General features: G+C 58.9%; 39 protein-coding genes, 5 pseudogenes and 1 riboswitch (2 of these 45 running past the window's edge). Of the genes and pseudogenes, 19 read left to right on the top strand and 25 right to left on the bottom strand.

All coding sequences use genetic code 11. The features are described from left to right. The 6 genes from Q363_RS34650 to Q363_RS34625 form a co-directional block, all read right to left on the bottom strand. Window positions 1-58, bottom strand: partial view of a cupredoxin domain-containing protein gene (locus tag Q363_RS34650; RefSeq protein WP_035359602.1) — the 5' portion only. Its footprint begins 677 nt before the window's first position; only the first 58 of its 735 coding nucleotides appear in the window; the start codon lies at window positions 56-58; its stop codon lies beyond the left edge, outside the window. 7 nt (window positions 59-65) lie between these two features. Then, window positions 66-1,571: a hypothetical protein gene (locus tag Q363_RS34645; protein ID WP_035359601.1), complete on the bottom strand. Its 1,506-nt coding sequence runs from the start codon at window positions 1,569-1,571 to the stop codon at window positions 66-68. 2 nt (window positions 1,572-1,573) lie between these two features. After that, window positions 1,574-3,406 carry a sensor histidine kinase gene (locus Q363_RS34640; RefSeq protein ID WP_035359598.1) on the bottom strand — a complete coding sequence of 611 codons (1,833 nt, stop codon included), beginning with the start codon at window positions 3,404-3,406 and terminating at the stop codon, window positions 1,574-1,576. A gap of 24 nt (window positions 3,407-3,430) precedes the next feature. Further along, complete coding sequence (locus tag Q363_RS34635; RefSeq protein WP_342667487.1) at window positions 3,431-4,108, bottom strand: response regulator transcription factor; 678 nt, start codon at window positions 4,106-4,108, stop codon at window positions 3,431-3,433. A gap of 326 nt (window positions 4,109-4,434) precedes the next feature. Continuing rightward, window positions 4,435-5,100 carry a hypothetical protein gene (locus tag Q363_RS34630; protein ID WP_035359594.1) on the bottom strand — a complete coding sequence of 222 codons (666 nt, stop codon included), beginning with the start codon at window positions 5,098-5,100 and terminating at the stop codon, window positions 4,435-4,437. A 652-nt stretch (window positions 5,101-5,752) separates the two neighbouring features. Beyond that, window positions 5,753-6,604 (bottom strand): sugar phosphate isomerase/epimerase family protein, encoded by an 852-nt coding sequence (locus Q363_RS34625; protein ID WP_035359593.1) that lies wholly within the window; start codon window positions 6,602-6,604, stop codon window positions 5,753-5,755. Window positions 6,605-6,790: 186 nt separating this feature from the next. Between Q363_RS34625 and Q363_RS34620 the strand changes: the two genes are divergently transcribed. The 4 genes from Q363_RS34620 to Q363_RS34605 all read left to right on the top strand — a co-directional run bounded on the left by Q363_RS34620 (window position 6,791) and on the right by Q363_RS34605 (window position 13,731). Beyond that, entirely contained in the window at window positions 6,791-10,288 is a 3,498-nt protein-coding gene (locus Q363_RS34620; RefSeq protein ID WP_035359591.1) for a TonB-dependent receptor, read from the top strand. Window positions 10,289-10,396: 108 nt separating this feature from the next. After that, window positions 10,397-11,362, top strand: a complete 966-nt coding sequence (locus Q363_RS34615) for a sugar phosphate isomerase/epimerase family protein (protein ID WP_035359589.1) — start codon at window positions 10,397-10,399, stop codon at window positions 11,360-11,362. Window positions 11,363-11,417: 55 nt separating this feature from the next. Continuing rightward, window positions 11,418-12,461, top strand: a complete 1,044-nt coding sequence (locus Q363_RS34610; RefSeq protein WP_051979757.1) for an FAD:protein FMN transferase — start codon at window positions 11,418-11,420, stop codon at window positions 12,459-12,461. Window positions 12,462-12,498: 37 nt separating this feature from the next. After that, window positions 12,499-13,731, top strand: coding sequence for a Gfo/Idh/MocA family protein (locus tag Q363_RS34605; RefSeq protein WP_035359585.1), 1,233 nt, complete (start codon window positions 12,499-12,501; stop codon window positions 13,729-13,731). Between the two features lie 938 nt (window positions 13,732-14,669). Here the strand turns inward: Q363_RS34605 and Q363_RS37340 are convergent. Beyond that, window positions 14,670-15,848 carry a hypothetical protein gene (locus Q363_RS37340; RefSeq protein WP_051979756.1) on the bottom strand — a complete coding sequence of 393 codons (1,179 nt, stop codon included), beginning with the start codon at window positions 15,846-15,848 and terminating at the stop codon, window positions 14,670-14,672. Between the two features lie 11 nt (window positions 15,849-15,859). Continuing rightward, window positions 15,860-17,332: a DUF2252 domain-containing protein gene (locus Q363_RS34595; protein WP_084081051.1), complete on the bottom strand. Its 1,473-nt coding sequence runs from the start codon at window positions 17,330-17,332 to the stop codon at window positions 15,860-15,862. Between the two features lie 170 nt (window positions 17,333-17,502). After that, a riboswitch (cobalamin riboswitch) is annotated at window positions 17,503-17,694 on the top strand. 110 nt (window positions 17,695-17,804) lie between these two features. Between Q363_RS34595 and Q363_RS34590 the strand changes: the two genes are divergently transcribed. The 4 genes from Q363_RS34590 (at window position 17,805) to Q363_RS34575 (ending at window position 24,265) form a co-directional block, all read left to right on the top strand. Next, entirely contained in the window at window positions 17,805-20,207 is a 2,403-nt protein-coding gene (locus Q363_RS34590) for a ribonucleoside-diphosphate reductase subunit alpha (protein WP_035359677.1), read from the top strand. Window positions 20,208-20,219: 12 nt separating this feature from the next. Beyond that, complete coding sequence (locus Q363_RS34585; protein ID WP_211256493.1) at window positions 20,220-21,239, top strand: ribonucleotide-diphosphate reductase subunit beta; 1,020 nt, start codon at window positions 20,220-20,222, stop codon at window positions 21,237-21,239. A gap of 178 nt (window positions 21,240-21,417) precedes the next feature. Continuing rightward, window positions 21,418-22,650 carry an FAD-dependent oxidoreductase gene (locus tag Q363_RS34580; RefSeq protein WP_035359582.1) on the top strand — a complete coding sequence of 411 codons (1,233 nt, stop codon included), beginning with the start codon at window positions 21,418-21,420 and terminating at the stop codon, window positions 22,648-22,650. Window positions 22,651-22,669: 19 nt separating this feature from the next. Next, window positions 22,670-24,265, top strand: a complete 1,596-nt coding sequence (locus Q363_RS34575; protein ID WP_035359580.1) for a sodium:solute symporter family transporter — start codon at window positions 22,670-22,672, stop codon at window positions 24,263-24,265. Here Q363_RS34575 and Q363_RS47410 read toward each other — a convergent pair. From Q363_RS47410 to Q363_RS34555, 5 genes and pseudogenes are all read right to left on the bottom strand, one after another. Further along, complete coding sequence (locus Q363_RS47410; protein WP_425387831.1) at window positions 24,246-24,599, bottom strand: substrate-binding domain-containing protein; 354 nt, start codon at window positions 24,597-24,599, stop codon at window positions 24,246-24,248. The genes Q363_RS34575 and Q363_RS47410 overlap by 20 nt on opposite strands. 44 nt (window positions 24,600-24,643) lie before the next feature. Continuing rightward, window positions 24,644-25,276, bottom strand: a pseudogene (locus Q363_RS34570) (LacI family DNA-binding transcriptional regulator); the annotation flags it as partial. A gap of 65 nt (window positions 25,277-25,341) precedes the next feature. Continuing rightward, window positions 25,342-26,238, bottom strand: coding sequence for an IclR family transcriptional regulator (locus tag Q363_RS34565; RefSeq protein WP_084081050.1), 897 nt, complete (start codon window positions 26,236-26,238; stop codon window positions 25,342-25,344). Between the two features lie 50 nt (window positions 26,239-26,288). Next, a pseudogene (locus Q363_RS34560) lies at window positions 26,289-27,334 on the bottom strand (glycoside hydrolase family 88/105 protein). A 199-nt stretch (window positions 27,335-27,533) separates the two neighbouring features. Beyond that, a complete protein-coding gene (locus tag Q363_RS34555; RefSeq protein ID WP_035359575.1) occupies window positions 27,534-29,936 on the bottom strand; it encodes a glycosyl hydrolase family 95 catalytic domain-containing protein in 2,403 nt (800 codons plus the stop codon). Window positions 29,937-30,335: 399 nt separating this feature from the next. On the opposite strand from Q363_RS34555, the gene Q363_RS34550 reads away from it, so the two are divergent. The 3 genes from Q363_RS34550 to Q363_RS34540 all read left to right on the top strand — a co-directional run bounded on the left by Q363_RS34550 (window position 30,336) and on the right by Q363_RS34540 (window position 34,908). After that, a complete protein-coding gene (locus Q363_RS34550) occupies window positions 30,336-31,334 on the top strand; it encodes an alginate lyase family protein (protein ID WP_169747249.1) in 999 nt (332 codons plus the stop codon). A 137-nt stretch (window positions 31,335-31,471) separates the two neighbouring features. Next, window positions 31,472-32,635, top strand: a complete 1,164-nt coding sequence (locus tag Q363_RS34545) for a glycoside hydrolase family 27 protein (RefSeq protein ID WP_035359573.1) — start codon at window positions 31,472-31,474, stop codon at window positions 32,633-32,635. A 41-nt stretch (window positions 32,636-32,676) separates the two neighbouring features. Continuing rightward, a complete protein-coding gene (locus tag Q363_RS34540; RefSeq protein WP_035359572.1) occupies window positions 32,677-34,908 on the top strand; it encodes an endo-alpha-N-acetylgalactosaminidase family protein in 2,232 nt (743 codons plus the stop codon). 17 nt (window positions 34,909-34,925) lie between these two features. Here Q363_RS34540 and Q363_RS34535 read toward each other — a convergent pair whose 3' ends face one another. The 7 genes and pseudogenes from Q363_RS34535 to Q363_RS34505 form a co-directional block, all read right to left on the bottom strand. Continuing rightward, a complete protein-coding gene (locus Q363_RS34535; RefSeq protein WP_035359570.1) occupies window positions 34,926-36,884 on the bottom strand; it encodes an ulvan lysase-like protein in 1,959 nt (652 codons plus the stop codon). A 211-nt stretch (window positions 36,885-37,095) separates the two neighbouring features. Next, window positions 37,096-37,437, bottom strand: a pseudogene (locus Q363_RS45205) (OmpA family protein); the annotation flags it as partial. Between the two features lie 115 nt (window positions 37,438-37,552). Continuing rightward, on the bottom strand, window positions 37,553-37,834 hold the full coding sequence (locus tag Q363_RS45200; RefSeq protein ID WP_035359568.1) for a hypothetical protein: 282 nt from the start codon (window positions 37,832-37,834) through the stop codon (window positions 37,553-37,555). A gap of 279 nt (window positions 37,835-38,113) precedes the next feature. Beyond that, complete coding sequence (locus tag Q363_RS34520) at window positions 38,114-39,115, bottom strand: DUF2950 domain-containing protein (RefSeq protein WP_035359671.1); 1,002 nt, start codon at window positions 39,113-39,115, stop codon at window positions 38,114-38,116. Window positions 39,116-39,131: 16 nt separating this feature from the next. Beyond that, window positions 39,132-40,454: a DUF3300 domain-containing protein gene (locus Q363_RS34515; protein WP_035359567.1), complete on the bottom strand. Its 1,323-nt coding sequence runs from the start codon at window positions 40,452-40,454 to the stop codon at window positions 39,132-39,134. A 159-nt stretch (window positions 40,455-40,613) separates the two neighbouring features. Continuing rightward, the gene (locus Q363_RS34510) at window positions 40,614-41,339 is read right to left on the bottom strand and encodes an amidohydrolase family protein (protein WP_084081049.1); all 726 of its coding nucleotides are present in this window, start codon (window positions 41,337-41,339) and stop codon (window positions 40,614-40,616) included. A 69-nt stretch (window positions 41,340-41,408) separates the two neighbouring features. Further along, complete coding sequence (locus tag Q363_RS34505) at window positions 41,409-42,842, bottom strand: DcaP family trimeric outer membrane transporter (RefSeq protein ID WP_084081048.1); 1,434 nt, start codon at window positions 42,840-42,842, stop codon at window positions 41,409-41,411. Window positions 42,843-43,206: 364 nt separating this feature from the next. Here Q363_RS34505 and Q363_RS34500 point away from each other — a divergent pair, with 364 nt between their 5' ends. The 4 genes from Q363_RS34500 to Q363_RS34485 all read left to right on the top strand — a co-directional run bounded on the left by Q363_RS34500 (window position 43,207) and on the right by Q363_RS34485 (window position 49,402). Beyond that, window positions 43,207-45,108: a sensor histidine kinase gene (locus tag Q363_RS34500; protein WP_084081047.1), complete on the top strand. Its 1,902-nt coding sequence runs from the start codon at window positions 43,207-43,209 to the stop codon at window positions 45,106-45,108. A gap of 220 nt (window positions 45,109-45,328) precedes the next feature. After that, the gene (locus Q363_RS34495) at window positions 45,329-46,042 is read left to right on the top strand and encodes a response regulator transcription factor (protein ID WP_051979750.1); all 714 of its coding nucleotides are present in this window, start codon (window positions 45,329-45,331) and stop codon (window positions 46,040-46,042) included. Window positions 46,043-46,178: 136 nt separating this feature from the next. Continuing rightward, window positions 46,179-46,574 carry a response regulator gene (locus tag Q363_RS47405; RefSeq protein WP_051979749.1) on the top strand — a complete coding sequence of 132 codons (396 nt, stop codon included), beginning with the start codon at window positions 46,179-46,181 and terminating at the stop codon, window positions 46,572-46,574. Between the two features lie 56 nt (window positions 46,575-46,630). After that, window positions 46,631-49,402 (top strand): MGH1-like glycoside hydrolase domain-containing protein, encoded by a 2,772-nt coding sequence (locus Q363_RS34485; protein WP_051979748.1) that lies wholly within the window; start codon window positions 46,631-46,633, stop codon window positions 49,400-49,402. A 566-nt stretch (window positions 49,403-49,968) separates the two neighbouring features. Here Q363_RS34485 and Q363_RS34480 read toward each other — a convergent pair. Next, window positions 49,969-50,346, bottom strand: a pseudogene (locus Q363_RS34480) (transposase); the annotation flags it as partial. 264 nt (window positions 50,347-50,610) lie between these two features. Here Q363_RS34480 and Q363_RS34475 point away from each other — a divergent pair. The 3 genes from Q363_RS34475 to Q363_RS34465 are packed head-to-tail and all read left to right on the top strand — an operon-like array spanning window position 50,611 to window position 52,214. Beyond that, window positions 50,611-51,045 (top strand): universal stress protein, encoded by a 435-nt coding sequence (locus tag Q363_RS34475; RefSeq protein ID WP_035359562.1) that lies wholly within the window; start codon window positions 50,611-50,613, stop codon window positions 51,043-51,045. A 45-nt stretch (window positions 51,046-51,090) separates the two neighbouring features. After that, window positions 51,091-51,771 (top strand): HlyD family secretion protein, encoded by a 681-nt coding sequence (locus Q363_RS34470; protein ID WP_084081055.1) that lies wholly within the window; start codon window positions 51,091-51,093, stop codon window positions 51,769-51,771. Further along, window positions 51,756-52,214 (top strand): hypothetical protein, encoded by a 459-nt coding sequence (locus Q363_RS34465; protein ID WP_035359561.1) that lies wholly within the window; start codon window positions 51,756-51,758, stop codon window positions 52,212-52,214. The genes Q363_RS34470 and Q363_RS34465 overlap by 16 nt, the downstream gene beginning before the upstream one ends. Window positions 52,215-52,242: 28 nt before the next feature. Here the strand turns inward: Q363_RS34465 and Q363_RS34460 are convergent, their stop codons facing one another. The 4 genes and pseudogenes from Q363_RS34460 to Q363_RS47400 form a co-directional block, all read right to left on the bottom strand. Beyond that, the gene (locus Q363_RS34460; protein WP_035359559.1) at window positions 52,243-52,617 is read right to left on the bottom strand and encodes a response regulator transcription factor; all 375 of its coding nucleotides are present in this window, start codon (window positions 52,615-52,617) and stop codon (window positions 52,243-52,245) included. Between the two features lie 61 nt (window positions 52,618-52,678). After that, window positions 52,679-53,305: a response regulator transcription factor gene (locus tag Q363_RS34455; protein ID WP_035359557.1), complete on the bottom strand. Its 627-nt coding sequence runs from the start codon at window positions 53,303-53,305 to the stop codon at window positions 52,679-52,681. An 869-nt stretch (window positions 53,306-54,174) separates the two neighbouring features. Continuing rightward, window positions 54,175-54,945: a sensor histidine kinase gene (locus Q363_RS45195; protein ID WP_245632664.1), complete on the bottom strand. Its 771-nt coding sequence runs from the start codon at window positions 54,943-54,945 to the stop codon at window positions 54,175-54,177. A 15-nt stretch (window positions 54,946-54,960) separates the two neighbouring features. Continuing rightward, a pseudogene (locus Q363_RS47400) lies at window positions 54,961-55,674 on the bottom strand (PAS domain-containing protein); the annotation flags it as partial. A gap of 1,158 nt (window positions 55,675-56,832) precedes the next feature. On the opposite strand from Q363_RS47400, the gene Q363_RS34440 reads away from it, so the two are divergent. Continuing rightward, window positions 56,833-57,671 carry the 5' portion of an MFS transporter gene (locus Q363_RS34440; protein ID WP_035359553.1) on the top strand. 460 nt of this gene lie beyond the right edge of the window, so the window shows 839 of its 1,299 coding nt (coding positions 1-839); the start codon lies at window positions 56,833-56,835; its stop codon lies beyond the right edge, outside the window.

Genomic DNA, 57,671 nt, shown 5'->3' with positions numbered 1-57,671 from the left:
TGGGTCCAATGAGCGTCGTGCAATAGGCGATCGTCCAGCGAAGCGAACTGCGCACCATTCCTCCTCTAGAACTGATATCCAACCGAGAGCGTAAAGATGTCTGCGGTGCTGCCCTTGCCCGAGATCGGCCACGTCCAGATCCTACGGTACTCCGGCGAGAAGATCAGGTAGGTCTTAGGCCGATAGATCAGGTTGCCGGCTAGCATCCGATTGCGCGCCCGCAGCTCGGTCTGGCTCGCGTTTGAAGGTAGATTGACTGCGTGAAAGTCGCTCGCAAAACCATTGTCCTGTCCGATGGTCGCGTTTGCCTCAAGCGACCGGCCGAAGTGGGATTTGAACTGCGTCCAGCCACCGATGTCGTTCAATCCGCGCCACACGGTGGCACCTGAGATCGGATCGGTGCCGAAGATCACGTCTTTATAGACTCCGCCGCCGAGGCCGCCGAGCGAACGGCCGCGATATCCTTCACCGCTCAGCTCGAAGCGATGTGCCAGCGGGACGCGCCAGTCGGCCGTGAAGGCCCACGCGTCGTTGTTCGCGCTGCCGTACGTCTGGCGGCTGTAGTATCCGCCGACACCTGCCTGGAATCCACGCTCGCCGCCTGAGCCAAAGGAGACTCGTCCTTCATAGCCGGGCTGTTTGGTCTGTTCGCCTGCGCTGGGAGCGCGAAAGACATCGCTCTTGTTGTACCCCGAAGAGGAAGGGTCCCACAGTCCGAACTCCGCCATCCACTGCTTGTCATCAGAGAGCGGGAAGCGATGAGCGATTCGGAGCTGCGGAGCCCAGCTCCACAGGTTTCCGGCCCAGGCCATACCGGGCTCTGCAACCGTCGCGTATGAAGTGGGGTTGAGCGGCGAAATGAGCGGAGCGACCATGCCGAACTGTACCGAATCCCGCGACCAGTCGAGATTGACGCTGGCCGTTCTCATGCGGACTATGCCGGAGGCGGTGCCGTAGTTGCTATACGCGATGCCGCCGAAGAAGTCCAAGCTCACGTCGGCCGAGCTTCTGGCGCCTGCGATTCGCGGCCCGTTCGCTTCGATCCCAAGAATCGTCTGGCGCATGGTGGCTCCCGCGCTTCCATCGCTTGTGCCGGGAGTCTGGCGTGTCGCGATGGATGGAAGATCGATGTTGTCCACCGAGCCGCGATTGAGGAATCCGTTGAAGAGAATGAGCCCGGTGAGCCGCACCGGATATTTGGATCCGCTCTCGACCTTGCTCTGGTCGAGGACCTTGACCTGCGCCTCGACGGTCTGTTGGCGCTCCTCCATCTCTTGTGAGCTGGAGCTGGCTACCTGCGCCGGTGCGGGGTCGACTGGACCGGAGGCGGGCGCGGTGTCCTGTCGAGAGGCCAGCTGCTGCCTGACCGCGGCCAGTTCGGCCTGGAGCTGAACGATCTGCTGCTGCGACTGGTCGAGCTGCTGGCGCGTGGTGGTGAGGGCGTTCGAGATCGCCTCGAGGCGCTGCTCCATCTCGGCGTCGGTGGTCTTGAGCTGCGTCTGGGCGTGGAGTGCGATTGCGGATGAACTCGCAAGGAGATACATCAGAACAGTGCAGGTAAGGTCTCTCATCGTCAACCTCGTCCTTGGATCGAAGCTTGCGCTTGTGTCGGTGCGGATCGTCTGCCGGATTCATGGCTGAGGGCTGGGGCGGCTGCTTTGGGAATCGTGATGGTGAAGACGGTGTTCTCTTCCGCGGTCTGCGACAGGGTGATGCTGCCTCCGTGTTCTTGCGCGATCTGCTGGGCCAGCGTGAGGCCGAGGCCGATGCCGCTCTCGCGCCCCTCGCTGACGAAGGGGAGGAAGATGGTCTGACGGATCGCCTCGGGGACGCCGGGACCGTTGTCGGCGATGCGGATGTGGATCGCGTCCTCGTCTTCAAGCAGGCTCAACGAAACCGCTGCGGGGCCGTGTCCGCGGCGCGCGGCCTGGCAGGCGTTGAGCAGGATGTTGTAGACAGTGCGCCCGAGCTTCTGCTCGTCGACCCAGACGGTGAGGGAGGAGAGCTCGCTTACCGTGATGCGGACGTCGCGGGCTGCGGGGTGTGAACGAACCATGTTGACGGCGCGCTGGAGGATGACGGCGATCGATTGATATTCCGGGTGCAGCGCTCGTCCTGTTTGGGTGAACAGGAGCAGGGAATCGAGCAGGTCGGTCATGCCCTGGACCGCGTCCTTGACCTCCTGCAGGAGCTCCTCGCGCTCGGGCTGCGCGAGGTTGCCGTCGCTCATGAACTCGGCGTTGGCGTACATCGCCGAGAGGTAGTGCCGGAGGTCGTGGGAGATGGAGCTGGCCATTCTTCCGATCGTGGCGAGCCGCTCGGAGTCGATGAGGTCCTTCTGGGTGCTCTGGAGCTGGACGCGCATACGGTCGAAGGCGCGGCTGAGTTCGCGGATCTCGGAGGCTCCGTGCTCGCTGAGCTTGTAGTCGAAGTCTCCATGGGCGAGGGCGCGGGTTCCGCCGACGAGCTCTTCGAGAGGCTGTGTGATGGTGCGTGAGACGGAGACCAACATTCCGGTTCCGACGAGCAGGGCGAGCAGGCCGAGGGTGAGGACCCAGCGATTGACCTGGCCGATGAACTCGGTGGATTGCGCGAAGGATTTGAGGACGATGAGTTGGGGCGCTTCAATTGCGTCGCTTGTGGTTGAGGTGGGCTGGAGGCAGACGGAGGCGGCGAGGTAGTCCTCGTCGCCGAGGTGGATTCTGCTTCCTTCGGGCGGCGAGTGAAGGACCGAGTTGAGTTGAGAGAGGAACTGCTGCTGGAGGTCGGGGTTGAGTGTGCTGGCGACGACCTGCTGGCCGGAGGTGAAGGCGACCTCGGCGGCCGCGGCCTGGCTGACCTCGCGAGCGACCTGTTCGTCGATCGCGTAGGCGGAGGCGACGAAGCCGAGGCGTGTTCCTGTAGTCCTCGCTCCGAAGACGAGGGGCTCGATGGCTAGCTCGTAGAGGCGGCCATCGACGGAGAGTGTGCTGACGTCTTCCGTGTGCTGGAATGCTTTCCTGAGGGCGTGCTCGACGCTGGCGCGGTGGAGGGAAGGGCCGGGGTTGTAGAAGGCGATGAGCTCGCCGTTCGGCTCGAGGAGGGCGAAGAGATCGCTTCCGCTGACGGCCCAGAACTCTACTCCGCCGTCTTCGATGGTTCGGGCGTCGTGGGTGGTCATCAGGGCCTTGAGGCTGGGGAGGTCGGCCAGAAGGGCGGACTCGTTGAGGAGCATCTGGCGGCGCTGGCGCTCGAGGTTCTGGTAGGTCATCACGGAGTGGCGGAGGTCGGAGGCGAGCGAGGTGCGGGCCTGGCGCTCGACCAGCGTTCGGATGACGAGAAGACTGACGATGGTGCAGCCGAAGGAGATAACGAGCAGGGGAATGAGGAGCGTCGTTCTGACTCGCAGCCTGTACCTCAGCGCCATGGCTCGGAGCCTTTCTTTCCTTCGCTAGCTTCCACGAACAAATTTGTAACCGATGCCGTGCATGGTGCGGAAGTAGACGGGATGGGCAGGGTCGGTTTCGAGCTTCTGCCGAAGCTTCATGATGTGGTTATCGACAGTGCGTGTGGTTGGGTACGAGGTGTAGTGCCAGACGTCGGAGAGGAGCTCTTCACGGGTGATGACGCGGTCGGCGTTTTCGACGAAGTACTGGAGCAGCTTGATCTCGTGTGCGGTGAGGGTGACGGGAGCACCGTCTTTGGTGATGACCATGCCGGAGAAGTCGGCGGTGACGTTTCCGAAGGAGATCTTCTGGTTGGAGACGGGGCGCTGGGTGCGGCGGATGGCGGCCTGGACGCGGGCCAGGAGCTCGCGGGGGCTGAAGGGCTTGGTGACGTAGTCGTCGGCTCCCATCTCGAGGAGGAGGACCTTGTCAGCGACCTCGGAGACGGCGCTGAGGACGACGACGGGGGTGGTGGCGGACCAGCTCTTGATGCCTTTACAGACCTCAAGGCCGGAGAGGCCGGGGAGCATGAGGTCGAGGACGACGCCTGCGGGTTTGAGTGTTTTGCAGCTATTGAGACCTTCGATGCCGTCGGAGGCGAGGGTGACGTCGTAGCCTTCGGTGGTGAACTGGCGATAGAGCGCCTTCTGGATACGGGGGTCGTCTTCGATGACGAGAATCATGCTCACGGTGATGTCCTCCAAAACCATACACGCTATTTTCGGGCGAACGGTTTTAGCTAGATAGGTTATATACCCGTTGATGTGAAGAATGGGCCAAGATGCTCAGGGAGAAGGACTTTATGCGATGAAATGACAGATTGGAGACAAGCCGGAGACATTTGGGGCCTGTTGTTGCTGAAGGGTTTGGGATGCGGCGCGGGATGAGACGTGGGCTGCGGGCATTGATCGAAATACAGGGCTTTCTCCATTCCCCCTCGGCTCGCTCCCCCTCGCTCGGGGTCCGGTCGAGATGACGACTTCTGGGGGAAGACGCGGAGGGGTGCTGCTCACCTCTGGTGAAGGGTGTGGCTTAATGGGTCCTCGGTGGCTTGAAGGGTGGGGAGGATCTCGGGAGCGGGTTGTGGTCCAGGTTTGCGGTCTTCGGGGGAGCCGGGCTGGGGTTCGATGCTGTGGTGGGCGAGGGCTTCGAAGATGGCTGCGGTGGTCTCGCTGGGGGTGGGGAGTTCGGGCTGAGGCTGGGGAAAGATCTCGCGATCGAATGAGGGGTCGGCTAATGGGTTGGAGTCGAACCGCAGGTCCTTCGACTTCGCTGCGCTCCGCTCAGGATGACACGCTGGGAAGGGGTGCTCAGGATGACACTTTGTTTCCGGTACTGTCGTCTGTTGATCGTGACCGTTCTGATCCGGGTTGAGCTGGACCGGGGTGTTTGCGATCGGAGTCTCCGGCTTGACCTCTGGTGGAGCTGCGTTGCTGGCCTGGTGATCCTTGATGTTGGTGGTGGCGATCTGTAGGGCGTAGAGGAGGAGGCCGGCGCGACGGGGGTCGATCTCGTTGTAGGCGAGGCGGGTGATGATCTCGATGGACTCCTGGATGGCGGCTCGGGTGCGGGGAGGCGCGATGTGGAAGCAGTGACGGCGGGCCTGGCGGCGCTGGGGATCGGCGACGGGCTTGCGGGAGTCGTGGTGGTAGTAGCAGAACTTTTCACCGCGCATGGCGTGGGAGCCGCAGCGGCGGCCTTCGGGAAGGGTGTGGCGGCACTACTGGCGGCGGAAGTTGTCGTTACTGTTCTTGATCTGCTCGATCAGTTCTGCTGCGTCGATCATGGGGGCCTCCGTCCTTTTGTGTGCAAAGTCTTCGAAACAGGGATGTTAGGTTTGGACTCTGTAGTTTTGGGTTAAAGCGAAGGCCCGGCTGTGGGCCGGGCCTGTCTTTGTTTACTCTTTAAGTTTAATGGATGGGGTGAAATGAATCGGCGCTTTTGGCCGGTTTATTTTTCTGAGCATAAGAGTCTTTTATTGTTGTGTTTGCGGTTGTTTATGGAAGTGATTTATGAGGTTTTGGGGCTTGACAGCGGTTGGGCTCGCCTTGACGCCTCGATCGAATACGGGGGTTCTTCGCTTCGCTCAGAATGACGATTTAAAAAGGTGTGCGCTAAGGTTACGGAGGGTGGAGTTGTAGCGGCGCGATTTGGGGTCGCGCCGGGAGTGAAAAACGCAGATCCCTTCGGCTTCGCTCAGGGCAGGCTCTTCGACAGCGGTGCTCACGGTGAGGCTGTGAGCACCTTCGCTCAGGATGACACTTTCTACTTAGCGAACATCATTGGTGACGCGAAGGATTTGCGGTATGGCATAGCTGCGTTGCGGATTAGTGGCCCATGCCGGCGATGACACCGCGCATGTAGGCGAAGCTCTTGATGACTCCGGGCATTGGGTCTTCGGCGTTGATCTCGTATTCGAGGTCGACGTTGCCTTTGTAGCCGATGTCGACGAGGGCGCGGAAGATGCCGGGGATGGGCAGGATGCCGTCTCCGACGGCGACCTGGCTCTCCTTGACGTTGCCCTCGGCGAGGTCCTTGATGTGCATGTCGTAGAGGCGTGGGCCGACCTTTTTGATGGCGGTGACGGGGTCGACTCCGGCACGCATGGTGTGGCCGACGTCGATGCAGCAGCCGATACGCTTATCCATCTTGTCGACGACGGCGAGGATGTCGAGGGGCGAGGGCCACTGTTTGTCTTCGGGACCGTGGTTGTGGATGGCGAGCTTGATGTCGTATTCCTTCACGAATTTTTCGACACGCGGTAGGACCTGTCGGGTGGGGGAACCGACGATCATGGGGATTCCGGCGGCTTTGACGTAGTCAAATTTGGCGCGGATGTCGTTGTCGTCGTCCTTGTCGAAGTAGATGGTGCCGGCGGCGGTGAGGGTGAGGCCGGCGGCGCGGTACTCGGCGGCGCGGGTGGCGACCTGGTCGGTGGGGGTCATGGGGAGGTGGACGTCTTTAAGGTTGAGCAGCGTGCAGTTGAGCTGCTTCATGAAGGCGATGAGGTGCGCCTGATCGAACTTGCGGAAGGTGTAGCTGGCGATGCCCAGCCGGATAGGAGCAGAGGAGGGCTGGGCGGGAGCGGCGAAGGAAGAGGCAGAGTCGGAGAGCAGAGCGGAGGCGGCGAGCATGGTTCCGCCACCGATCAGGGAGCGGCGCGAGATGGTTGGATTCATGCACGGCATCGTAGCTGCTTGCGCTAGTGGTCGTCCAGTTGGAAGGCGTATTCACGACTGGTGAGAGCGCCGTTTAACCGATTTGACACATTTGAATCCTTGCTGCTAATTTTTCGTTCGCTCTTAGAACAATACGTTTCGCCGGGGCAGGGAGATCGCCTCATCTTTTCCGGGAGGTTTCACGTGATGAAACGCAAACTGGTCTTCTTCTGGGTTGTTGTTTGCTTGTTTACGTTACCGCTTTCGTCGTTTGGACAGGCGGTGAATGCGACACTGCTGGGCACGGTTGAGGACTCGACCGGGGCGACGGTGGCCAACGCGAAGGTGACGGCGACGAACGTGGCGACAGCGGCGTTGTTTGAGTCGGTGACGAACGACGCGGGTAACTACACCATTCCGAATCTGCCGCCGGGAACGTACTCGGTGTCGGTTGTGGCGCAGGGGTTCAAGAAGGAGACGCACCAGAACATCGACGTGCTGATCAACACGTCGACGCGCGTGGACTTCAGCGTGGCTCCGGGCTCGGTGTCGGAAGAGGTGATGGTGACGACGGCGCCTCCTCTGTTGCAGACGGACCGGGCGGATATCTCGACGAAGCTGGAGACGCAACAGATCTCGAATCTTCCGTTGACGACGAACCGGAACTTTCAGTCGCTGCTGAACCTGGTTCCGGGAGCTTCGCCGGCGACGTACGAGCACTCGCAGTTCTTCAATGCGCAGGGGGCGCTGCAGACGCGGGTGAACGGTATGCCGCGCATGGGCAACCTGTACCAGATCGAGGGCATTGACGATGACGAGCGGACGGGGTTGCTGCAGATCATCATTCCTCCGGCGGATTCGATCCAGTCGGTGGACATCTCGACGAACAACTTCGATGCGGAGATGGGCCGTGCGATGGGTGGCGTGGCGAACGTCATTCTGAAGTCTGGCTCGAACTCGTTTCACGGCTCTGCGTTTGAGTACATTCAGAATAACTCGGTGAATGCGCGATCGTACTTTGGCGGGCCGCTGGGGCATCTTTCTTACAACAACTACGGTGGCTCGATTGGCGGGCCGATCTTGAAGGACAAGCTGTTCTTCTTCGGCGACTACCAGGGAAGCTCGGACCATGAGCAGATCAGCAGTACGTTTACGATTCCCGATGCGCGGTACTATACACCGAATGCGCTGGGGAATATCGATCTGAGTTCGATGCTGTCGGGAAATCCGAACACAGCCGGGTTCCGGCAGGGCCAGATCTTCGATCCTAATACGGGAGACGGAACGGCGGGCAGCCCGCGCGCGGCGTTTGCCAATAACCAGATTCCGATCAGCCGCGTAAATCCGGTGTCACTGGACATACTGAGGCGGGTGAATGCGGCGGCTGCGCAGTACGGCAGGCTGACTCCGACGGCGTCGCTGCTGACTCCGGCGAACAACTACACGACGAATCTTCCTTTCACCAAGGGAACGAACAGTTGGGACACGAAGATCGACTACACGCTGAACGAGCGGAACCACGTCAGCGGACGGTTCAGCTGGCAGCGGGTGAATACATTCCAGGCTCCGGCGTTCGGGGGTTTCCTGGGTGGACCCGCGGGCGGCGGCTTCCAGGGCGACGGAACACAGACCTCGTACAGCACGGGTGTGAACTACGATCGCGTCTTTTCGCCGACGCTGTTTACACAGGTGCGGTTCGGTGTCGCTCACCTGCGCAACAACGCTCAGCCGAGCGACTATGGCTCGAACGACGCCACTGCGCTGGGAATTCCGGGTGTGAACATTGACCAGTTCTCGAGCGGCCAGGTGGGAGTCTTCCTGACGGGCTTCGGCCAGACGGGACAGGACTATCCGCTGATCGGGTACTCGGCTTCGGTGCCGTGGATTCGCGGCGAGTCGAACATCGACTTCGTGAATAACTGGACGAAGATCATCCGGAACCACACGCTGAAGTTTGGCGGCGATCTTCGCCGCGTGCGTGACGATCTGTTGCAGAACCAGACGTTCAGCCCTCGCGGTCTTTTCCGGTTTGTCGATCTGCAGACCTCGGATTCGAGGAGCGCGGGAACCAACCTGGCCAATAACATTGCGAGCTTCCTGTTCGATCGTCCGAGTCAGGTGGGCCGCGACGTGAACACGTACTTCCCGGCGTATCGGCAGTGGTGGTTCTTCGCGTTTGCCACCGACAAGTGGCAGGTGACACCGAAGCTGACGTTGGACCTGGGGGTTCGCTGGGAGTTCTATCCTCCGGCGACGCCGAAGATTGATGGCGGCTTCAGCAACTACGATCCGGTCGCGAACAATCTTGTGATCGCAGGCGTTGGAGGCAATCCTTCGAACCTCGGTATGGAGACGCGGTACCGCTACTGGGCCCCGCGCACGGGCTTCGCGTATCGCGTGACGGAGGACACGGTGGTGCGCGGCGGATTCGGCATCAGCTATATGCCGTTTGCGGATAACAACTACGCGTACAACTATCCGGTGCGGTCGAACAACGCCTACAACCCGAGTGGTGCGAGCCCCTATACGGCGGCGGTGCTGGCGGATAATACGACGATTGCGACCTTCCAGGCGGGGTTCCCGGCTCCGATTGCGGCCCCGATTCCTTCGAACGGCATCATCCCCGTGGTGACGCCTGCGCTGGCGGCGCAGCAGATGTTCTATGTTCCGCTGAACTATAAGAATCCTTATGTGGAGTCTTGGAACCTTACGATTCAGCAGGCGCTTCCTTACGACATGTCGCTGCAGATTGCTTATGTCGGAAATCATGGTGTGGGGATTCCGGGGAACATCGACATCAACAATCCAACAGATGTCTACGGCGGCGGCAATGCTTCGAAGCCGGAGTACAACTGCGTTGGATGCCCTCCCAATGTTCGCCGTACGGCTGCGACGCAGAGGATATTCCAGGGATTTTCTTCGAACTACAACTCGCTCCAGGTACAGATGAACAAGCGGTATGCGCGAGGGCTCGGGCTTACCACGGCGTTTACGTGGGGTAAGGGGATGGGCTATGTGATCAACGACGATGAAGGCATTTTCTTCTTCACGACGGCAAATCTGCGCAGGAACTACGCTCCGACCAACTTCGACCGGACGGTGAACTTTGAGCAGAGCTTTACGTATGAGCTTCCGGTTGGGCGTGGGCACAGGTATCTCAACACGGGCGTAGGCGCGTATGTGCTTGGAGGATGGAAGCTGGCGGGCGTGATCTCGGCGGTGACGGGTCTGCCTTTCTCGGTGTATGCGAACAATGGCCCGCTGAATACACCGGGTACGGCGATGCTGGCGAACCTGACGGGCGTGTACAAGGTGACGCACCAGGTAGGACCCAATAACTTCTGGCTGGATCCGACGGCTTTCTCGCAACCGGCCGGGTGCGCGGGAAGGTCGCCGTGTACCGCGCAGAACGTTCAATTGGGCAACACAGGGAGGAACCAGTTCCGTGGGCCAGGGTATGTCCAGAACAATGTTTCCATCTTCAAGAGCTTCCCGATCTGGCGCGAGGCTGCGCTGGAGATGAGGCTCGATGCGTTCCAGATGACCAACACGCCGCAGTTCGCGAATCCGAACTCCGGCAGCGGCAATATCTTTACGTCGGGGAATTTCGGACGCGTGACGAGCACGCTAGGCAGCGGTCAGGGCAGCGTGAACGGCGTGGGCGGCGGGCGCAGCCTGCAGGCTTCAGCGAGGATTACGTTCTAAGGGCGAGGGCTGGATGGTTGCTTCGGTAGACAGACGGACCGGCCTCTTCTGTACGATGAGGTCGGTCCTATTTTTTTGGGCGAATGACCTAAACAAAGGGGAGTGACGATGGGCGTGATCTCGCGGCGTGGATTTGTGGGTTCGATGGCAGCAGTGAGCGCGGCGGCTGCAGGGGGCAGGGCGTTTGGCTTTGCGGGAACGCAGCGGTTCAAGGTCGCGGTGATCACGGACGAGATTACGCAGGACTTCGACCGCGCGTGCGCGGTGGCGTCGAAGGATTTTGCAATGCACTGGGTGGAGCTGCGGGGGATGTGGGGTAAGAATCTGATGGCGCTAGATGAGGCTCAGTTGGCCGAGGTGGAGAAGACGTTGGCGAAGTACAGCCTGCAGGTGACGGACATTGCGAGTCCGCTGTTTAAGGCAGACTGGCCGGGGGCGCCGAAGTCGGAGTTTGGGCCGAAGAGCAGCTTGGCATCGGGCGATGTGTTGAAGCGCGAGGACGAGATTCTGGAGAAGAGCGTCGCGCTGGCGAAGCGGTTCAAGACGGACAAGGTGCGGTGCTTCGATTTCTGGCGGCTCGAGGATGTGACGCCGTACCGGGCGGCGATCGACGCGAAGCTGACGGAGGCTGCGGAGAGGTGCGGGCGGCATGGAGTGATGCTGGTTCTGGAGAATGAGATGGCGTGCAATACGGCGACGGGACGCGAGGCGGCGCGGACGCTAGGCGCGGTGAAGTCGCAGCATCTGGCGCTGAACTGGGACCCGGCCAACGCGGTGATGCACGGCGAACTCGATGCGTTTCCGGTGGCGTGGAACATGCTGCCGAAGACCAGGATTCATCACTGCCATGTAAAGAATGCGGTGAAGGGCGCGGACGGCAAGGTGACTTGGTCGCCGACGGGGAAGGGGATTATCGATTGGGCAGCGCAGTTTCGGGAGATGGCGAAGGCGGGATACCGGGATGCGGTGAGCCTGGAGACGCACTGGCATGGAGGTGCGAGTCCGGAGGAGTCGACGAAGACGAGCTGGGTGGGGATGAGGAAGGCGCTGGTGGAGTCAGGGAATCTGGCCTGATTTGAGATGGATATGATTTGGAGTGCCGTGAGTGTGCGGGCGGCGCGGAGGGTGATTGCTGTCTTATCGAGCTGCGGTTTTGTTGTGCGTGCTGTTGGGGTGGGTATGTGGTTTGGATGGGCACCAGCCGGCGAAGTCGCTGAAGCTGTTCCATGAAGTGCATCGGGCGATGGGGTCGGAGTTTGCGATCGACCTGTATGCGCCGGATGAGGAGACGGCGGAGCAGTGGATGCAGACGGCGTTCGACGAGATTGATCGGCTGGAGGATCTGCTGAGCAACTACAGGCCGACGAGCGAGCTTTCGCGGATCAGCAGGGAGGCGGGGAAGGGGCCGGTGACGACGGACCCGGAGACGTTCGCGTTTCTGGAGAAGGCGGTGGAGCTGAGCAGGCGGTCGGGCGGGGCGTTCGACATGACGGTGGGGCCGCTGATGCGGGCGTGGGGGTTCTTCTTCGACAAGGGGAGGGTGCCTACGGAGGCTGAGCTTGCGGCGCTGCGGGAGAAGATAGGGTGGCAGCATATCAAGCTGGATGCGGCGACGAGGTCGGTGCGGTTCGACAACGGCGCGAGCATGGAGCTGGATCCGGGCGGGATTGGGAAGGGGTATGCGGTGGATCGAGTGGCTGCGCTGCTGCGCAGCGAGGGAGTGACGGCGGCGCTGGTGTCGGGCGGGTCTAGCAGCATCTATGGGATGGGGGTGCCTCCGGGAGAGGTTGGGTGGAGGGTGAATGTGCCGGATCCGGTGCGGGAGGGAGAGACGATGACGTCGGTGATGCTGAAGGATATGTCGCTGTCGACCTCGGCTTGCACGGAGAAGTTCTTTATCAAGAATGGGCACAGGTATTGTCACATTCTGAATCCGCGGACGGAGCGGCCGGTGGAGGACAAGCTGCAGACGACGGTGATTGCGCCTTCGACGACGGACAGCGACGCGCTTTCGACGGCGACGTTTGTGATGGAGCCGGAGGCTGCGGCTAGGCTGGTGGAGACGTTTCCGGGGGCGGCGGCGGTGATGGTTTCGGGGAGTCCGGCGCATCCCGGTTACAAGAGCGTGCTGTGGCCTGGAACGCTTAGAATGAAAGAGGGTGTCCGGCAATGAAAGCGGATCACGGCGAGGGTGGGAGGAAGACGGCGAAATGATGAATCGGCGGTTTTTTGTACAGGGGTTGTCGGCGGCTGCGCTGGCGGCGAAGTCGGCGAACTCGCTGGCTGGGACAATCTTTGATGATGCTGGGGCTGAGAAGGCGGCTCCGGTGCGGCTGGGGATCATCGGGCCGGGGAGCCGAGGCAAGGAGCTGGTGCGGTGCTTTCTGCGGGTTCCGCGGGTGAAGATTGTTGCGGCTGCAGATGTGTATGAGCCGAGGTTTGCGGAGCTGAACCAGGTGTGCGGGTACACAGTCGAGGCGCACAAGGACTATCGCGCTCTGGTGGACCGGAAGGACCTGGATGCGATTGTGGTGGCGAGTCCGCTGAGCTATCACTCCGAGCACGTGCTTGCGGCTCTGAAGGGCGGGCACAATGTGTACGGCGAGAAGACGATGGCGTTCACGGTGGAGGAGACGAAGGAGATCGTGAGGGCCGCCGAGGGCGGAAAGCAGCTGTACCAGGTGGGGCATCAGTATCGTTATGCGCCGTGGATTCGGGCGGCGGTGGAGAAAGTACGGAACGGCGAGATCGGTGAGGTGACGCACGTGTTCGGGTACTGGCACCGGAACAGCGACTGGCGTCGGCCGGTTCCGAATCCTTCGCTGGAGAAGCTGATCAACTGGCGGCTGTATAACGAGTACTCGCTGGGATTGCTGGCGGAGCTGGGGTCGCACCATATCGATGTGGCGAACTGGATCTTCGGAGAGGCTCCGCGGGCGGCGATGGCGACGGGAAGCGTGGTGGAGTATCACGACGGCCGCGAGAACGACGACAACGTGCAGGCGGTGTTGAGCTACTCGAAGGGCCGGCGGTTTGTGTTCAGCTCGATAACCAGCAACGCGAAGGTGGGCGACCAGCTTTGGGTTTATGGGACGAAGGGCAGCCTGAACCTGACGTTGCTGGACGCGCTGTTCTACTACGAGCCGAAGCGCGCGATCCAGGTTCCTGAGGCGAAGGGCACGGTGACGGCGAAGGGAATTACTACCGGGGCTTCGTACCACCCGGGTTCAGAGATGCCTTATCGCGGGCCGGGGAAGAAGCTCGAGATTCCGGTTGCTGAGGATCCTACGGCGACCGCTTGCGCGGCGTTTATCGACTGCATACGGACCGGGAAGAAGCCGGTCGCAGATGCGCGGGTTGGGCTGCGGGCCGCAGTGGGAGTGATTGTGGCGAACCAGTCGCTGCAGGAACGGCGGGAGATGGCGATTCCGAGCGCGGTTTAGCTGGTTCATGGTACCTCCTCCCCCTCGGTACAAAAGTTTGCAAAGTATTCGAACCAGGGAAGATAGTTGAGGTACTTCCCTGGTTCGGGTTAAAAGCGAAGGCCCGGCTTTTTGAGCCGGGCCTTCTTCTGTCTCTATTTCTATTGTAGTAGGTCTGGTGGAATTAATCGGCAACGTGGATCTTGTTTGGTTTGTGTGGGTTGGGGGATTTTGGGGCTTGACAGCGTTTTCGGGCTGGCCGGCCTGTGGAAATCGCTTCGTCCTTCGGACTTCGCTCAGGCCTACGGCAGTGCGGTGGTCGCTTCGCGACGGCGATTTAGACGCGGGGCTGAAGAGGGTGCTGAAAAAGTGCCTCGCGAGCGAAAAGCATGACCTCAGTGGCTAAAGCCGCACTCATAATAGGGCAGTTACGGCACGGCTGAAGCCGTGCCCTTAAGCAAAACAGGGTTCTTCAGTACCCTCTGAAGTCCCGCTCTACCTCAGAGGAAGCGGCGTGGGAGACCAGAGGAAACGGCGTGGGAGACCGAGGATGAAGCCCTTCACAACCTGCGCGTTACCTCAGAGGCGACGGCGAAGTGCGAGCCGTTCGACTTCGCTCAGGGCAGGCTCTTCGACTGCGCGGCTTCGCCGCTTCGCACAGGATGACAGAAAGATTTTGGGATGTTGGTGTTTCCGTTCTGCTTGACGGCTCGGAATGAGGGGGAGATGTCTTGCGCGGTTCGGATCTTTCGGTAGTGCGGTTCGAGGTTCGCTCGAATGTTCCCACATCTCAAAATCGAGATGTGGGGTACCCGGCACCCGGCGAAAAATGCAGGTCCTTCGACTGCGCGGCTTTGCCGCTTCGCTCAGGATGACAATTTTGCGGGAGCCCCCGTGAGAGACTGTAATCTTTCGCGTAGATGTCCCACTCTTCAAAAGGAGGGACCGGATGGCTGCGCTTACATGACGGCTTTGACGAGGAGTTTGAGGATATCTTTCAGCGGGAGAACGATGAGGAGCAGGGGCGACATGGGGATGAGGCAGGCGAGCGCGAGTTGGATCGGCGTTCGCGGGTCCATCGGGAGATGATCCATTTTGGCGACGATATGGAAGCTGTTGCCGAGGTCGGCGAGGGACTGGATGTCGGCGGTTCCGAGGAGGGGTTCGCCGTCGGGATTCTCGCCTCGTACCCATTTGTGGTGAAACCTGGAGGTGTAGGCGGTGGCGAGCGCTCCGTATTGATAGAGGCCCAGGATACGCATCTCGTGGAGTTTGTGGAAGAAGACAACGACGGGGATGAGGACCAGGATGACGACGATGACCACGTAGGCGACGATGGCGGGGGCGAACTGCTGGAGCGGCACCTTGTCGTAGATGGCCTGGTCGGCGATGACGCCGGCGATTCCGGCGGAGTAGGCGAAGAGGACGACGCTGAAGAACTGCTGTGTGCGGCCGACAAATCCGAGGCCTCCGGCCTCGTCGGGGTGCGGGGGGAAGATCTGGAGGTCGAGCTTGCTCATGCGCCAGAGGAACTGTGCCCAGAGGAGGAGTCTCCAGAACCAGCGGAGGACGAGGAAGTTGAGCAGCGGGCCGCAGAAGAGGAATGCCCACACACCTGCGAGGGTGCGGTCGCCTGGTGCAGTGCTCATCCAGTTGGAATGCTGGACGGCCAACTGCTGGGTGCCGAAGAATGTGATGCTGAAAGCGATCAGAACGAGGATGAGTTCGGCGACGAAGGAGTCGCGGAGGCGAAGACCGCGTTCAACGGCGTCGTCGAAGGCATCGTAGTCATTCGAGGTGATGATGCCCGAGGTGACGAAGTAGGAGGCTGACTCGGCGAAGCGCGGACCGAGAATGATTTCCGCGAAGACGAGCAATGGGATTGCGATGACGAAGCGGGAGTAACCGCTGTAGTCGCGGAGGAAGGGAACGGCGACCTCATGCCCGAAGGCGTGGTGCTGGATAGCAGAGAGGACGAAGAGGACACCCCAGGTGAGGAGCATGGCGAGCAGGGCGCGGAGCACGATGTGGGGAGCCTCCTTCTGGATGAGGCCGAGGCGACGCTGGATTCGGTAGAGCGGACCGCCTTCCATGAGGAGAAACTCGCGGCCCTTCGGAGTAGGGAGCTTTTCAGTCATTTGCGGTTCCTCTATGTGCCCATGAGGGCTTGAACCTTTCGGTCGTTCTTGAAGGCATTGACGAGCGCGGCGTGGTCGAGCACGGTCTGGTCGCCGTAGGCCTCGGCCCAGAGGGCGAGGGCGTCGCCGAGGACAGCGGATTTGCCACAGTAGCCGGCGATGGCGGCGGAATCGGCGCTGCGGGCGTGAGCGCGGGCGAGGATGGCCCCGCAGGCATGGGCGTAGAAGTTGAAGGAAGTTCCGGAGAGCCACTCGACGGGGATGGAGCCCTTCATGTTCTTCATCTGGCGAACGTAGTAGGGAGTGGAGCCGATGCTGGTCCAGCCGAGCATGACGTCGGTGGAGGCCTGCAGGGCGCGCTGTCCGGTGACGATGCGCTTGCCATCGTGAGCGAACTCCTCAAGTCGGGGAGGAGCGTAAGGGGCATGGGCTGCGGGCATGCCCTGCTTGACCTGAAGGAAGAGCGGGTCGTTTTCGCCGTTGCCGAAGAGGAGGACGAGGTAGGCGCGCGTGCCGACGCTGCCGACGCCGACGACGCGGTGGGCGACGTCGATGACGCGGTATTTGGTGAACATGTATTGGCGTTCGCGGTAGAGGGTGGGGGCGTAGTCGTGGAGCGCCTGAGTGACGGCCTCGTGGGTCCTGGCGTCGACGCGGGTGAGAACGGGAGGGTCTTCGCGGAAGCGCCAGCCACCTTTGGGAAGTTTTTCAGCGACCTTGTTGAGCAGGGCGATATTGGTTTGTGTGGAGGCCTTGGCAACGGCTTTGCGGACGACGGCCTGAGATTTCGCATCGATTTTGACGACCGGGTTTTCCTTGCCTGGGTAGGCATGGAGATACCAGATGTCGAGAATTCCCATGCTTTCGAGGCGCGCCATGTTGAAGGTGTAGCTGGCGACGCAGCGGCGGACGGCGGCGTCGCGCTCGCGGCGATTGAAGCCGTTTTCGCGGGCGGCGAGGTTGACGCTTGCGGTGAGACGCTTGAGGTCCCACTCCCAGGGAGCGATGAGGGCTTCGTCGAAGTCGTTGAGGTCGAAGACGACGTCGCGCTGCGGGGTTCCGTAGAGGCCGAAGTTGTTGAGGTGGGCGTCGCCATCGATGACAGTGTAGATGCCGGAGATGGGGGACTTGTTGAGGTCGGCAGCCATGACGGCGGCGGCACCGCGATAGAAGGCGAACGGAGAGGCGCACATGCGGGCCATGCGCAGGGGAACGAGATCCTGCTGGCGGCCTTTGTTTCCCGCAAGAATGATCTCGACGCCGCCGGGATGGTCGGCGGGGCGGGTCCAGCCGCCGTGCGCTTCGCGCGGGACCTTGGCGCGAAGGTCTCGGCCAGCATTGTGGCGTTCGGCGACGGAGAGTTCTCCGCGGAACCTGCCGATCACGGTGGGTTTGGGAATGGTGCCGGTGATTACCTCGTCAGACGCTGACTTACGGCGTTTGGCAGTTGCGGTAGGAGGTCTTGCAGCGGTTCGTTTTTTCATTGCCTTACCGAAGCTCCCTTCGATATGGACTCTGTTGCTGTTCGGGAAAGATATCACGTATCGCTGAGACGCTTACTGGGAGTTTGCCAAGGGAGGCGGCAGAGAGCGGTTGTGGGGATCTGCGAAGCCACCGCTATATATAGATGTTGACCGGCTTCAGGGCCCTTGATATAGTGAGTGAACTTCATGGTGCCTCTGTCACGAGATTGAGGCTAAAAGGGAATCCGGTGAGAGTCCGGAGCTGCCCCGCAGCGGTAAGCAGGAACGAACGCTCCACGGGAGGCACTTGCCGATAGGCTGGGAAGCCGGAGCAAGTAGGTGGCCTGTAGAGTCCGAAGACCTGCCATGAGCGCGTGCTGAAAGAGGCACGAACTTCACACACCTCCGAGGGGAAGGTGCGGTGGCAGCGACCTGTCTTTCAGACAGACGGCTTTCCGCCTCATTCTTCGCTCGGAGCACAAGGATGCTCCCCATGGCGACGGCGCAGGCGACACTGACGGAACTCGATCCAAATTTCCCTCGAGCTGAAGAGGCTCCACAGATGCAGGTTCGCAAGCGCAATGGCGCGCTTGAGCCTGTGGATGTGAACAAGATTGTGCGTGCTGTGCAGCGATGCTGCCAGGGGCTGCCGCATGTCGATGCGATTCGGGTTGCTAGCAAGACGATCGGTGGGCTGTTCGATGGAGCGTCGACGCGGGAGCTGGATGCGATCTCGATTCAGACGGCCGCGGCGCTGATTGCGGAGGAGCCGGAGTACTCGCGGCTGGCGGCGCGGCTGTTGTTGGCGACGATTGAGAAGGAGGTCGCAGGGCAGAATATTTACTCGTTCTCGCAGTCGATCGAGGTGGGGCGGCGCGAGGGCGTGGTGTCGAAGGACGCGGCGGAGTTTGTTGCGGCGAATGCGAGGAAGCTGAACAGCGCGATCGATGACCGGTTCTCGGATCGGTTTGAATACTTTGGATTGCGCACGGTGTATGACCGATATCTGCTGCGGCACCCGATTACGCGGCAGGTGATTGAGACGCCGCAGCACTTTTTCATGCGGGTGTCGGCGGGGCTTTCGGTAAGGGTGAATAAGGCGGTGGAGTTTTATCGGCTGCTGGCGTCGCATGACTATCTGCCGAGCTCGCCGACGCTGTTCAACAGCGGGACGAAGCACTCACAGATGTCGTCGTGCTATCTGCTGGATTCGCCGGGGGACTCGCTGGAGTCGATTTATGACGCGTACAAGCAGATTGCGATGCTGTCGAAGTTTTCGGGAGGAATTGGGCTGGCATTTCATCGCGTGCGGTCGGAGGGGTCGCTGATACGGGCGACGAATGGGCTTTCGAACGGGATTGTTCCGTGGCTGCGGACTCTGGATGCTTCGGTGGCGGCGGTGAATCAAGGGGGGAAGAGGAAGGGCGCTTGCTGCGTGTATCTCGAGCCTTGGCATGCGGATGTGGAGTCGTTTCTGGAGATGCGGGATAACACGGGCGACCAGGCAAGGCGGACGTACAACCTGAATCTGGCGAATTGGATTCCGGATCTTTTTATGCGGCGCGTGGAGGAGGATGGGATGTGGTCGCTGTTCGATCCGAAGGTGGTGCCGCATCTGCCGGATCTTTATGGCGAGGAGTTTGCTCGTGCTTATGAGGTGGCGGAGGCGGAGCAGAGGTTTGTGCGGCAGGTGAAGGCGCGGGATCTGTATGCACGGATGATGCGCACGCTGGCGGAGACAGGCAATGGGTGGATGGTCTTCAAAGATGCATGCAATGTGAAGTGCAACCAGACGGGGCTGCCGGAGAATGTGGTGCATCTATCGAATCTTTGCACGGAGATCACGGAGGTGACTTCGTCGGCGGAGACGGCGGTGTGCAACCTGGGGTCGATCAATCTTGCGCGGCATGTGACGGAGGGAGCGTTTGACTTCGAGAAGCTGGCGGCGACGGTGCGGCATGCGGTGCCGATGCTGGATCGCGTGATCGACATCAACTACTATCCGGTGCCGCAGGCTGCTGCGGCGAATAGCCGGTGGAGGCCGGTGGGGCTGGGAGTGATGGGGCTGCAGGATGTGTTTTTTCAACTGCGGCTGGCGTTTGATTCGCCGGAGGCGAGGGCGCTTTCGGCGAAGATCCAGGAGGAGATTTACTTTCATGCGCTGACGGTCTCGTGCGAGTTGGCGGAGCGGCATGGAGCGCATGCGGCGTTTGCGGAGTCGCGTGCGGCGAAGGGCGAGCTGCAATTCGATCTTTGGGGAGTGAAGCCTGAGGATGGGGCGCGGTGGGAGGCTCTGCGGGAGCGCATCAGGAGCGTAGGGCTGCGCAATTCGTTGATGATTGCGATTGCACCGACGGCGACGATTGCGTCGATTGTGGGGTGCTATGAGTGTATTGAGCCGCAGGTGTCGAACCTGTTCAAGCGGGAGACGCTTTCGGGTGAGTTCATGCAGATCAATCGCTATCTGGTGCAGGAACTGAAGCAGATGGGGCTGTGGTCGGAGGCGATGCGGACGCGGATCAAGCTGGCGGAGGGATCGATCCAGGGGATTCAGGAGATTCCGGATGACGTGAAGCTGATGTATCGCACGGTTTGGGAGATGCCGATGCGGTCGCTGATCGACATGGCGGCGGATCGCGGAGCGTACATCGATCAGAGCCAGTCGCTGAATCTATTTGCGGAGTCGCCGAATATAGGACGGTTGAGCTCAATGTATATGTACGCGTGGAAGCGCGGGATCAAGACGACGTACTACCTGCGGTCGAGGCCGGCGACGAAGATTGCGAAGACGACGGTCGTCGCGGCCAGCCGTGAGGCGGTGGTGCCTGCGATGAATGCCTCGGCGAGCGTGACGTGTTCGCTGGATAACCCTGCGAGCTGCGAAGCCTGCCAGTAAATGGAGAAGAGAATGTCTATGACGATACCGAATGCGATCCTTGATCCTGGCCTATCGCTTACGCTGCGCCCGATGCGCTATCCGACTTTTTTTGAGATGTTCAAGGATGGAATTAAGAACACGTGGACGGTGGAGGAGGTTGATTTTTCGACCGACCTGGTCGATCTGCGCTCGAGGCTGACCCGGGCGGAGATTCACCTGATTCAGCGGCTGGTTGCGTTCTTTGCGACGGGAGATTCGATCGTATCGAACAACCTTGTGCTGAATCTTTACAAGCACATCAACTCGCCTGAGGCGCGGCTGTATCTGTCGCGGCAGTTGTTTGAGGAGGCCGTGCATGTGCAGTTTTATCTTACGCTGCTGGATAACTACGTTCCCGATCCGGAAGCGCGGGCGGCGGCGTTTGCGGCGGTGGAGAACATTCCTTCGATTACGAAGAAGGCGCAGTTCTGTATGCGCTGGATGGATTCGATCCAGCAGCTGGATGAGCTGAAGACGGCGGAGGAACGCAGGCAGTTTTTGCTGAACCTGATCTGCTTTGCGGGATGCATCGAAGGGCTGTTCTTCTTCGCGGCGTTTGCGTATGTATATTTTCTGCGGTCACGGGGACTGCTGAATGGGCTGGCCGCGGGAACGAACTGGGTGTTTCGCGACGAGAGCTGCCACCTGGAGTTTGCGTTTGAGGTGGTGAATGTAGTGCGTGCAGAGGAGCCGGAGCTGTTCGACGCGGAGCTTGAGCGGCAGATTGTCGAGATGATGACTGATGCGGTGGACTGCGAGCTGCAGTTTGCGGAGGATCTGTTGTCGGGCGGTGTTGCGGGGCTCTCTGTTCGAGAGATGCGGCAGTATCTGGGGTATGTTGCGGATTCGCGAGTGGCTCGGCTGGGGATGGAGCCGATCTTTGGGGCGAAGAATCCATTCGCGTTTATGGAGTTGCAGGATGTTCAGGAGCTGACGAACTTCTTTGAGAGGCGGGTTTCGGCGTACCAGGTGGCGGTGGCGGGAGAGGTGGCGTTTCACGAGGAGTTTTAGTGCGGTCGATGGAGGAGCCTTGATGGGATGGTGCTCCATGGAGTCGGCCCCTGCGCATTAGGGGAAAGTTTTTGTCTTGCGTTGAGCGGGTTTTCTTCTATAACTGAGGTTGAGCACACGCTTCTCTCCAAGCCACTTTTTTGAAGCTTGCCTTCCACCTCTTTCCAGGAGATGCGCGATGGATCGTCGTTTTTTTCTGCACGGCTCGGCTGCACTGATTGGATCGAGTGCCCTGGGGCTGACCGGATGCGCACGCAAGGCGGCGACTGTGTCCAATGCAGGAGTGATTGCTCCGCAGCTTCCGTTCTATGACGCGCTGGGGCCGATTCCGCCGATTCGCGCGCATGTCGATCGCATCTTTCGCATTACGGTGTGCCTGAGGCCGTTTCGCGCGGCGGGTCCGCGCATGGATGTGGAGCGGGCGGGCGAGCGGGTGATTGTGCATAACTACGGCCATGGGGGGAGCGGTTGGTCGCTCTCGTGGGGATCGGCTGATGTGGCGGTGCGGAAGGCGCTGGAGGCGGCGAACGGGGGAAGCGAGATTGCCGTGGTGGGTTGCGGAGCGCTTGGGTTGACGGCGGCGATCACGGCGCAGCGCACGGGGCTTCGGGTGACGATCTATGCGAAGGAGAGGCCGCCGTATGTGCGGTCGGCGAGGGCGACGGGGTCGTGGACTCCGGATTCGCGAATTGCACTGACCTCGGCGGCGGGGCCGGAGTTTGCGGCGCAGTGGGAGGCGATGGCGCGGACGTCGTTTGCGATGTACCAGAGCTACCTGGGGATGCCGGGATCGCCGATCGAGTGGACGGATCGCTACTCGCTTTCGGACGTGACGCATGAAGAGAGTACGGCGAAGATGCGGCAGATGGATACGCATGGGTTTGCCCACTACAACGGGAGGATCGCGGACCTGACGCCGCGGCCGCAGGAGATTCCGGAGGGCATGCATCCGTTTCCGACGAAGTATGTTTGGCGGAGTACTTCGCTGTCTTTCAATGTCGCCGACTACTCGCGTCAGCTGATGAATGACTTTCTGATCGCGGGCGGGAAGATCGAGACGCGGGAGTTTCGATCGCCGCAGGAGGTGGCTTCGCTGCCGCAGCCTGTGATTATCAACTGCACGGGATATGGGGCGCGGCAGCTGTGGTCGGATGAGAGCATTGTTCCGGTTCGAGGGCAGATTGCGTGGTTGATTCCGCAGGAGGGTGTCCACTACGGGCTCTACTACAAGGACGTCAATGTGCTTGCGCGTCGCGACGGTATCGTGGTGCAGTCGAACACGGGCGGGGAAGATTCGGGGTGGGACGACAGCAATGAGCAGCCGAATCGAGCAGAGGCGGAGGCTGACGTCGAGGTTCTGCAGGAGCTTTACAGCCGCATGGAGAAGATGAAGTCTGGCCGCGCGTCATGAGACGCTATGATCGAAGAGTTTGAGCTCGCCTGCAGCCAATCCGGTTACGTTTTCTATCGTCGGGCTTTATCTGATGGCGACTCTGGTGATTGGATACGTCTCGAGGAGAAGCTCAGGGACGTCGGCGCAGTTTCTTCATGCGGGGCGGATGCTGCCGACAGCAGTGACGTCGATCGCATTTCTGGCGGCGAACTGCGGTGCGCTGGAGATTGTGGGGATCGTCGCTGCGAGTGCGAAGTATGGGGCGCTGGCGCTGCACTTCTACTGGATTGGCGCGATTCCTGCGATGGTGTTTCTGGCGCTGTTCATGATGCCGATTTATGCGCAGAGCAGGGCACTGACAGTGCCGGAGTTTCTGCGACTGCGGTACGACGAGAGGACGCAGATACTGAATGCCGTCTCGCTGGCGGTGATGATGGGGTTCATCTCGGGGATCAGTTTATATGCGATCGCGTCGGTGATGCGCGTCTTTCTGGGATGGAATTTTCCTGAGACGGTTGCGCTGACGACGGTGGTTATCTTCGGCTATGTTGCGCTGGGTGGGTTGAAGGCGACGATTTACAACGAGATTCTTCAAGTCGGGATTACGGTCGCCGGATTGATTCCTCTGTCGTATCTTGTGCTGCGGCAGTTTCACGGGATCGATGGCTTGCGGAACAGTCTGCCGGGGGGAATACGGCACATGTGGACTACGATGCCGCTCGCTGATCGGGCCGGCGCGCCGATGGATGTAGTAGGAGTGGTGGCGGGGCTGGGGTTTGTGCTGAGCTTTGGATACTGGTGCACCGACTTCATGCTGATTCAGAGGGCGATGGCGGCGCGAGAGATTCGCGGTTCGATCAACACGCCGCTCTTTGCGGCGATTGCGAAGCTGGTGTTTCCGCTGCTTGTGGTAGTGCCTGGGCTGGCGGCTTCGCAGGTGCTGGCGGGGAGGGCAAGAAGCTTCGACGAAGCTCTTCCGGCGATGATGCTCCATTATTACCGGCCGGCGCTGCTTGGCGTGGGGTTTGCGGCGATTCTTGCGAGTCTGATGTCGGCGCAGGCGGGGAACATTTCGGCGATGTCGACGATCTGGACGCATGACCTCTATCGAACGCATATGGTGAGGAGCAAGAGCGATGCCCACTATGTGACGGTGGGGCGGCTGGCCACGGTGGGAGCGACGTGCTTCAGCATTGCAGCGGCTTACATTGCATTTCGTTACAGCACGCTGATGGACTATCTGCAGCTTGTCTTTTCGCTTTTCAATGCGCCGCTGTTTGCGACGCTGCTGCTGGGCATGTTCACGACGTGGGCCACGCCGGACGCTGGTTTCTGGGGGATGGCGATCGGGATGACGATCTCCATCGCGCATAACTTTGCGTTTCGCTTTCACCTGCTTCACTACGGCAGTCAGATGAGCGCGAACTTCTACGGCGCGGTGCTGGGATTCGCGAGTTGCCTGGCGGCGACGATGATGCTGAGCCTGCACACCCGACCGAAGCCGATGGAGGAGCTCGCCGGGATCACGTATCGGACGCGGCTTGCGGAGTCGGTGCGCGCGCCGCTAGCCTCGTGGGTGCTGGCGTTGCTGTTGCTGGGTGGATGCTTGTGGCTTAACGTGTACTTTCGCTGAGGGAAGTGACTACTCGCGGCATGGGGCGGTGGACCCGCGGACGACGAGGCTGGCTTTGATGGAATACTGCTGGCCGGGGGGCGTGCGGATTGGAGCGGAGGGTCTCGAGCGCCTTGAAGAAGAGGCCTGCGAGTTCGGAGCGCGATAGGCGCAGCGTCGTCATGGGTGGATGGAGGATGTCGGCGAGCTCGATGTCGTCGAAGCCGATGATGGAGAAGTTCTCCGGCACGGAGAGATTGTGCTTCTGGATGGAACGCAAAGCTCCGATCGCGGTGAGATCGTTGGCTCCGAGGATGGCGGTTGGGCGGCGGGTGAGGCTGAGCAGTTCGGCCATGGCCGTCTCGCCGGGCCGCCGGAGATGCGATAGTTGCCGGCGCGGATGAACTCGGGCTCGACCTTGAGGCCGTTGTTGTTCATGGCTTCGATGAAGGCGTCACGGCGATGGTCGGAGATGGTGGGGCCAACGGAGCCACCGATGTAGGCGATCCGGCGGTGCTTGAGGCGCTTCAAGTGCTTGACCGCCTCATCCAGTGCGCTTCCGTAGTCGATCAGGACGTCGCTGAGGCCTGGGCCAGTGAGGCGGCGGTCCATCGTGACGAGGGGGACGCGGTTGTGAATGAGTACCTCGATGGGCTCGGTCTCGATCTCGGAGGCAAGCAGAGCAACGCCATCGACCTTGCGAATGAGCATGCGGCGGATGGACTGCTGGATGCGCGAGGCATGGAAGTCGGTGGTGGCCATGAGCATGTCGCGGTTCCACTCGACCATGATTCGCTCGAAGCTGCGGATGAACTCGGGGAAGAAGGGGTTGGTGATGTCGGGGATGATGAGGCCGTAGGTGCTGCTCTTGCCGTGCTTCAGGGTGGTGGCGCTGCTGTTGGGGTAGAACCTGGTCTCTTCGATGACGCGGCGGACGCGCTCGGCCGTTGCCGGCGTGACGTTGTTGAAGCCGTTGATGACGCGCGATACCGTTGCGCTCGAGACGCCTGCGAGCTTCGCGATGTCACGCATGTCCATGCTGGGTCTCCTGGAAAGTAGGACGTGATCGAATAGAGGAAGTGCCGAACTCCTCTGGACTAGGTCAGGCGTCCCGATGTCCTTCTTTGCGCTGCGAGCGGAGACGAGGGACGCAGAATGGCGCCTTTGGTCTGCGGTCGCGCCGCTGAAGAGGTTCGATGCAACTCCGGAAGCGGCTCGCCGTTATAGCCGAGTTTACGCGATATCTCATCGGCGGCGAGACATAGAGCTCGTGCGAAGAGAGGGACCTTTTCGCGGATGAGCCGGACGACGGGGCCGGAGACGCTGAGGCCTGCGGCGACCTTGCCGTTGGCGTCGAGGATGGCGGCTCCGATGCAACGCGCGCCGGTGACGACCTCTTCGTCGTCCATGGCATAGCGGCGCTCGGCGCTGAGGGCGAGGTCTTTGCGGAGTTGGGCGACGCTGGAGATCGTTTTCGGTGTGCTGCGCTCGAAGCGGATTCCACGCAGGGCGTCTTCGAGGGCCATGGGTTCCATGCGCGAGAGGATTGCCTTGCCGAGCGCTGTGGAGTGCAGTGGGCGGCGCGTGCCTACCTGCGAGACGAGGCGGAAGGTGTGCAGGCTTTCGAGAACATCGACGTAGAAGACCTCGCGGCCGTCGAGGACGGCGAGATTGATGGTCTCGCCAGTGAGTTTCCAGAGCCGGTTGAGAATGGGCCGGCTGAGACGGCAGAGCGTGGTCTGGTAGGTGGTTCCACTGCCCAGGCGCACGAGCTTGGGGCCGATCATGTAGGCCTTGCTCTCGTCGCGGAAGAGATAGCCTGCGCCCTCTAGATGAGCGACGAAGCGATGGGCCGTGCTCTTGTTGAGCGCGGTGACATCGGCGATGTCCTTGAGGGGCAGGCCGCCGGGGGCGCGGTCGAGCACTTCGAGGATGCGAAGGACCTTGCCGACTACACCTACCGGAGCCGACTTCAATCTACGTTGGCCATTCATGCAGTACTCCCTTTCATTCCCTACTTTTTCCTGCGCATGCCGTTTGTGGGTCAGGCATGCTTTGAAGCACAATGCGACTGGCGCAGCTGCTCGTTCATGATGATGAAGGCGCCGAGTCCGTGGAAGTCATCTGTGTTGCGTGGACGGTTGAAGTAGTAGTTGATGTCTCCGACGTTGGTTCCGCCGCAGATGTTGGCGATGTGGGCCTGTCCGTCGGCGTCGACGGAGAGCTGGGTGAGCACGCCGCGATAGCCTTTGCAGGCGACCTCGAGCATCTTCCCGGGGATGTATTTGCGCTGGACGGCCATGTAGATTGTGTACGTATACATGGAAGAGCTGGAGGTTTCGAGCCAGTTTCCCGCGATGGCCCCCTTGTCGACGACCTGATACCAAAGGCCGGTTGCCGCATCCTGATACTTCGCATAGGCGTGGGTGAGTTGAACGACCTGGGCGATGAGCTCTTTGCGTTGCGGTGATTGTGGGGCAGGATCTCGAGCACTTCAATGAGCGCCATGCCGAACCAGCCGATGGCGCGGCACCAGAAGATGGAGGAGTGATGTGTGACGGGGTCGGCCCAGGGCTGAGCGCCGGATTCATCGTAGGCGTGCCACATGAGCCCGGTAGCGGGATCGTTGAGATGCTTGATGTAGATGAGCAACTGCTTGGCGGCTTCGTCGTTGGCGTAGGTCTCGTCCTGGAATGCCTTGCCGTAGCGGACGAGGAAGGGCATCGACATGAACATGCCGTCGAGCCAGAGCTGATGCTGGCGTGAGAGAGCGTGCCAGAGCCCGCCGTCCTCGGTGCGGGGATAGGTGTCGAGGCGGTGGCGAATGCTGTCGGCGGCCTTGCGGTACTTCTCCTGTTTCGTCTCGGCGTAGAGAACGAGAAGCAGGTTGCCGGGCAGCATGTAGTCGAGCGCCGAGATGGAGCGGTCGATGACGCCGTCCTCGGAGACGTGCTTGTCGACCCAGCCCTGGATGTAGTCGAGGTACTTCTTCTCGCCGGTGCGCTTGTAGACGAGGAACTGTCCGTAGAGGTAGAGCGATACGGCGTAGCCCCAGCCGCCGAGCTTCGTTGGGTCGGGCGTGCGCTGCATCGTGGCGTCGCAGAGGGCGCGGGACCAGTCGGTGACGGCCTGTGTCTCGGCGAAGAGGGGGCTCGTCAGGGGAGATTGCAGAAGGCTATTGGCGAAGAACGGCGCACTGGCCAGCAGGGGGAGAATCTCTTGGCGGGTTTTGATGGTCTTCCTTCTTTCCTTTGGTGCCAAAGCAAATTTCATATATCAAACAGAAGTTTTATTGTGCAGAGAGATGGTATGACTTTCCTGCCATCGTCTTCAACGAGATTCTTCCGCTGGCGTCCGGCTGCAGCGGGGAAGAGGCTCCGGAGAGGGTGACGGCGGCGTTGCCCCATGGGCTTTGGATGGTGAGAGGGCCTCCCTTTTCGCTGGTGAGGTCGATTGCGGTGACTTTGCCGTTGCGCTGCTGGCTGGAGACGAGGAAGGCTCCCTTGGCGCGGAGGCGAGTGAAAGAGGCGTCCATGGTCGCGGGCCAGTCGGGGAAGAGGCGCATGACGCCGTCTTCGTGTTGCAGCAGCATGGAGTTGAGGGCCTCGATGGAGCCTGCGGTTTCGATGCCGCCGCCGCCCTGGAAGACGGTGAGGTTGCTGGGACGCCACTGGTACTGGATGGCGGCCTTGAACTTCGCGACGAGATCGTCGGAGGGCCAGCCGATGCGAGCGGCGATGGGGAAGATCTTGCAGAAGCCGTTGTAGGAGTTGCCGCCTTTGGTTACGGACCAGGAGTGCATCTCCTCCATGGAGTTGCGTGCGATCTCGAGCTGGCGCGGGTCGCCGCCGATGGAGAGGTTCTCGCCGGGATAGACGGGGCCTTCGAGGTTGATGGGCTGGTCGCCCGGTTCGAAGGGGCCCTGATTCTTGATGTTGTTCTTAATGGATTCGGCGATGTAGTAGACGGTCTTGCCGTTGACGGTGCCGGATGGGTACGGAGTGAGCTGGTCGAGGAAGCTCTGCCAGATGGGGCGCATCTCGGCATCGACGCCGAGCACCTTGCTGGTCTCGATGAGCTCGCGCGCGACGCGGCGGGCGAAGCCGATGTCGAGGCTGGCGTTCAGGTCGTCACCGCCTTCGTGCGCGGAGGTGTGCTCGAAGATCCACTGCTTACCGGTTGTGTCGCGGACGGCGAAGTCGCGCCAGAAGGCGTCGAACTCCTTCATCGCCGGATAGAGCTTCGTGCGCAGGAACTCGCGGTCCTGGGTGTACTCGTAGTACTGGATGGTGGGGAGGAGGCTGAAGGTCCCGTTCGACTTCTGATCAGCGGGGAGCTTCTTCCAGTTTTTTTCCGCGGCGACGGGCACGGGTGCGGGAGGATCGGCGATGACGGTGAAGGGCGAGAAGGTGCGCTGGAAGGCGACGCCTTTGTATCCGGCTGCGGCGGTGCGATTCTTCTGCCAGGGAATTTGGGCGAGCACCATGCGGTTGTAGGGCTCGGCGAGCTCGGGGCGGTTGCTGGAGAAGACGCCGTAGAAGGGAGCCTCCTCGTTGTAGTTCATGAAGTAGCGGCCGCCCCAGCCGGCGTTGTCGGTGGTGAGGAAGTTTGACCAGAGGGACGGCGGCAGCTTGCCGGGGCGGCTGGAGGTGCCGAGAACGTAGAGGGCGCCGTAGTAATAGTCCTCGAGGACCTTGTCATGGACTTCGATGAAGGAGCGCAGCCAGAACTGCTTCCACCAGTCGAGGTGTTCGCGCTCAAGTGTGCTGACGCGGGCGGGCGTTATCGGCGCTGCCTGTTCGAGCGCGTGATCTGCCAGGGTGGCTGCACTGGGCCCGTTGGGGTTCATGCGCGCGTCGCTCTCAAATGACGTGATGATCCAGACGGAGGCGCCGGGTTTCAGCACGAAGCTTGCCGAGGCGCTGTTGGTTGCGGTGGTTGGGTCGATGAGCTTCGCTCCGAGCAACCGCACTGCGATTGCCGCTCGCGCCTTGTAGTCTGCCTCGCCGGTGAGGTTGTTTTCGCGAGTCGCCCATAACGCGCCATCGCGAATACCGGCAGCGCCAGGGAAGACGGTGTGGGCTTCGGGATCGGGCGCAGGCATGGCGAGCGTGAGCGTCAGCGGGACAGATGCGCCGCCGTCTGCTTTGACTTCGGTGAGGAAGAGATTTTCGTTCTCGGCGGTCCAGGAGCTCAGGTGAACGGTGGCTTCGCCGAGCTTGAGGGTTGAGTCGACGCGCGCGTGGAGGATGTCCTGATCGACGCGGTAGACAGTTTCGGGCTCACTTGCCTTTGCGGGGGAGGAGAGCGTCAGGTGGCCGAGGGAGAGGATCGACACCTCGGTGCTGTTGTGGCGGGTGTTCCAATGGGAGCCCCAGAAGTCGGACTTGCCGAACCAGAAGGTCTGCTGCGAGGGAAGGGGATCGCCGGCGACCACGCCGATGTCTCCGTTGCCCATCAGGGCTCCGGAGGTGTACTTCGAAGAGACGAGGTTTGCGGGTGACGCTGTGCTGACGCCGTGGATGCCGCTGAGGAGGGTCTCAAGTCGCGCCCACTCCTGCGACTGAGCCGTAGATCCGGTGGCACGTCCGGCTGGGCTCTTCTGTGCCGCGAGCGCTGTCGGAGAGGAGACTGCGCACAGCGTTACTCCCATGATTGCCAGGAGTGCGCTCCGGGCCGGTACTGTCATCATTTGCTGTTCCTGCCTTTGAAGGCCTCAACAGGGCGCTGCGCGGTCGTGCGTGCCAGCGGCACTCGCGACTCGGCTCCCGTTGGAGGAGATGATTGGGCCCAAATTGGCCAGCGCCCTTTGCAGCGACGGCAGTGCGGCACTCTGCGCAACCTAAAGTCCGTGCTACTTTTACGTGTCTCGAGATACGGGTGTCAATTGGAAAATGAAAATTGAGTTCAACTAATAAAATACTCTGCTATCCGCGAAACTTTACGTGCGGCCCTGCGTCCTAGCAGAATCATGGTGCAAAGAACACTCCATTCGGGATACAAAGTGATCCAATCTGGCTGTATGACTCCGCTTTTTCGCCGTCGGTCGCTGGCTTCGGTCTGCATAACTGTCTGGTTTCTTTTTGGTGCGATGATTTTGCACGCGGGGCCGCTGGGTTCGCCTTGGGATGGCAAGCCGATGAAGGCCACCGAGACTCCTTATGATTGTCCGGCGGTTGCGGACCTGCCTGTCGACTTTGTTACTGACGGCTTCTACGCGGACAACGATCCGACTCACTCGATAGTCGATCCGGTGAAGATGAAGGCTTATGCCGAGAGCTCCGGCCCGGTGAAGCGCGACGGCGATCAGGTGGTCGCCGCGGCGGACGCCTATCGGGCTACCGGCTCACTTGCGGCGGCTCGATGCGTAATTGCGCACATCGAGGCGAACGCTCGCAGGCACTCGCTTACCGGCAGGATGTCTTCGAGCCAGGCGTACTACGTGCAGGGCTGGGTGCTGGGCGCCGAGGCGATTGCGTACCTGAAGGTTCGCGGTTCGGGCGCTGTCTCGCGCGAGCAGGAGGCCGTGATCCTTCCGTGGATGAAGGCTGTTGCTGCTGAGACGTGCGAGTTCTACGACGCTCGCGAGAGGAAGGACCCGGCGTCGCAGAACAATCACCTCTACTGGGCCGCAGTGGAGCTGGCGGCGGTGGGGATCGCTGCGGACGATCGCGCAGACTTCGACTGGGCGATGCGTGCAGCTCGCGAGGGCATCGCCGCGATCCGTCCGGACGGTACGCTGCCGCGCGAGATGGCGCGTGGTGCCCGCGCTCTCCACTACCATCTGTACGCAGCCGCACCGCTGGTGATGCTGGCTGAGCTTGGAATGCCGAACGGGATCGATATTTACTCCGAGCGCGGCGGGGCGCTGAGGCATCTTGTGCAGGTCTCGACGGATGGGCTGCTCGATCCTTCACCCTTCGAGAAGGCGTCGGGCATCAAGCAGGAGGTTCGTCTACCGCCTACGGGCGAGGCCATCGGCTGGGCTACGCCGTACAACCGCCGCTTTCCCTCGCCGACGATTGCGAAGCTTCTAGGCGAGTGCACGAATACGGCTTACATGTATCTCGGTGGTTTGCCGCCGGGGTAGGTGCCAGGTCCAAGAAATAGATTCACCCATAGAAATGGCATCTCTCGAGAATTTGTCGCTTGCTCTGGCCAAGCGTTCACCTGTAAACGTATACTTTCACGCGTTCCGGCATTCCATTTCAGGAGACCCCTTCATTCATGGCCCTCGTTCGTTCTGCTCTTGCGCTCTTCGTTACCGCTGCTTTGGCTGCACCGCTCTATGCACAAGGTCCCGCTGCCACTCCTCCGATGGGGTGGAACAGCTGGAATCACTTTCGCGACAAGGTGGATGACAAGACGATCCGGGCGACCGCCGACGCTATGGTCTCGAGCGGCATGCGCGATGCGGGCTACGTGTACGTGAACATCGATGACACGTGGGAGGGGGAGCGCGACGCACAGGGCAACATTCAGGCCAACAGCAAATTTCCTGACATGAAGGCACTGGCCGACTACGTTCACTCGAAGGGCCTGAAGCTGGGCATCTACTCTTCGCCGGGCGCCAAGACCTGCGCAAAGTACGAGGGCAGTCTGAACCATGAGGAGCAGGACGCGCGGACGTATGCGGCATGGGGGATCGACTATCTGAAGTACGACCTGTGCGGCCTTCGCGAGCAGATGAAGGCATCGCCTTCGCCTGAGGCGGCGCACAAGATCATGGTCGATGCGTATATCAAGATGCGCGACGCACTGAAGGCGAGCGGACGTCCGATCGTTTACAGCCTGTGCCAGTACGGCAACGATGCGGTATGGGAGTGGGGAACTGAAGTGGGTGGCAACCTGTGGCGAACGACGGGGGACATCAGCGACAAGTACGCCAGCATGTCTGCGATCGGCTTCAGCCAGGCGGGGCTCGCGCGCTTCGCGGGTCCTGGCCACTGGAACGATCCTGACATGCTAGAGGTGGGCAACGGCGGCATGAACACGGAGGAGTATCGCACGCACATGAGCCTCTGGGCGATCCTGGCGGCGCCGCTGCTGGCGGGCAACGACCTGGCGACGATGACTCCGGAGACGGTTGCGCTGCTGACGAACCGCGGTGTGATCGCGATCGACCAGGATAAGGCCGGCAGGCAGGGCGATCGTGTGTGGGCCGAGGGGCCTGTTGAGGTGTGGATTCGGCCGCTTGCCGATGGATCGAAGGCCGTGGGGATCTTCAACCGCCATCCGGGGCCGCTGTCTCCCACGGTTGATCTTGCGAAGCTGGGCCTGAGCGGGAAGAAGGCGCGGGATGTGTGGGAGGCGAAGGAGATTACCCTGGCCTCTACCTACAAGGAGAGGATTCCCGGCCATGGCGTCGTGCTGCTGCGCGTGGCGAAGTAAACGCCGCTGCACGCCCAGTGAAGTACCGGAGATGACCAGAGATGCAGATTGTCGATGAAGCACTGAACCGCCGCTCGTTTCTGAAGCTTGGAGCGGCCGGGCTCGCTGCCGCAGGCGCGGAGTCGCTTTTGCCGCGCGTGCTTGGGGAGGAGCAGGGGACACGCCCTGCTCCCTCGCATCCCGTCACGCTGCGTTCGGCCGCGGTTGAGCTACTCCTCGATCCTGACGATGGTGTCCCGTACGAGTACCGGTTGCGCCGATCTGGCGTTCGCTTTGCGGGTGAGGGCTTCGGTCAGCCGCTCAAGGCGACGGTGCACAGCAAGGCTCCCTTTGGCTTTGCAACGGTTGCCGTGAGGCCTGCTGGCAACAGGATCAACGGCACGACGGCTGACTTTCACTTTACGGCGTTCTACGCTTCGAACGCGCCGGCGGCGGACTTCACGCTCCGCTACGCCCTTGAAGGCAGCACCGTTCGCGTCACTCTTGAGGATGTCAGGGAGCGGGACGGTTTTGAGTTCATCTCGCTCTCGATGCCGTCTCTTGTCGTGGTCAGCGAATCGGAGGACGGAGCGTGGCTGGCGCATGGCGACTCCGGCGGCGATCTTGTCGCGCTGAGTGATGCGAAGGCGGGGAAGCTGAGGCCGAACACGTTTTGGGGCGAGATCAACGGCATCCTGCCTGTCATCATGACCGGGCACTCCGGCGCTGTGTGCGTGCAGGAGACCACGGCTTATATGGACGGTACGCTGCTCGAGGTCTCGGGCTCGGCACCCAACCGCCGCGCAGCGATGGGTACAACGAAGGTGTATCGCGTTGATGGCAGTGCGTGCTATGACATGAACCTCGGGCGGGAGGCGCCGAAGAGCTGCGACAATCAGCAGACTCCCAATCTGATTGTTGAGCAGAAATCTTCTATGCGGTTGGACTTCCTTGAGCCGGAGGCGGGGCGCAGGCCCACCTGGATCGACGGAGCGAAGCTTGTACGCGCGCGCATGCCGGCGATCCCCAGCCACTTCTACGACGACAAGTTCATCTATGGCATTCGCACCGACGAGCCTACCTTTCCGCAGCCCTCGGCGACGTTCGAGCACTGCGAAGAGATGATACGGGATATGCACGCGCTGACGGACGGTTCGCCGCAACTGGTTCACCTGTGGGGCTGGCAGTTTCGCGGCAAAGACACTGGCTATCCCGCGGTGAATGTCGTCGATGAACGCATTGGCGGGTACGAGGGGATGATGCGCCTGATGGAGCGCGCAAAGAGATACAACGCCACGGTTTCGCTGTCGGACAACTATGACGATGCCTACCGTTCCAGTCCGGCGTGGGACGAAGAGATGATCGCGCGCAAGCCCGACGGCGAACTGTGGAAGAGCCGCAACTGGACCGGCGAGGTCTCCTACATTCAGGGTCTTGCGAAGTACATGGAGGGCCCCGGCGTAGAGCGCGTGCGCTACACCTGCGAACGCTACAAGCTGCCTGGAACGGTTCATGTCGATGTGCTGTCGTACTTCGCTATTCGCAACGACTGGGATCCGAAGCATCCGGCGAGTGGAATCCGCAACCTTGAGGCAGGTCGCTACAGGATTCTCGACGAGTTCAAGAAGCATGGCGTGGATGTGACCAGCGAGGGGCTGCGATATCCATACATCGGCAGGATGAGCATGTGCTGGTACGCGGGCGGCCCTGCGCCCTGTCCGTTTGGTGGGAAACCGGTGCCGATGATGGCGCTCGTCTACCGCAAGTCGACGACGTGGGGACGGGCGGGCAACCGCGGCGACTTGCCGCTGGCGCTGATGATGTTCAACGGTGAGTCGCAGCACAGCATCTTCAACGGCACGGTTTCCATCGCGCAGCGACTCGACGCCTTCTACCTTGCGATGGTGCCGTGGTTTCGACTACATACGCTCAACATTGAAGGCTTTGAGCGCATGGGGGACAAGACGGTTACTACGCTCGAGGGCGAGAGCAACCGCGTTGAGATCGACTGGGCGCGCAACGGGTACAGCGTCAGCTTCGACGGAGCCGAGGTTGCACGAGATAGCGCGACCTTCTGCCCGCTCGGCAACGATCGCATTGCGATGTATGCTGTCGCCGATGGACCTCTTACTGCCACGCTGCCCACCTCGTGGAACCCGGCTGATATTGCTGCACGCTCGCTCTTCGCCGACCGCAAGGAGGCGGTGAAGTTTGAGGTGAGCGGCCGCAAGGTTGCGGTGCAGATGCAGGCACGGCGTCCGGTGATGCTGTACCGGACTCAGTCGCTTGCGTAGTTTTGTGGAGGGCAGGACTAGGATTGGACTACCTCCAGCCGAACCTGAATCTCCTCACCCGGCTGCATTGTGACGGATAGGGGAACGCACTCGAAGCCGGGGACGAGGTTGAAGGTCCGCTCTTTTGGCAGCGTCGCGAAGCCCTGTTTTGCGTTGGTTGTTACGCTCAGAATTCCGCCTTGCTTCGCGATTCGAACCGCGTCGTGGCCCTGTTCCACGGCTTCACTGCTTCGTGAGACAACAGGAACGATCAACTCGATGGGAGCTTTGGCGCCGCCGCGTACTGTGGCGACGATCGCGACGGTGGTGTTGCTGAGCTTATAAACGAGTTGATAGTGAACCTCGCCTTCGGGGAGAGGCTTGTGTGCCGTGGAGAGCAAACGGCCGCGTGCTTCGAAGACGATCTCGTCCGGCGAGGCGTTCTTCGTCACGAGGGCATCGAAGTCGCTCAGGCTTGTGTAGGCTCGATCGCTCCTGCATTCGATTCGAGGAGTCAGCGTCATGTGCGGCGCATCAGTGAACGCCTGCTGGTTGGAGATCTCGATCATGGAGTACTCGGTCATGCTGGCGACGAGGATCGGACCGAGGCGCTGATGATAGAGCAGCGACAGTGCGCCTCCGGAGGCGTGGCCCGCTCCTGAACCTCCGCCGGACTGCACGTGCTCGACGTACTCCCAGTCGTAGTCGGTTACGGTTGCGCGCCATGAGCCGATTGCGGCGAGGCTGGTTGCGATCTCCGGGAAGGTCTTGACGCCGTACGCCTCGTCTCGCGGTAGAGTGGCCTTCGCTGCGGGCTCCGGCTTCGCGGCGCCACTATCGAGCACGGTTGCGAGTGCCTTGGCGTGCGTAAAGGTGTGGTGGATGCAAGGCTGATCGCCGTGTGCGAAGTAGTCGGGGCCGCCGTAGAGCAGTCCGTTGTGTGTGCAGGATGCCATCAGTTCGAGGTTGCGGCGAGCGACTTCAGCAAAGCGGGCATCGTGATCTGCGAGCAGGGCGTAGGCGGGGTGGCAGCCGTCGCTGGTGCGGCTTCCCCACCAGGTCCACTTGTAGTTGCGCGTCCCCCAGCTGTTGTCCCAGGCTCCATCGGGGAGCATGAACTCCATGTGCGCTTTGAGCGCCTTCACGGTCTGGTCGAGCACTGCCTTGTCGTTGGTGAGCAGCGAATAGAGCGCCAGCGCCGGAAGGGATTCTTCGACGTTATAGCCGAGATCGATGGGGTGACAGCCCTTCGGACTGCGCTCGTTCAGAGGATGACCTTCGCCGAAGAGCAGGCCATTTGACGTGAAGTAGTCAAGGCTGGTGTGCGCGAGCGCTCGGGCGCGGTCGAGGTAGCGCGATTCGCCGAGTACCTGTCCGCACAGAGCGAACGCGTAGGAGGAGGTAATAGGGTAGTTGATGTTTCCTGTCTCGATCGAGATGAAGCCGTCGAGGAACCTGGCTGCGCGAGCTAGCCTGTCGGTCCACTGGCGTTGAGTTGCCATGTCGAGCAGGGAGCCGTGATGATGCAAGGCCTCGGCGAGCGCGATGGCATGAAAGACCGTGATGCCCTTCCAGGAGCTGAGCGTGACGTCATTCACCCAACTTCCGTCAGCGCGGCTCACCTGGCGTTCCGTCCAGCTGTGGACGGCGAGCGCGGCGCGCAGGTACTTTGCGTCGCCCGTGGTATGCGAGACGTGCAGCAGAGGATAGATCGCGTCGCCGCATCGTCCGTGAACGAGGGTGCAGGCGGGACAGAGCAGAGCGCCGAGAAGTGCATCGTCCTGAATGTTGGTGACCTGATGCGCGAGGAGCCCGTCACACCAGGTCTTCAGGACCTCGGCGTAACAATTGGGCACGGAGTTCGTGGCGGTATGCCTGGGTTCTTCTCCGAGCAGTTGCGGGACGACAAGGCCTGAGGCGAGGGTGGCGGCGCTGGCGGCGGAGACGCGAAGTAGTTCTCTGCGAGTAAACCACTGGCTTCCATTTCGATTGTTCATCGAAGTAGATATTAGCCGGTCGAGAGGGGGCGGAGGAAAAAACTGTGACGGCTACGTGGGTTTTCCCTGGCGTACAGCCTGACGACGGCCATGTTTGGCGGCTTCACACCCGCGGTCAGCACCTACCTGATTCATCTGACCGGGCCGGAGTATTCAAAAGCTTAAGGGCAGCGGTGCCCCTATTGTTTCTGATACAACAACCCCGTTGTTGCTATTTCGCGACCGAAGCGCTGGCGATGGCTTTGTTCTGCAGAACGCGCACCACTACGCGACGATTCTCCGCTTGTCCTTCCGCGGTGTCTTCATTGCCGATTTGTTGGCTCTCTCCCATTGCGCCCGGCGCCAGCATTCTGGTGAGGGGAATGTGGCCCTGCTGAATCAGGAAGTTGGTTACGCCGTGGGCACGGTCTTCGCTAAGTTTCTGGTTCATGGCAGCACTACCAGTGGAGGAGGCGTAGCCTTTGACTTCGATCATGTAACCTTCGATGGTCTTGGCCTTCTCTGTCAACGCCAGAAGCTGTGGGTTGTATTTGGGATCAATGTCGACCTTACCGTTCCCGAAATAACCGTTGTCTCGTCGAGGATATAGTAATCGTCCAGTTGGCCGAAGCGTGCTACGGCCGCGTCGGTGGCTGCTTTATTCGAGGCAATCTTAGCCTCTTGTTCGGTCAGTTGCGCCTGCTGTTGCTGAGTTTGTACCTTCGTTTCGTGCATGCCGGCTTGAATGGCCTGAGCGCGTCCAAATCATTGCCTTTGAACTTGACTGACTTGGCTACCAAATCGTGTTGATCGTTGTAGGCGGCCTCTACGTTAACCGCCAAGCCCGGAATGAGAGCAGCCATCGACATCTCCTTCTTGCGGGCCTTGAACGCTCCCTGCACCTGATCTGCGTCGGTAGTATCGGTCAACAGGACGACAAGTTTCCCGGCATCCGAAGTCTGCAGAGTCATGTGTCGCCGTTTCGGGACTCGATCATGCCTTCGACCTTGACGGACTGGGCGGCGACTGTTGTGGTGGGCAATGAGAGGCCCAAGAGCGCCAAACTTACAAGACTGGGAATTCTAAGCCAAGACTCAGTCATGACCTTCTCCTTTAAGCTCGTTCCCAAACTCCAAGTCGATGGGCTTCAAAGCATCACCAAACATACGGGGCTGGAAGCGGTATTGCTGATATGTATTTGCAGCGAAATCCATGGTTACTTCCAGAGAGTCACGCAAAGCACAGGTTCGTTATGGGGAAGCTGAGGCAATATCCTGCGGCCATTCGTCATCTGTGCGACGCCAGCTCGAATCCGGGTTGTAAAGCTCCATGCTCTTCACAATATCGAGGGAATTGGGCCCAAGGTCTTTCTGATAAACAATTCCGTCATTGTTCACGATGAAGGTCTTCACACCGGTCACGCGGTATTCGGCGGGGACGGCCACGAGCGCAAATCCGCCGATCATCACTCCCTCAATCACATAGTTCAATCGTCCCATTGGCGCGGTCGGGCCCTGTCCCTTAAGGATCTTGAAGTAGTAACCGTGGTATCCCCCTTTGCCCATGGAGTAGCCCTCGGCCAATGCCTTGGCAACTGCCTCACCGATCGGACCGCCGGCAGAGCCGTCGGCATTCTGCCAGTACAAACCGTCCTGCTTCCCGGGGCTGCTGAAGATCTTCTGGGCGTATTGATTGATACCGGAATCGTCATGGACTTGCGATGCGTATTCTTTCTGTGCTTCTACGAAGCCGCGGCAAACCTGAATCGCGTCGAGTTCATTGGTTCCAATTCGTCGAAACAGGATCTCCTGTCGGCCTGACCTGGCGTCGAAGTACCATTTCGCATTCTTCTTAACCAAGGGCACGGGCAGGGGCCACTGCTCCTGACCGACAACAAGGGTCGCCCGATTCGGCTTCGACGGATCCAGCTTTACTGTATGAGTGACTCTGGCTTTCTCCGCAAACGCATCGGCGTTGTTCTTGTCCTGGACTGGATCGGCAGTGGAGACAATATCTTTGCCGTCCGGCCCAAATATCGCCAATAACTGCGGAACGTCGTACGCGGAGGCAGCTTTGATCAGTTCGTCCGCAGCCTCTTGTGGAGTCGCGAAGGCCTTCGGGCCCTGCGCCGCTGGTTGCTGTGCCGTCTGTTCCTGTGCATTCGCTGTCCGCGGCACAAGACACAGTCCGGCAACCAGCACAGGAACGATGAGAGTACTCGGAATGCTAAAGCGACGTAGTCTGGATGTCATATTTTCCTCGTTCCCTTTATCTCCGCCGTCCACCGCCAGACCGGCCGCCTCCGCCACCACGGGAGCCTCCTCCCATACTGGAAGCGCCACGCGAACTGCTTGCGCGAGCCTGGCTTCCGCTCATGCCACCGGAAGCGCCGCCAAATGCGCTTCGATTGGTTGCACTTGGACTCTGTGATACTTGCCGATTGCCGACGCGGTCGGCTCCGCCCCCGCCTCCACGATTCGCATCCATAGTTCCTGCGCTGGCGCCTCCGCCTGCGGGACGGCTCGACACATCGCGTCCGCCCGCTGACATATCGCGTCCCCCCGCTGCAGGCTGCTGTCGAGGTTGCGTGCCGGCGTTCTGTCGTGCAGAGGCCTGTCGTGTGCCTGCTGAATCGCCGCGGGTACTGCCGCCGTACTTATTTGCGGTGGCTCGATCGGAGTAAGGCGCGCCGCCACGGTGCTGTGGATTATGCTGCCAATTGCTGCTGCCCCGCGCAGGTTGAGTGGATGGGCGATTGCCACGGTTGGCGTTGTTGATGTTCTGTCTGTTGCTATTGTTGACGAAGGTATTGTTCCGATTGATGTTGATGTCGTTGTTGCCACCCCACCCACAACCGTAGCCCCAACCTCCGCCCCAGGCCGCACCCATGGCTATACCTACCCCAAACGAAATTGCCATGCCCGCCGCGTAATATCCCGGCGGGGGATAGGCGATTGGGGGGTAGGGATAGACGGGCGGTCCGTAGACTACGGTTGGATTGTAGGTCGGCACGTAAACGACCTGGGGGTTTGCCTGCTCAATCACAATCACTTGTTTGTTTTCGACGACCTTGGTTTCAACGTTCTGCTGTTCTGAAGACTTCAGGTTCCCTGCCTCATTTGCCTTTTTACGCATGCGTTGCACCGCATCCATAACGTCGCTTTGCTGCGCAAGAAACGCATTCCCCAGGTCCGCAGTCCACTTAATGTTTTCCGACAGTTGCTTGACTACATCAGGCAGTGCAGCCATTGCCTGTATGCTCGGGTCCCAGTCCTGCTTCTGCACCGCATCCGCGAGTGCTTTGTCTTTGAGATCCTTGTGCTGATCCAGCCATTGTTGTAGTTGAACAATTTCCAGAGGGTAGGTAGAAGCCACTAGTGTCTGGCTGAGCAATGGATCGGGATAGAGAGCGATCGGCGCCACTAACGAATCCAATTGTTCTGGCGGTAGCTTAACTGGAGGTTGCTCTGCTGGTGCAGCAGGTTGCTGCGTTGGAGCTGCAGGCTGCTGCGCTTGTACCGCCACTGCATTTCCGGGCACGAGTAGCACAACACAAACGAGCGCTGTGAATTCTCGAATGGCGTGGATCATTACGTTGCTGAAATTTCGTTTAGCACCCATAGCCGTCACCTTTTCGCATCCTGCTCGGGCTGTGCATCGAGCTTTGAATAAGCTGCATTTTCGGTCGGTCCTTAATTGCTCTTGTCAGATTGGAGCATAGTGAGCACTCTTGTCCCGACCTTACGCCAATCATTTTGTATTCTCCGGAGTAGTGAAGCCCTGAGCAGTTTCCCATGCTCTTACTTTGTGTCGGGCTCCATCGAAGATCCGCTCATAGTTGCCCTTGAGCACCTTAGTACGGGCGTTCTCGTCCAGAAGCTTCCATAACGGCTGATACTGGTTATAAACCCTTAGGTATTGCTCCTGATTTTGTGGCGCCACCTCGTCAGTGCCGAACAGGAAACGGTCCGGGTAACGATTGATGAGATCTGCAGCAATACGAGTCGACTCCGGAGTCGCTACAAAGTACTTGGCAACCTCGTTCCATGAGATATCAAAGTACACATGACTGAACTGGGGATCGGATAAGATTTCTGCCAGTTGAGCCGCGTGGTTCTTTACCGGCCGAACGACCCGGCCCATCCCTGTATGAGCCCAGATGATGGCTGTGTGTTGGTGCTTCTTGAGGAGGGCTTTCATCTGGTTCAGATAGACCGGGTCCGATCCTTCCTTCGCAAAGGGCACATCCATATCGTTGTGTATCAGCACCACGAGTCCGACCGTCCCGGCAAAATCGAGAATTCGGTCAAGCGCCGGGTTTTGGAGACTGGCGACCTCGCCCGCTACTTTAGCAGAGACGAACTCTTTGTGGATCGTGAATTCTCCGATGCCCGAGAATACGCCTGGAAACGTTTGAAGGACACGCCGAATGTGATCGGAGGCATACATGTCAGCCGGGTTAAAGCCGGTGATCATAGGATCGAAGCGTCCTCGCTCCTCTTTCGACAGCGACCGGTATGCCCGTTCAAGTCCTGACAGCCGGAGTCAAAAAGCCGGGAATTTGAAACTCTTGCTCCAGTCATATTTGAAGGAGAACTGCATCCGGTAATCGTTGCTATCGAACCCGTCGCTGAAGTTCATCCGCCTGCCCCACTGGAACTCGCCACCCATCATGACCTTCGGAACCGGGTGGTAGAGCAAGTTCCCCACCGAATAGTAGCCCCGATGATAGTCCGACGGTAGTTGTCCGCCTGAGTTAGAGATGTTCACCATGGAGAAGCCGCCTGAACTGGTAAAGCGCTCGCCCCAGGTATGATCGAGGAACGCTACGATGCCCAGCACCGGCAGGGTAACGCCTTTGATGGGCACGAGTGAGCCGGGGGGATTGCGCCCAACGCCGACGTCCACCGGCGCGTCGTTCATGTAGTTCTCAATTCCATGGCCGTAGGAAACTTCGAGTTTTGCCACATCCTTTTTGGCGAATTTGACAGTGGAACTCAGGTTGACTCCCCAGCCGACGACGCTGTCGCCGAGATTGATGGGGTTATTGCTGGTATCAACCCACCCGATCTTTCGAACGATGCCCGCGATCTGGATGTGGCCCCAGTCGCGGTTGATCCGCGCATTTCCCGAGAGATCGGGAAAGTTGAACCGCGGCGTTATGTTGCTTAGCTCGATGCGGCCGGCATAGAGGCCCTGGTCAGCGCTGGCGCCGGGCCTTTCGAGAGCGATCGTGACGCTGGCTTTCTTGCGCCGGACCGGCATCCAGCGCAGCTGCACGTTGCGGAAGAAGACCATTCCGTTCGGGCCCCAGTACTCGATTGTGTTGGGGAAGACGTCGATGTCCATGAAGGGGCTCCAGGTTTGTCCGGCCCCGAATGATCCCAACTCGCCGTAGGCATGCCGCAGACGGAAGGTCGTCTGGCCGGCGTCAACTCCGGTCCCAAATAGTTCGAATTCGAATATGGTGTTCAGATCGCCGAGCGGGGTAGTCGTGGATGATTTCACTCCGAAGCGAGTCTGTCGCACACCGGCGTAGACGTTTCCACTCGGCGCAAACTGGTTGGGGAAGGACGGCAACTTGGTGGGACGAACTACGTCGAACCAAAGCGGATCGACCTGTTTGAAGTCGTATCCGGAGTCGAGCATGGCGAATCCATAGATATCGAGGCTGTTCTTTTCTTCCGTGATTTGACTCTCCAGGGGCACAGCTTGATCCTTGGGCTTTTGCGCCACGACTTGTGCCGGGACTTGAGCTGGTGCCGGGGCGGCGGTGACGGACGGGCGTTGTTCCAGCGCTTTGATCTGCGCCTTGACCTCGCTCATCGTTTGATCCAGTTGCTGGAGCTTGTCCTTCAGCTGCTGTATCTCCTGCTGGGACGGGGATTGCGCCTGAGCGGGCTGAATCCAGATAGCGGACAGAGAGAACACCAATAGCGTTGTGGGACTGAAGTGCCTCCAGATGATCCCAAGATTCATATAGGCTCCTGTGGACGAGAGTGCTTCTGAATCGCTGCCGGAACTTCTCAGAGATTTCTAACTGTCGGTCAGTCTTATGCTGTGCGACTGCTGAAGACAATGAGGGAAACCCCTAAGTCAAACGCGGGTGCTGGGGCGCTTGAAAGAAGCTGAATGTAGAGAGTCGTTCTGCAGCCACTCATACTGTTCTGCATGCGGGACGAAGAGGCAATTAGGGATATCCCTAAGGGGTGGAGTACTCGCGCCTGCCTTTGAGAGAGGTCGATCCGTTGGTAACCAGAGGTTTCGAAGTACAATTGCACAATTGATTCAGCAAGATAGAATCGAAGTCTACGGGTCGATCGGCTTCGAATAAGGTGCGGAGATGTCAGAGCGCTTCCGTCGCTGGCAGCCTGAATCGCTAGCGCCTAGGAAAAATCGGGTCGCAGGGAACCCGTTGACACGGGACAAACGAAGTAGAGGGCAGTCGCGCCTGAGAGGACTTGTTATCTTCCTCCTGGCGTTCTGTTTCCTGCTTCAACTGCGGGCTAATTCCGAGCAGAATCGTCCGGAAATAAAGCAGATCCGGCGAGTTGTCGTTTTCTACGAACTGGGACTTTCTTCCCCGGCGGTGGCGCTCATGGATAGGGAGCTGCGCGCCACGCTCGATGAGTCACGGTTCCAGATCGAGTTCTACCCCGAGTACTTCGAGACGACTCTCTTCAGCGATCCAGCGGATCAGCAGCGGTTTCGTGAGTCGTATATTCGCAAATATCAGGATCGTCGACCAGACCTTATCATCGCCCTGGGACCTTCTCCACTCCGATTCATGGTCGAGTCGCATGAGAGATTTTTCAAGGATATTCCCGTTGTCTTTGGGGGATCTAACGAACCGCAAGTCGACTCGCCGCCGCTCGATTCGAGCTTTACTGGTTGCTGGGAGCAGTTTGAGCCGGCGAAGACTCTGGAGGCAGCCCTGCGACTGCAGCCTGATACCAGGCATGTTGTTGTTGTCGGCGGCGTGTCGTCGTTCGACAGGAATCTGGAATCAATCTTTCGCGAGCAACTGCACGGCTATGAATCGAGGCTGGATATTACGTATCTCACTGATCTTGATATGCCCAGTCTGTTGGAACGGTTGAAGCACCTGCTGGCGCACACGATAGTTCTTTACAGCCACATCGGAATTGATGCCAAAGGCACTCGCTACGTCGGTGCATCTCAGGCCTTTCCAATGGTTGCCGATGCCGCGAATGCGCCGGTCTACATTCCATCCGACGCGGAATTGGGGCGCGGCGGAGTAGGCGGTTATCTGCAGAGCTTCGCCAAAGAAGGGAGAATCGTTGGCGGGATTGCAGTAAAGATTCTCAATGGGGCGAGGCCACAGGACGTCCCGATTGTCCGGGGCGTGAACGCCTATATGTTTGATTGGCGGGCGCTTAAGCGCTGGGGATTGAGAGAAGGCAATCTGCCATCGGGCAGCATGGTTCTATTTCGTCCGCCGTCTATTTGGCAGCGCGCCAAATGGATATGGGCAGGTGTGTTCGTCATCCTGCTCTGTTTGTTCGTCTTGAGCTTCTATGTTCGTCTGAGGCGAGCGAGGGAACGGCAGCTGGGACTGAGCGGCATGTTAATTACAGCGCAGGAGAGAGAGCGCAGCCGGCTGGCATCAGAGATCCATGATGATTTTAGCCAGCGGCTAGCTCTGATGACACTCGAATTGGAGAATGCTGAGGAAGCGATAAGTACCTCTCCGGAGCAGGCTATCCAGCAAGTGCACAATGTCTTGAATTTTGCCAGCGAAATCGGCGCTGATCTTCATACACTTTCGCACCGCCTGCATTCCTCTACGTTGGAGCGGCTGGGGCTTGTTCCCGCGGTTACAGCCTTATGTAAGGAGTTCACAAGCCAACAAAGTATTGAGGTCGATTTCCTCGCCAATGCCGTCCCGCGTTCCGTACATCCTGATGTCGCCTTGTGCTTGTTCCGCATAGTTCAGGAGGGGCTTCGCAATGTGAAGAAACACAGTCGTGCCACGAAAGCACAAGTACGATTGGGTTTGGTCGGCGAGACGCTACACCTACTTGTGTGCGATGAAGGTGTTGGATTCGATACGCACCACCTGGACAGCCAAGAAGGCTTAGGTATCCGCAGCATGGAAGAACGGGCGCGCTTGCTCGGTGGTCGATTCGAGATTGATTCGAAAGCGGGGGCGGGGACGAGAATCGAAGTGTCCGTGCCTCTCCATCCGCGATCGAGGCTGGCAACAGGCTGGACTGCGAGCTAAAATCCGCGAGCAGCAGGAGTAAGCACTCCTCACGGATAAAGTTTGTGGTATGCTCCTCCCTACTAGCTTCAGCAGGTGATTCGTGTGTGACTGTCGTCACTGATTCGATACCGTCACGCTGACAAAATGGGTCTTCGAGCAACTTTTCGGAGAATGTTTTGCGAAAGTCTCTCCTCCCGTGTATTTGGGGCCCCCGATTCGGAACTTCCTAGGAGGCCCAATGGATATTTCGAAGACGAGCGCGTTTCGTCCCCGCATTCTGATCGCTGATGATCACGCGATCTTCGCTGAAGCGATGTCTGTGTATCTGGAAAGAACCTTCAACGTGGTCGGCGTGGTGGCCAATGGGCGGACCATGCTAGAAGAAGCCATCAAGCTGAGACCCGATGTCGTTGTTACGGATATCGCGATGCCCCTCCTGAACGGACTGGACGCAGCTCGGAGAGTCAAGGAACGAGTTTCGAATGTAAAATTCGTCTTCCTGACAATGCTTGACGACGCTAACCTTGCTGCGGCTGCGCTTGAAATTGGCCCGGTCGCGTTTGTCCTAAAGCGTTCCGGTGGACGGGAACTTCTAAGGGCAATCGAGGAGATTTTGCATGGCCGACCCTATATAACACCTGAGTTGAAGTCTGAAGACTGGGTTGCAGCAAAGGCCAGGGCTCGTCAGTTTTCAAAAGACCTGACGAAGCGGCAGCGCGATGTTGTGCAGTTGTTCGCAGAGGGGCGATCGATAAAAGAGATTGCTGGAATCCTAAACCTGAGCGAAAAAACCGTGGAGTTCCACAAGCACCATATCATGGAGGCGTTCCATATCAAGACGAACGCCGATCTGGTCTTGTTTGGGTTGAAGCGCGGTTTGATCGCAATCCATCCCGAATCTCCTAGTGTCCTCACGACTGAACAGCGGTCATCCTACCGTTTCGTAGCATGAGCTTCCCCAACCTGGGGATTTCCCCAGTGGCGAATCGCCGCACATTCCTCTAGGAATAATCTTGGGACTTTTACACTGCGCTCTCTGGCCCTGGCGCGGCGAAAGCGGCGTCCCTCTGCCCTAAACGGAGGCGAATTTGATACGCCCACGGATACTACTGGCCGATGACCATCCTGCCGTACTCAAAGCCACAAGTGCGCTCTTGAAGGCCCAGTTTGAGATAGTGGGAAATGTAGCGGATGGCGCAACCTTAGTCTCGGAGGCCGTTCGTCTCTGTCCTGATGTCGTTGTCGCTGATATTACGTTGCCGATTGTAAGTGGAATCGAAGCCGCCCATCTCTTGCACGAGTCCACTCCGTCCTCCAAAATTGTGTTCCTGACTGTCCACTCAGAACAACAGTTCGTGGAGGCGTGCATGGCGGAAGGGGCGTTGGGATATGTCCTCAAGTCCCACATGAAGGCACACTTGATTCCTGCGATACAAGCAGCGCTTGTTGGAAAATCTTATATTTGTCCGTTTGTTCCTAAATGATGAGAGATCCGGCAGCCAGATTATTGCCGGGAGTCGCCGAAAGTGAGGGTGCTTCGATGAATCGCAAAGAACAACGTTCACCGCTATCGCGTATAGAGAGTGCCGAAGAGAAGCGCTTAACTGACGCGCGGGAACACGATATCCCCTGGAAAAACTGGGGACCTTACCTGAGTGAGCGACAGTGGGGCACGGTGAGGGAAGACTACAGTAAGGATGGCAATGCATGGGATTACTTCACGCATGACCAGGCCCGTTCCCGCGCGTATCACTGGGGCGAGGACGGAATGGCCGGTATCAGCGATAGTAAGCAGTTGCTGTGCTTCGGGTTAGCCCTGTGGAATGGGAAGGACCCCATCCTGAAGGAACGCATGTTCGGTCTCACAAACAGTGAGGGCAACCACGGGGAGGATGTCAAAGAATATTACTTCTACCTCGACAGCACGCCCACGCACTCCTATATGAAGTACTTGTACAAGTACCCTCAGCAAGCGTATCCGTACGACGATCTGGTCAAGAACAATAAACTTCGTAATCGCAACGACATGGAGTATGAGTTGCTGGACACAGGTGTCTTCAACGAGGACCGCTACTTCGATGTCTTCGTTGAGTATGCTAAGGAGTCGCCGGAGGACATTCTGATCCAGATCAGCGTGAGCAACCGTGGTCCGGAGTCCGCCACTGTGCATGTTCTGCCGACACTATGGTTTCGCAACACATGGACGTGGTGGCCAGATACGCCGAAGCCGTCCTTGAATCAGGCCGTTGTCTCCGAGAAAGGCATTCAGGCAGTTGCCGCGTCGCACGCCGATCTTGGCGCACGATATCTGTACTGCGATGGGGATGTACCACTGCTATTTACGGAGAATGAAACCAACAATGAACGGATCTTCGGTACTCCTAACATCACTCCGTACGTCAAGGACGGAATCAATAACTACGTCGTCCAGGGAAATCAGAGTGCCATTAACCCAACGAAGACGGGCACGAAGGTATCGCCGCACTATCAGTTGAACGTGGACGCAGGAAAGACAGCCACCGTCCGTCTGCGACTTACAGGCGCGGCGCCTTCTGACGCTGCCCAACTGTTCAAGGGCTTTGCCGAAATTCTGGAGACTCGCCGGCGCGAAGCCGATGAGTTCTACAGATCCATCACCCCAACGGGCATCAGTGAAGATGAAGCCCTCGTCATGCGGCAAGCACTGGCCGGAATGCTATGGAGCAAGCAGTATTTCTTCTATGACGTGGACAAATGGCTCAGCGAACGTGGCGAGGATCCGATGAAGCTCGGAGCCCGTTTCGGTCGGAATGGCGAGTGGTTCCACATGGTGAATGAACATGTCATCTCGATGCCTGACAAGTGGGAATATCCCTGGTATGCGGCGTGGGACCTTGCGTTCCACACGATTGCGTTATCTACGGTGGATCCGGATTTCGCCAAGGAACAACTCGATTTGATGTTGCAGGAATACTTTCTTCACCCGACGGGTCAGATTCCGGCCTACGAGTGGAACTTCAGCGACGTCAATCCTCCAGTACATGCCTGGGCGACGATCTTCCTCTACCGCACGGAGCAGGCGCTCAGAGGGCAAGGCGACATCGACTTCCTCAAACGCTCGTTTGCCAAGCTGATGCTGAACTTCAGTTGGTGGGTCAACCGTAAAGACCGCTTTGGGAAGAATCTCTTTGAAGGAGGATTTCTCGGGCTAGATAACATTGGCGTCTTCGACCGCAGCGCAGCCCTTCCGACGGGTGGGCACCTCGAGCAGGCGGACGGCACTGCGTGGGTGTCTTTGTTCTGCCAAAACATGTTAGAGATCGCGGTTGAGTTGGCGGCCTACGACCCCTTTTACGAAGACATGGCTATTAAGTTTGCCGATCATTTTCTTTGGATTGCCCGCGCCATGAATCAGGCTGGAACAGAGGGGATGTGGGATGAAGAGGATGGCTTCTACTACGATGTCCTGCGTCTTCCCGATGGTAGCGCCAAGCGACTCAAGGTGCGCTCCATGGTTGGGCTGCTACCTTTGTGTGCCACCACAGTTATTGAGTCGTGGCAGCGGGAGCGGGCACCCGCAGTGGTGGACATCCTACGAGAACGTCTACAACGCATGCCCGAACTGCGCGATAGCATTCATCCTACTGGGCCCGGCCATTTAGGGTACGCCGAGCGCGGTATTGCCGCTCTGGTAAATCCGGACCGGCTGCGTCGGATCTTATCGCGCATGCTTGACGAGAACGAGTTCCTGAGCCCTTACGGGATCAGAGCGCTCTCTCGCTACCATGTAGACCATCCTTATGTTGTCCACGTGGAGGGCCAGGAATACCGCGTGAACTACCTCCCGGCGGAGTCAGACACAGGAATGTTCGGCGGTAATTCCAACTGGCGCGGACCTATATGGATGCCCGTGAACGCGGTGCTTATACGCGCCTTGTTGTCGTTCTATTCGTACTACGGTGACAGTTTCAAGATCGAATGTCCCACCGGATCGGGCAAATCGATGAACCTCTTTGAGGTATCCCATGAACTCTCTACTCGTCTGAGCCGGATCTTTCTGCGCGACAAATCTTCCAGGCGGCCGGTGTTCGGAGGTACGGAGAAATTCCAGACCGATCCCAACTGGAAGGACTACATCCTGTTCTATGAGTACTTCCACGGTGATAACGGGGCGGGTCTGGGCGCCAGTCACCAAACCGGATGGACTGGAGTGATCTCAAAACTGATTGAATTATTCGGTCGTCTTGAGGCACATCAATTTCTCGATGCCGGTAAAGCAGCAGCCTTCGCGACCAAGGAGAGTCGCACAACCAACTCCATAGCTGCAGACTGACAGACACAAGCCTGGGAGGACAGGCAAAACACATACCTTTGCAGGCTTCATACTGTTGGCCACGGAGACCAGGTCTATGGTGAGGTTGAGAGCCAGGGTGCATAACACGAGCCGGCTGGAAGGCAGTTTGTGTGCTAATAGATGAAAGGGATCGCACCGAAGCTACTGTCGGTGCAATCCCTTTCAGGCTGGGCAGCAATCCAGGTGGATATCGCTCAGGAGGACGTTGCCCCTTCGGTATCAAGAGTCCTTGTAATTGCCAAGGAAGATTCAGATTGACAGGAGGATGTGTGTTGGGGTGAGGCATGGTTGTTTACGATGAGGACCGAACCGCGTCGCCCGGTAAGGTAAGTCCAGAGCCACTGGACGAGCACTGACAAGCGGAGGCTGGAATGAGCCAGATATGCAATGTGAATTGCCGCCCAGGGCAGCCATCCTAGCCGGCATAATTCGTGAAGGTATTAGGAAGTGAAGGCCTCATCTGCTACAAACATGTTGTCAAGACAATGTTTGAAGAAGCAAGAGAGGCCTGCACGTGTTCCAAGATAGCACGACAGAGTGTTCTCGGCGAAGAATCGCTGCGCCACGTCGCTGGTCAACAGACGGTCGCGATTCTTGGAGAGCACCGCATGATTCCACACCGCATCGTCGATGCCCAGGCCAACAAACCAGCGGAACAACAGGTTGTAATCGATCTGCTCCACCAGAAGACGCTCAGACCGCACCGAGTAGAACACCTGCAGCAACAGAGCCCGCAGAATGTACTCCGGCGCAATCGATGGACGACCCAAGACTGCGTACAGCGCGTCGAACTCGGCCCTCAGGCTGCGCAACACAACATCCGTCAACTTGCGTACCGCACGCAAAGAATGATCCTGCGGTACACGCTGCTCCAAAGAAACATAGCTGAACATCCCATTCTGACTCCGTTCGTCTCCCCGCATAACCGTTAGACGATCAGACTTCCTACCTCATACCGATAGGTACCTATTTCAACAAGTTCCTAGCGATCTACGCGAAGCAGTGGACCGCTAAGCACCAGTGGGAATATGTAATGTCTCTGTTAGACGTGGACACGTTAGTCTAAGAGGACGATAGCGTCTATCAGATCAAGAATTTCTCCGGGCGAGTGCTACCAGAAACATGTAATAGCGACCCATTGAGCTGACTCATACGATAAACCGAGTCGGTTTCGATCGAGTCGCTCTATGTTTTCCAAAATAGTCGTCGTTTTGAATGATTTGCCAGAATCCCAGCGTGCGCTGCGCACGGCGATCGATCTTGCCCGTAAATTCGACGCATCCCTGGCAACAGTTTCTATTCTCGGAGATCCGCCGGCATACACCTCATTTGCGATTGTTGTCGATCCTGGTGCCCCCGCTGCCATGAGAGAGGATCGGCGGCGACTTCAAAGTCTGTTGCATGAAGAGGCGACGAAACTGGCAAACGAGCATGGCGTTTCAGCAACGAGCGCCATCGTAGAAGGGCGGGAAACGCAGGCCATTCTCCATTTCCTGATGGAACAGAAGGCGGATCTGCTTGTCATTGGGCTGCACCAGCACGATTTTTATATTTCGCGTCTTTGGAGTTCTGTGTATGACGTCGCCCAGGACGCTCCTTGCAGCGTGCTGGGCGTGCATTGACGCCGTTCAAACAAAAGGAAGTCAGAGTTCTTGGAGGCCTACGGCATGAGTAAAAAGTCATTGATCATACCGCTCATTGTCTTGCTCGCTGCTGCTGGGCTTCTGTTCGCGATTACTGGCCACTGGACGGAATGGGAAGGCCATCGTGCAGACCAGCGAACCGATGATGCCTATCTACGAGCAGACATGACGCCCCTCAGCACGCGCATCTCCGGGACTGTCCGGAAGGTGAATGTCGGCGATTACGAAAGTGTCAAAGCTGGGCAAACTCTCCTCGAACTCGATAATGATGACTACCGGGCAAACCTGGATCAGGCCAAGGCAGCCTTGGCGGCTTCCGAAGCCTCGCTTGCTGATAATCAGGCCGCCAAAAGAATCCAGGACGAGCAGATCGTGGCTGCGGAAGCCGGAATTGTCCAAGCAAAGGCCTCTATCGCTGCGGCAAGAGCCGGAATCGCCGCTGTTACGCCCCAGGCCGAGAGAGCTCTGACGGAACTTCACAGACAAGAAGCCCTGTTCGGTTCTAAGGCAGCGACACATCAACAACTGGAGACAGCTACTGCTCAGGAGGGGCAACTCCGCGGTACTCTTGAGGCGCGCCGGGCGGACCTTTCGCGTGCTGAAGGTGTCCTGGCGACTAGCCAGAGTCAATTAGAGGCGACAAAACGTCAACGCGAGGCCCTGGATACGAAGGACGGGGAGTGTGTTTCATGGACAGTACATTGACGGGAGTTCTGGCGGCACTCGGAGGTTCTATTATAGGCGCCTCGACTCCTGTTCTCAGCAACTTCGTTCTGCAGAGAAGTGTGACCCAACGCGAACTGACAAACCGTGAGATTGCACAGCGCGAAGAACTGTATTCGGAGTTCATACAACAGGGAACAGCATGCTATGCAAAGGCATTGTCGCAGAGCCTGCAAGGCATCGATGAAATCGTCCCAATGTATGCGCTCGTAAACCGGATTAGGCTGTTCGCCTCGGAAGACGTTCTCAAAGCTGCCGAAGCCTTCGTCAAAAAACTGGTGGAAACTTACGGCGAGAGCAATATGAGTATTGACCAAATCAAGACGGCCGCACTCGAACAGGACGCGGACCCGCTCAACGAATTCGCTCTCAAGTGTCGTGCCGAGCTACATAAAGTCTACTCCCGCGCGACTTGGAGAAAGTAGTGAGCTGTTTCCTGTGGCTGAGATTGGTCTACGAGATGGCAGCAACTGACTTGAGTAGGTCCATGAGCGCGTCGCCGTCGATTGGCTTGCCGAAGAATCCGATCGCACCCCGTTCCAAATAGAATGCTTCGGAGTTCTCGGAGGGCTTTCCCGTGATGATGACCACTGGGACCGGGCTATTGACGCTCTTCACATGGTGAAGCAGGCCAAGGCCGCTCATCTGCCGCATCTCAACATCGGTGATAATGCAGGATGTTTTGGACAATCCGTCCGCGCCCAGAAACTGCTCGGCCGAGTAGTAACCCTCAGCCCTATATCCGCAGGAAGCCAAGAGATTGACTATCGATTCGACGACCCGGTGATCATCATCAATGACTGCGATCGTGCGGGCCAGATTGCCCATCTCAACCTCCGCCACTCACCACAATCTACAGGCAGGTGATCCCGTTCGGTTCATCTTCGCTTTAGGATGCGTTGGTCGGCTCAAGATTTAGCATGCTAGCCAGTTTAACCAACGTCGCGAAAGAGTCAGCTTCCATCTTTCGCATAATGTGTCCCCGGTGTATCTGAACCGTATACTCCGTGATGCCCAATTCTCCGGCAGCCTGCTTGTTAAGCAAGCCCCGGACCAACAGTGGTAACACCTGTTGCTCCCTTGGAGTTAAGGACTGATATCGCGCAAGCAGGTTTGCATGTTCGAGTGTCTTCTTGCGCAATTTTCTATCCAATTCTAGAGCTCGCTCGATGCTGGCCAACAGTGCGGCCTCATCGACAGGCTTCGTTAGAAAGTCGATCGCTCCTTCTTTCATTGCGGTCACTGTTGATTGGATATCCCCGCGGCCGGTGATGAAGATTACCGGAATCCCCGCCTCAGCGGAGATCGACCTCTGTACCTCCAGACCGTTCAGTCCTGGCATTCTCAGGTCGAGAATCAGGCATGCACAATCATCCTGGCGCTCGAAATTGAGGAATTCCCGTCCTGAGGTAAATATGCGTACTCGTTTACCATTGGCTCGCAATAACGAAGACAGGGCCTCTCCAATCGTTGCATCGTCGTCAACGATATATACCATCTCGTTCGTCGGTCCCATGTGGATCTCCTAAGGACTATAGGCATCTCATGCGGTAGTTGGCCGGGCGACTTCGGTTACTCGAGGGGAAATTTCGGCCGCACCCGCATGCATTGAACGCGCGCATGTGTTGATCATTATATTCGGGAGGCGAGGAAAAAGGACATCTCCGCTGACGCGTCCAGCCACTACATAAATATGTAATATGCATGCGACATAGATTTGTAATTGGCATACGCCCTCCTTGATTAAGGAGGCCCTGCCCGCTCCCTTTCTAAGGATCATTCGGGATCCGCTGGTAATTTGTCTCCTTGGATCCGGGCGTCTTCGGTATTGACCAAGTTCAGGAACGAGCGTAGCTTTGACGCCCCACGAGCGAAGCGGACGGAGATCGCCACCATGAGCACAATTTCAATCCAAAGCAAAGATCCCTCACTGGCAAAGACATCCTGGTCTCGAAATATACCCAAAGAACAGTGACGTGATCCTAGCCAAAGCTTGGAGGCAAATACCATTACATCTTCCTATAGGGCATAACCACCGCTGTACGCATTTGAACCTACAGGCGATCACGATCGGGCCGAAAACGGCAAGCTGAGACCGAGCCGACTATCTGGTCAGACGCAAGACCCGTAAGCCGCTTGAGGGCAGGGTTCACGTACAAAGCCCGTCACTGGTCGTCAACCACGCCGGATGTGGCGAACTTTGAACAGGCGAGCCGATTTCCGCACTGTCCACCATGAACCAGCCTCTGCACCGGAGGTACCCGACAGCGGAGCCACTGGTCAAGCCGAATAGCAGTGAAGGAGCCGAATTCATTTTAACGATGCGTCAAGGGAATAACAGTTCGGGAGGAGATCTCGATTCTTCGGACTCACGGCATTCAGTTCCTAGACCATCTCAGTCGGAGAGAAACTACGAGGCAACGTCAGGCTAAAGCGGGCGCCCCCGTCCTCGAGATTCGTCGCCACAAGCGCTCCACCATGTGCTTCGGCGATAGACCGGCTGATCGACAAACCAACCCCCAAGCCTTCGTCCTTGCTCGTGAAGAATGCCTCGAAGATTCTTTCCGGAGTGACGATCCCAAACCCGCTGTCTTCGACCTCCACGGTGACCTCATGATCTGAAAAGAGTGTCCGAATTTTGATCTCTTTTTGGCTGGAAGCTCGTTCCAGCACGGCTTCCGACGCATTCCGAGCCAGGTTGAGCAGAACCTGCTGAATTTGGATCGCGTCGGCCTCGGTGTTGGGCAACTCCGTGGAGAGGTTGAGTGAGACGACGATGTTTCTGTCCCGGAGATCGGGCTCGAGAACCTTCAATACTTGCACGATCAGGTCATTCATTTGTATTGTGCTTCGATTCGGCTCCTGCTGCTTGAACAGCCGTCGCATTTCGTGCATGACGTTTCCGACGGCCATACCGTCGCGGAGAATCCCCTCAATGGCACTTTTGGCGCGATCGATGTTTGGTGACTCACGCGATAACCAATTGAGCGCAGCCCGCGCGTTTGCAACGACAGCTGACAGAGGCTGAACAATCTCGTGGGAAATCGAGGTAGACAGCTCCACGATAGTAGCAACCTGCGCGGCTCGCGCAATCCGCTCTTTCGCCACGTCTAACGCCTCGCCAGCGCGTTTCGCGTCGTCTATATCGATGTTCACGCCTACCCAAAAGAGAAGGTCTCCATTCCTCGCTCGCAGTGGCTCTGCCCGAACAAGAAACCATCGAGCACTTCCAGGTTCACTCATGATGCGAAGTTGGAGCTCGCCGACTTCGTGCTTTCGCAGGCAGGCAGACCATTGCCTTCTCGCATGCGGGTGGTCTTCGGGATGTATATAGGAAAGGTGCGACTCCCGCGTCCCGCCGACGTCCGCGCCGTACCGAAGATGGTGGGGTTGCGGAAGCCGAAGGTAACTCGCGGTCGCCTCATTGACGAATGCGATTGTTCCAGAAGCCAAGGCATACCACGCCTGAACAGGAATGATATTCAGCGTGGCCTGTAATTGAGCCTCGAGCGGAGGATGTTGATGCGTCGGTGCGTGGAGATGTAGAGCGGTGAAAAGCCACAGCTCGCCGACTCCGGCGACATAATGACCAAAACCAATTACTTCGACAGGAGCGCAAATGTCTGGCGAGGTGCCGCGGATGCACACTCGTACGCGGAGGGAACGCGTGCCGGCGCGAGATTCGTGCCATGCCACTCTTGTCTGCGGCCTGTCTTCACCAACAACAAGATCCAACCACTGTGAGCCCTCGAGTTGCAGCGAGCCAACGCCCGTGAGCCGCTCTAGCGCCGAATTGGCGTAGATGCAACATCCATTGGAATCGGACAACCAAGATGGATGAGGCGAGCCCTGAACAAAAGCTCCTATTTCCGTCGAGTCAGTCATCGCTTGTAGCTCTTTGAGTTAAACAAATGGAACAGTCGCTCGGCCAACGTCGCTATAGCACTCGCCTTCGACGCCCTTCCGATTTGCTGTTGGATTGAGCGTATTACGGGATACGGCGGGAAGTTCATTACATGTTTCTGCTAGGAACTTGCTCTATTCGCGCGAAAGCGTGAGGTGTACTTCTTTGATACCAGAATCATGTAATTTCGACGCCTTCTCGGCGTTGTACTATCACGCTGTCGGACGTCACTCGGTGATGATTTTTGACATATCAGATCGATAAATGCCAAACCTGAGCGGTCGAGCGCTACGGCGCTCTTATCCTCGCCGGGCATGTCTGAGTACGGAATTGGCATGGGTCAGCCTGCGTTTGGCTTGATCTGAACGAAGTCTCCTCGAGGAGGCGGTATCCGGCAACGGTCGTACAAAGCATGCTTGTGTCCTGGTGGACGACGAAGAAGAGAAGCGTTTGAGACGAAGAGGAAAGCTGGGCTGTTCTGCCACGGCCACCCCACGGCCCACTTGGTTAGACAACTAAAAAGTTTGTGGCAATTTTGGGGCAAAATAGCCCGATTGTGCCGATTTTTCCGACTCCTCCGACTAATAAGCCCTTTGCCATCAATAAAATGCTCGTAAAGTGCTACCTTCACACGGTGGGGTCTCGGTCCCCGCTCGGGGGCAGTGGGGAAGCGTTTGAAAACGCTCGAAGGCAGGGAACTACGGTGCGAAGATTCCGGTTTGAGGGATCTGCTCATCACGGCTAGGATCGAGAACAGAACTTCACCAAATTCTTCACAGAATTGCGCGCCGCGGGGCGCCAAATACTCCTGTGCGCTCCTCTCTACTCCATTGAAAACACATGTGCCCGCCCTTCATGAACGCCTGTTAACCGAAGGGTTGTAGGTTCGAGTCCTACCTCAGGAGCCTTTCCTCCTCGCTTCGTTGAATCAAGACAGCACGGCTGCTACGAGCGCGAACTTTCCCGTACTAGCACGCGATGTAAAGATTCACATGGGACATATGGCCCTTGCGCGTTCCCCGGCTGCGTCGATACCATGCGATGTGCCGCTCAAAATCCTGCGGTCTTATCCAATCTCTCTTTCGTAGAGCGCGCGCGACCGGGTTGTCCGATTCGCACACTCGCCGGCCGCCAGGAGCATGATGTCTGCTGAACGTAGTCGTATCCGATTCTTTCTTGCCTTTTGGCTCTTCGTTCTTAGCGGAGTCGCTTTTCTCGATCGCACCAACATCTCCATCGCCGGCCTTCAGATCAGCCGCGAATATGGTCTGGGCAATCAGCGCCTGGGCTGGATCTTCAGCGCCTTCCTGATCGGCTATGCCGGCTTCCAGTTGCCTGCGGGATGGCTGGCGGCTCGCTTCGGTCCGCGCAAGGTTCTTACGCTCGGCGTTCTCTGGTGGGGAGTCGCAACCGCCCTCACCGCCCTGCTTCCCTCGGGAATCGCTCACGCCGTTCTGCTGCTGATTGGCATACGCTTTGCCCTCGGCGCGGGCGAGGCCGTCATCTATCCCGCAGCCAATCAGTTTGTTGCGCGCTGGGTTCCGCTCGAAGAGCGCGGCTTCATCAACGGCCTCATCTTCGCCGGCGTTGGAGCCGGCAGCGGCCTTACGCCGCCACTGCTCACCTGGCTCATCACGAATCAGGGATGGCGGGCCGCCTTCTGGTTCAGCGCCGTCGTAGGCCTGGTTGCAGGAGCGGTCTGGTGGTACGCCGCGCGGGACACTCCGGAAGAACATCCTGCCGTTTCTCCGGCCGAGCTTCGCACGATTCGCGATGGCCTTACCTTTACCCCAGCGCCTGCCGTTTCATCCTCGTCCGATCCGGCACCGACTGGCATCTCCTGGCGAGCGATCTTCCATCGGCGCGATCTCTCCGCTCTGATGGCCGGCTACTTCAGCTTTGGTTACATCGCCTGGATATTCTTCAGCTGGTTCTTTCTTTACATGGCGCAGGTTCGCGGCTTCGACCTCAAGTCGAG

The sequence above is a fragment of the Edaphobacter aggregans DSM 19364 genome, from assembly GCF_000745965.1.
GTDB lineage: Bacteria > Acidobacteriota > Terriglobia > Terriglobales > Acidobacteriaceae > Edaphobacter > Edaphobacter aggregans.
The sequence above is the reverse complement of the archived record's forward strand: the minus strand, read 5'-3'. Positions and strand labels throughout refer to the sequence as shown.

Coding starts and splice junctions, on each gene's coding strand:
- Q363_RS34645 (WP_035359601.1), bottom strand. CDS start 1,571: ATGAGAGACCTTACCTGCACTGTTCTGATGTATCTCCTTGCGAGTTCA.
- Q363_RS34640 (WP_035359598.1), bottom strand. CDS start 3,406: ATGGCGCTGAGGTACAGGCTGCGAGTCAGAACGACGCTCCTCATTCCC.
- Q363_RS34635 (WP_342667487.1), bottom strand. CDS start 4,108: ATGATTCTCGTCATCGAAGACGACCCCCGTATCCAGAAGGCGCTCTAT.
- Q363_RS34630 (WP_035359594.1), bottom strand. CDS start 5,100: ATGCGCGGTGAAAAGTTCTGCTACTACCACCACGACTCCCGCAAGCCC.
- Q363_RS34625 (WP_035359593.1), bottom strand. CDS start 6,604: ATGAATCCAACCATCTCGCGCCGCTCCCTGATCGGTGGCGGAACCATG.
- Q363_RS34620 (WP_035359591.1), top strand. CDS start 6,791: ATGAAACGCAAACTGGTCTTCTTCTGGGTTGTTGTTTGCTTGTTTACG.
- Q363_RS34615 (WP_035359589.1), top strand. CDS start 10,397: ATGGGCGTGATCTCGCGGCGTGGATTTGTGGGTTCGATGGCAGCAGTG.
- Q363_RS34605 (WP_035359585.1), top strand. CDS start 12,499: ATGATGAATCGGCGGTTTTTTGTACAGGGGTTGTCGGCGGCTGCGCTG.
- Q363_RS37340 (WP_051979756.1), bottom strand. CDS start 15,848: ATGACTGAAAAGCTCCCTACTCCGAAGGGCCGCGAGTTTCTCCTCATG.
- Q363_RS34595 (WP_084081051.1), bottom strand. CDS start 17,332: ATGAAAAAACGAACCGCTGCAAGACCTCCTACCGCAACTGCCAAACGC.
- Q363_RS34590 (WP_035359677.1), top strand. CDS start 17,805: ATGGCGACGGCGCAGGCGACACTGACGGAACTCGATCCAAATTTCCCT.
- Q363_RS34585 (WP_211256493.1), top strand. CDS start 20,220: ATGTCTATGACGATACCGAATGCGATCCTTGATCCTGGCCTATCGCTT.
- Q363_RS34580 (WP_035359582.1), top strand. CDS start 21,418: ATGGATCGTCGTTTTTTTCTGCACGGCTCGGCTGCACTGATTGGATCG.
- Q363_RS47410 (WP_425387831.1), bottom strand. CDS start 24,599: ATGGCCGAACTGCTCAGCCTCACCCGCCGCCCAACCGCCATCCTCGGA.
- Q363_RS34565 (WP_084081050.1), bottom strand. CDS start 26,238: ATGAATGGCCAACGTAGATTGAAGTCGGCTCCGGTAGGTGTAGTCGGC.
- Q363_RS34555 (WP_035359575.1), bottom strand. CDS start 29,936: ATGATGACAGTACCGGCCCGGAGCGCACTCCTGGCAATCATGGGAGTA.
- Q363_RS34550 (WP_169747249.1), top strand. CDS start 30,336: ATGATTTTGCACGCGGGGCCGCTGGGTTCGCCTTGGGATGGCAAGCCG.
- Q363_RS34545 (WP_035359573.1), top strand. CDS start 31,472: ATGGCCCTCGTTCGTTCTGCTCTTGCGCTCTTCGTTACCGCTGCTTTG.
- Q363_RS34540 (WP_035359572.1), top strand. CDS start 32,677: ATGCAGATTGTCGATGAAGCACTGAACCGCCGCTCGTTTCTGAAGCTT.
- Q363_RS34535 (WP_035359570.1), bottom strand. CDS start 36,884: ATGAACAATCGAAATGGAAGCCAGTGGTTTACTCGCAGAGAACTACTT.
- Q363_RS45200 (WP_035359568.1), bottom strand. CDS start 37,834: ATGACTCTGCAGACTTCGGATGCCGGGAAACTTGTCGTCCTGTTGACC.
- Q363_RS34520 (WP_035359671.1), bottom strand. CDS start 39,115: ATGACATCCAGACTACGTCGCTTTAGCATTCCGAGTACTCTCATCGTT.
- Q363_RS34515 (WP_035359567.1), bottom strand. CDS start 40,454: ATGATCCACGCCATTCGAGAATTCACAGCGCTCGTTTGTGTTGTGCTA.
- Q363_RS34510 (WP_084081049.1), bottom strand. CDS start 41,339: ATGATCACCGGCTTTAACCCGGCTGACATGTATGCCTCCGATCACATT.
- Q363_RS34505 (WP_084081048.1), bottom strand. CDS start 42,842: ATGAATCTTGGGATCATCTGGAGGCACTTCAGTCCCACAACGCTATTG.
- Q363_RS34500 (WP_084081047.1), top strand. CDS start 43,207: ATGTCAGAGCGCTTCCGTCGCTGGCAGCCTGAATCGCTAGCGCCTAGG.
- Q363_RS34495 (WP_051979750.1), top strand. CDS start 45,329: ATGGATATTTCGAAGACGAGCGCGTTTCGTCCCCGCATTCTGATCGCT.
- Q363_RS34485 (WP_051979748.1), top strand. CDS start 46,631: ATGAATCGCAAAGAACAACGTTCACCGCTATCGCGTATAGAGAGTGCC.
- Q363_RS34475 (WP_035359562.1), top strand. CDS start 50,611: ATGTTTTCCAAAATAGTCGTCGTTTTGAATGATTTGCCAGAATCCCAG.
- Q363_RS34470 (WP_084081055.1), top strand. CDS start 51,091: ATGAGTAAAAAGTCATTGATCATACCGCTCATTGTCTTGCTCGCTGCT.
- Q363_RS34465 (WP_035359561.1), top strand. CDS start 51,756: ATGGACAGTACATTGACGGGAGTTCTGGCGGCACTCGGAGGTTCTATT.
- Q363_RS34460 (WP_035359559.1), bottom strand. CDS start 52,617: ATGGGCAATCTGGCCCGCACGATCGCAGTCATTGATGATGATCACCGG.
- Q363_RS34455 (WP_035359557.1), bottom strand. CDS start 53,305: ATGGGACCGACGAACGAGATGGTATATATCGTTGACGACGATGCAACG.